The sequence below is a fragment of the Lysinibacillus sp. NPDC047702 genome (assembly GCF_050272555.1).
In the GTDB taxonomy this organism is placed as follows: domain Bacteria; phylum Bacillota; class Bacilli; order Bacillales_A; family Planococcaceae; genus Lysinibacillus.
The window spans coordinates 1-57671 of the sequence record NZ_JBNNMG010000008.1 but is presented as its reverse complement, the minus strand read 5'-3'; the positions used below and the strand labels follow the sequence as shown (position 1 = coordinate 57671).

Annotated in this window: 51 protein-coding genes; 47 read left to right on the top strand and 4 right to left on the bottom strand. The window is 38.1% G+C overall.

Features of this window, described 5'->3' with window-relative positions:
* Positions 1 to 548: 548 nt before the first annotated feature.
* Positions 549 to 2234: a methyl-accepting chemotaxis protein gene (locus tag ACQKIM_RS06260; protein WP_427540668.1), complete on the bottom strand. Its 1686-nt coding sequence runs from the start codon at positions 2232 to 2234 to the stop codon at positions 549 to 551.
* Positions 2235 to 2669: 435 nt separating this feature from the next.
* Complete coding sequence (locus tag ACQKIM_RS06255) at positions 2670 to 4364, bottom strand: Rqc2 family fibronectin-binding protein (protein ID WP_427540665.1); 1695 nt, start codon at positions 4362 to 4364, stop codon at positions 2670 to 2672.
* Positions 4365 to 4631: 267 nt separating this feature from the next.
* Between ACQKIM_RS06255 and ACQKIM_RS06250 the strand changes: the two genes are divergently transcribed.
* From ACQKIM_RS06250 to spoVM, 15 genes are all read left to right on the top strand, one after another.
* A complete protein-coding gene (locus tag ACQKIM_RS06250; RefSeq protein WP_427540662.1) occupies positions 4632 to 5507 on the top strand; it encodes a YicC/YloC family endoribonuclease in 876 nt (291 codons plus the stop codon).
* Positions 5508 to 5549: 42 nt separating this feature from the next.
* Positions 5550 to 6167, top strand: a complete 618-nt coding sequence (gene gmk / locus ACQKIM_RS06245) for a guanylate kinase (protein ID WP_427540659.1) — start codon at positions 5550 to 5552, stop codon at positions 6165 to 6167.
* 4 nt (positions 6168 to 6171) lie between these two features.
* The gene (gene rpoZ / locus ACQKIM_RS06240; protein WP_004227380.1) at positions 6172 to 6399 is read left to right on the top strand and encodes a DNA-directed RNA polymerase subunit omega; all 228 of its coding nucleotides are present in this window, start codon (positions 6172 to 6174) and stop codon (positions 6397 to 6399) included.
* 129 nt (positions 6400 to 6528) lie between these two features.
* Positions 6529 to 7539 (top strand): bifunctional phosphopantothenoylcysteine decarboxylase/phosphopantothenate--cysteine ligase CoaBC, encoded by a 1011-nt coding sequence (gene coaBC, locus ACQKIM_RS06235; protein ID WP_427540656.1) that lies wholly within the window; start codon positions 6529 to 6531, stop codon positions 7537 to 7539.
* A complete protein-coding gene (gene priA, locus ACQKIM_RS06230; RefSeq protein WP_427540653.1) occupies positions 7536 to 9953 on the top strand; it encodes a primosomal protein N' in 2418 nt (805 codons plus the stop codon). The genes coaBC and priA overlap by 4 nt, the downstream gene beginning before the upstream one ends.
* A 300-nt stretch (positions 9954 to 10253) precedes the next feature.
* Complete coding sequence (gene def / locus ACQKIM_RS06225; protein WP_427540650.1) at positions 10254 to 10748, top strand: peptide deformylase; 495 nt, start codon at positions 10254 to 10256, stop codon at positions 10746 to 10748.
* Position 10749: 1 nt separating this feature from the next.
* The gene (gene fmt / locus ACQKIM_RS06220; protein WP_427540647.1) at positions 10750 to 11691 is read left to right on the top strand and encodes a methionyl-tRNA formyltransferase; all 942 of its coding nucleotides are present in this window, start codon (positions 10750 to 10752) and stop codon (positions 11689 to 11691) included.
* Positions 11688 to 13049: a 16S rRNA (cytosine(967)-C(5))-methyltransferase RsmB gene (rsmB, locus tag ACQKIM_RS06215; RefSeq protein WP_427540644.1), complete on the top strand. Its 1362-nt coding sequence runs from the start codon at positions 11688 to 11690 to the stop codon at positions 13047 to 13049. The genes fmt and rsmB overlap by 4 nt, the downstream gene beginning before the upstream one ends.
* Positions 13049 to 14191: a 23S rRNA (adenine(2503)-C(2))-methyltransferase RlmN gene (gene rlmN / locus ACQKIM_RS06210; protein WP_427540641.1), complete on the top strand. Its 1143-nt coding sequence runs from the start codon at positions 13049 to 13051 to the stop codon at positions 14189 to 14191. The genes rsmB and rlmN overlap by 1 nt, the downstream gene beginning before the upstream one ends.
* Positions 14192 to 14197: 6 nt before the next feature.
* Complete coding sequence (locus ACQKIM_RS06205) at positions 14198 to 14947, top strand: Stp1/IreP family PP2C-type Ser/Thr phosphatase (protein ID WP_427540924.1); 750 nt, start codon at positions 14198 to 14200, stop codon at positions 14945 to 14947.
* A gap of 2 nt (positions 14948 to 14949) precedes the next feature.
* Entirely contained in the window at positions 14950 to 16926 is a 1977-nt protein-coding gene (gene pknB, locus ACQKIM_RS06200; RefSeq protein WP_427540638.1) for a Stk1 family PASTA domain-containing Ser/Thr kinase, read from the top strand.
* 11 nt (positions 16927 to 16937) lie between these two features.
* Positions 16938 to 17822 (top strand): ribosome small subunit-dependent GTPase A, encoded by an 885-nt coding sequence (gene rsgA / locus ACQKIM_RS06195; protein ID WP_427540635.1) that lies wholly within the window; start codon positions 16938 to 16940, stop codon positions 17820 to 17822.
* A gap of 2 nt (positions 17823 to 17824) precedes the next feature.
* Positions 17825 to 18493 carry a ribulose-phosphate 3-epimerase gene (gene rpe / locus ACQKIM_RS06190; RefSeq protein ID WP_427540632.1) on the top strand — a complete coding sequence of 223 codons (669 nt, stop codon included), beginning with the start codon at positions 17825 to 17827 and terminating at the stop codon, positions 18491 to 18493.
* Positions 18490 to 19143, top strand: a complete 654-nt coding sequence (locus ACQKIM_RS06185) for a thiamine diphosphokinase (protein WP_427540629.1) — start codon at positions 18490 to 18492, stop codon at positions 19141 to 19143. The genes rpe and ACQKIM_RS06185 overlap by 4 nt, the downstream gene beginning before the upstream one ends.
* 12 nt (positions 19144 to 19155) lie before the next feature.
* Positions 19156 to 19263, top strand: a complete 108-nt coding sequence (spoVM, locus tag ACQKIM_RS06180; protein WP_376781229.1) for a stage V sporulation protein SpoVM — start codon at positions 19156 to 19158, stop codon at positions 19261 to 19263.
* Between the two features lie 253 nt (positions 19264 to 19516).
* Here spoVM and rpmB read toward each other — a convergent pair whose 3' ends face one another.
* Both rpmB and ACQKIM_RS06170 read right to left on the bottom strand, forming a co-directional pair.
* Positions 19517 to 19705 (bottom strand): 50S ribosomal protein L28, encoded by a 189-nt coding sequence (gene rpmB, locus ACQKIM_RS06175; RefSeq protein ID WP_004227417.1) that lies wholly within the window; start codon positions 19703 to 19705, stop codon positions 19517 to 19519.
* A 187-nt stretch (positions 19706 to 19892) separates the two neighbouring features.
* A complete protein-coding gene (locus ACQKIM_RS06170; RefSeq protein WP_427540626.1) occupies positions 19893 to 20633 on the bottom strand; it encodes an IclR family transcriptional regulator in 741 nt (246 codons plus the stop codon).
* Between the two features lie 243 nt (positions 20634 to 20876).
* On the opposite strand from ACQKIM_RS06170, the gene ACQKIM_RS06165 reads away from it, so the two are divergent.
* The 32 genes from ACQKIM_RS06165 to ylqF all read left to right on the top strand — a co-directional run bounded on the left by ACQKIM_RS06165 (position 20877) and on the right by ylqF (position 57089).
* Positions 20877 to 21749, top strand: coding sequence for a dimethylarginine dimethylaminohydrolase family protein (locus ACQKIM_RS06165; protein ID WP_427540623.1), 873 nt, complete (start codon positions 20877 to 20879; stop codon positions 21747 to 21749).
* A gap of 75 nt (positions 21750 to 21824) precedes the next feature.
* Entirely contained in the window at positions 21825 to 22586 is a 762-nt protein-coding gene (locus ACQKIM_RS06160) for a dimethylarginine dimethylaminohydrolase family protein (protein ID WP_427540620.1), read from the top strand.
* 147 nt (positions 22587 to 22733) lie between these two features.
* Positions 22734 to 24119, top strand: coding sequence for an amino acid permease (locus ACQKIM_RS06155; RefSeq protein WP_427540920.1), 1386 nt, complete (start codon positions 22734 to 22736; stop codon positions 24117 to 24119).
* 42 nt (positions 24120 to 24161) lie between these two features.
* The gene (locus ACQKIM_RS06150; RefSeq protein ID WP_427540617.1) at positions 24162 to 25766 is read left to right on the top strand and encodes a M20/M25/M40 family metallo-hydrolase; all 1605 of its coding nucleotides are present in this window, start codon (positions 24162 to 24164) and stop codon (positions 25764 to 25766) included.
* 153 nt (positions 25767 to 25919) lie between these two features.
* Positions 25920 to 27236: a hypothetical protein gene (locus ACQKIM_RS06145; RefSeq protein WP_427540614.1), complete on the top strand. Its 1317-nt coding sequence runs from the start codon at positions 25920 to 25922 to the stop codon at positions 27234 to 27236.
* Positions 27237 to 27742: 506 nt separating this feature from the next.
* Positions 27743 to 28948, top strand: coding sequence for a GGDEF domain-containing protein (locus tag ACQKIM_RS06140; protein ID WP_427540611.1), 1206 nt, complete (start codon positions 27743 to 27745; stop codon positions 28946 to 28948).
* Positions 28949 to 29057: 109 nt separating this feature from the next.
* Positions 29058 to 29420: an Asp23/Gls24 family envelope stress response protein gene (locus tag ACQKIM_RS06135; protein WP_054770620.1), complete on the top strand. Its 363-nt coding sequence runs from the start codon at positions 29058 to 29060 to the stop codon at positions 29418 to 29420.
* Between the two features lie 18 nt (positions 29421 to 29438).
* Positions 29439 to 31088 (top strand): DAK2 domain-containing protein, encoded by a 1650-nt coding sequence (locus tag ACQKIM_RS06130; protein WP_427540607.1) that lies wholly within the window; start codon positions 29439 to 29441, stop codon positions 31086 to 31088.
* A gap of 350 nt (positions 31089 to 31438) precedes the next feature.
* The gene (gene sdaAB, locus ACQKIM_RS06125; RefSeq protein ID WP_427540604.1) at positions 31439 to 32101 is read left to right on the top strand and encodes an L-serine ammonia-lyase, iron-sulfur-dependent subunit beta; all 663 of its coding nucleotides are present in this window, start codon (positions 31439 to 31441) and stop codon (positions 32099 to 32101) included.
* A 13-nt stretch (positions 32102 to 32114) separates the two neighbouring features.
* Positions 32115 to 33023, top strand: coding sequence for an L-serine ammonia-lyase, iron-sulfur-dependent, subunit alpha (gene sdaAA, locus ACQKIM_RS06120; protein WP_427540601.1), 909 nt, complete (start codon positions 32115 to 32117; stop codon positions 33021 to 33023).
* A 182-nt stretch (positions 33024 to 33205) separates the two neighbouring features.
* Positions 33206 to 34066 (top strand): LysR family transcriptional regulator, encoded by an 861-nt coding sequence (locus ACQKIM_RS06115; RefSeq protein ID WP_427540598.1) that lies wholly within the window; start codon positions 33206 to 33208, stop codon positions 34064 to 34066.
* A gap of 261 nt (positions 34067 to 34327) precedes the next feature.
* A complete protein-coding gene (locus tag ACQKIM_RS06110) occupies positions 34328 to 35743 on the top strand; it encodes a YfcC family protein (RefSeq protein ID WP_427540595.1) in 1416 nt (471 codons plus the stop codon).
* Between the two features lie 15 nt (positions 35744 to 35758).
* On the top strand, positions 35759 to 36904 hold the full coding sequence (locus ACQKIM_RS06105; RefSeq protein WP_427540592.1) for a M20 metallopeptidase family protein: 1146 nt from the start codon (positions 35759 to 35761) through the stop codon (positions 36902 to 36904).
* A 32-nt stretch (positions 36905 to 36936) separates the two neighbouring features.
* Entirely contained in the window at positions 36937 to 38052 is a 1116-nt protein-coding gene (locus tag ACQKIM_RS06100) for a mandelate racemase/muconate lactonizing enzyme family protein (protein WP_427540589.1), read from the top strand.
* A gap of 400 nt (positions 38053 to 38452) precedes the next feature.
* Positions 38453 to 40498: an ATP-dependent DNA helicase RecG gene (gene recG, locus ACQKIM_RS06095; protein WP_427540586.1), complete on the top strand. Its 2046-nt coding sequence runs from the start codon at positions 38453 to 38455 to the stop codon at positions 40496 to 40498.
* A 130-nt stretch (positions 40499 to 40628) separates the two neighbouring features.
* Positions 40629 to 41192, top strand: a complete 564-nt coding sequence (gene fapR, locus ACQKIM_RS06090; protein WP_427540917.1) for a transcription factor FapR — start codon at positions 40629 to 40631, stop codon at positions 41190 to 41192.
* Positions 41193 to 41203: 11 nt separating this feature from the next.
* Entirely contained in the window at positions 41204 to 42196 is a 993-nt protein-coding gene (plsX, locus tag ACQKIM_RS06085) for a phosphate acyltransferase PlsX (RefSeq protein WP_427540583.1), read from the top strand.
* A 198-nt stretch (positions 42197 to 42394) separates the two neighbouring features.
* Entirely contained in the window at positions 42395 to 43348 is a 954-nt protein-coding gene (gene fabD / locus ACQKIM_RS06080) for an ACP S-malonyltransferase (RefSeq protein WP_427540580.1), read from the top strand.
* Positions 43341 to 44087: a 3-oxoacyl-[acyl-carrier-protein] reductase gene (gene fabG, locus ACQKIM_RS06075; protein ID WP_427540577.1), complete on the top strand. Its 747-nt coding sequence runs from the start codon at positions 43341 to 43343 to the stop codon at positions 44085 to 44087. The genes fabD and fabG overlap by 8 nt, the downstream gene beginning before the upstream one ends.
* Positions 44088 to 44145: 58 nt before the next feature.
* Positions 44146 to 44382, top strand: a complete 237-nt coding sequence (gene acpP, locus ACQKIM_RS06070; RefSeq protein WP_427540574.1) for an acyl carrier protein — start codon at positions 44146 to 44148, stop codon at positions 44380 to 44382.
* 334 nt (positions 44383 to 44716) lie between these two features.
* Complete coding sequence (gene rnc / locus ACQKIM_RS06065) at positions 44717 to 45481, top strand: ribonuclease III (RefSeq protein ID WP_427540571.1); 765 nt, start codon at positions 44717 to 44719, stop codon at positions 45479 to 45481.
* A gap of 3 nt (positions 45482 to 45484) precedes the next feature.
* The gene (gene smc, locus ACQKIM_RS06060) at positions 45485 to 49066 is read left to right on the top strand and encodes a chromosome segregation protein SMC (protein ID WP_427540569.1); all 3582 of its coding nucleotides are present in this window, start codon (positions 45485 to 45487) and stop codon (positions 49064 to 49066) included.
* Complete coding sequence (gene ftsY, locus ACQKIM_RS06055) at positions 49063 to 50313, top strand: signal recognition particle-docking protein FtsY (protein WP_427540566.1); 1251 nt, start codon at positions 49063 to 49065, stop codon at positions 50311 to 50313. The genes smc and ftsY overlap by 4 nt, the downstream gene beginning before the upstream one ends.
* A 495-nt stretch (positions 50314 to 50808) precedes the next feature.
* Positions 50809 to 51144, top strand: a complete 336-nt coding sequence (locus ACQKIM_RS06050; RefSeq protein WP_427540563.1) for a putative DNA-binding protein — start codon at positions 50809 to 50811, stop codon at positions 51142 to 51144.
* 12 nt (positions 51145 to 51156) lie between these two features.
* Positions 51157 to 52515, top strand: coding sequence for a signal recognition particle protein (gene ffh, locus ACQKIM_RS06045; RefSeq protein ID WP_427540560.1), 1359 nt, complete (start codon positions 51157 to 51159; stop codon positions 52513 to 52515).
* Positions 52516 to 52609: 94 nt separating this feature from the next.
* Positions 52610 to 52882 (top strand): 30S ribosomal protein S16, encoded by a 273-nt coding sequence (gene rpsP / locus ACQKIM_RS06040; protein ID WP_004269411.1) that lies wholly within the window; start codon positions 52610 to 52612, stop codon positions 52880 to 52882.
* A 15-nt stretch (positions 52883 to 52897) separates the two neighbouring features.
* Positions 52898 to 53131, top strand: coding sequence for a KH domain-containing protein (locus ACQKIM_RS06035; RefSeq protein WP_427540557.1), 234 nt, complete (start codon positions 52898 to 52900; stop codon positions 53129 to 53131).
* Between the two features lie 629 nt (positions 53132 to 53760).
* Complete coding sequence (gene rimM / locus ACQKIM_RS06030) at positions 53761 to 54276, top strand: ribosome maturation factor RimM (RefSeq protein WP_427540554.1); 516 nt, start codon at positions 53761 to 53763, stop codon at positions 54274 to 54276.
* Complete coding sequence (trmD, locus tag ACQKIM_RS06025) at positions 54276 to 55004, top strand: tRNA (guanosine(37)-N1)-methyltransferase TrmD (RefSeq protein ID WP_427540914.1); 729 nt, start codon at positions 54276 to 54278, stop codon at positions 55002 to 55004. The genes rimM and trmD overlap by 1 nt, the downstream gene beginning before the upstream one ends.
* A gap of 125 nt (positions 55005 to 55129) precedes the next feature.
* Positions 55130 to 55474 carry a 50S ribosomal protein L19 gene (gene rplS / locus ACQKIM_RS06020; protein ID WP_024362054.1) on the top strand — a complete coding sequence of 115 codons (345 nt, stop codon included), beginning with the start codon at positions 55130 to 55132 and terminating at the stop codon, positions 55472 to 55474.
* A 106-nt stretch (positions 55475 to 55580) separates the two neighbouring features.
* Complete coding sequence (lepB, locus tag ACQKIM_RS06015) at positions 55581 to 56150, top strand: signal peptidase I (protein ID WP_427540550.1); 570 nt, start codon at positions 55581 to 55583, stop codon at positions 56148 to 56150.
* A 60-nt stretch (positions 56151 to 56210) separates the two neighbouring features.
* Positions 56211 to 57089 carry a ribosome biogenesis GTPase YlqF gene (gene ylqF, locus ACQKIM_RS06010; protein WP_427540547.1) on the top strand — a complete coding sequence of 293 codons (879 nt, stop codon included), beginning with the start codon at positions 56211 to 56213 and terminating at the stop codon, positions 57087 to 57089.
* Positions 57090 to 57671 lie beyond the last annotated feature (582 nt).

Below are 57671 nucleotides of genomic sequence, written 5' to 3'. Positions count from 1 at the left end.
TTTTGTAATTTCCTATGTCGAAACATGAATACTTTTATCTATTATTGATATATAAGAATCTTGTTTTGTATTTATCTAAGATTCATCGTTTTTATGCTGAAAAAAGAGAAAGTAAAGTAAATGTATGAAAAAATGTGCCTTTTTTAAGAAATAATTGTATTGGATGGGAAGTGTTTTTAATAAGAGAAATTCTCTTGAAATAATTTATGAGATGTTTGAATATGCAACGATGTATGTAAAAATGACATAAATCATCATTTATCTACATCTAGGATTTGGTATCTATTAAATGGTAAAAATAGTTATATTCAAGGTGTTGTTAAACGGTTGTTTTGTGGAGAAGTTCATTTGTCTCGCTTAGAAGGAAAGTGTCTGCATATAGTTATTATAACAATCTGGATTAAAGTCTATGAGCTATATGATCAACAGCAAACTCAGTTATCATTAATGTATTTTTGGCGAATTTTGTAAATGAGAAACGGGTAGGGAAAGGTTTATTGATAAATAAAGCAGTGCATTTTTTGATTCAAAATGCACTGCTACCATATTTAAAGTTTAAATTGGCTAATTTTTGTTTGTAGGTCAAATGATTTTTCACTTAAATCAGTAGCGACCTGATTTATTTGTTGCATCGTAGCAGCTTGTTCTTTACTAGATTCAGCAACAATTTGTGTATGTGCTGCACTAGCAGAGGCGCCATTTGCGATCTCAGCGACAGATGCAGCTACCTGCTCTGCACTAGCAGATATTTCTTCAGAGGTAGCAGAAATATCTTCAATTTGATCGGTCATAGTATTAATAGCTTCTACAATGGCTTCAAAAGCTGTCCCAGCATGACCAATCATTTTTACACCATCTGCTACAGATTGTAGACCACTCTCTACAGCTTTCTCTACATTTTGTGTATCTCCCTGAATCTCTTGTGTTAAATTGACAATTTTATTGGCAGATTGCTTAGATTCTTCGGCCAATTTACGAACCTCATCAGCTACAACAGCAAAGCCTTTGCCATGTTCGCCTGCACGTGCCGCTTCGATTGCGGCATTTAAAGCTAATAAATTCGTCTGTTCTGTAATAGCTGTAATAACTGTTGTGATATTACTAATTTCTGCAGATTGTTTGCTTAATTTCTGAACAAGATTATTAATCACTTGTGTAGAGTCATAGATGACATTCATTTGTTGTTGAGCTTCATTCGCAGTAGAATTGCCGTTATTAGCTAATTCCGTTGTTGTTACCGCGTTTTGATGTAGTTGTTGGGTTGCTTCTGCAATACGCTGAACGCCTACAGCTGTTTCATCCATAGCATGTGCACTCTCATTTGCAGCAATGGTAGCAGCAGAAGCCGCGTTTGCTGTTTCAGTTATACTTCTTGTGACTTCATCAGCTGAAGCAGAAATTTCTTCAGTAGAGGCAGAAAGCTCTTCAGCGGAAGCCGTTAAATGTTCTGTGTTGGCTTGTATATGAGTTAACAAGTTCCGTAAGCTGTTTTTCATTGTGTTAAAGGCGGTAGAAAGCTGACCTATCTCATCTTTAGACTGATGGCTAATATCTTCATGATATAATTCACCATTTGCTATGTTATTGGCTGCGATAACTGTTAATTTTAAAGGCTTGGAAATGGTACGCTGCACATAAAACATTAGCAGTATCCCTATAATTAATCCTAGAACGATGGCAATAATCGAGATTATTTGTGAATTGGCTACGGCTTGTTTGGATTCTTTCGTTACAAGATCAAGCTGGTTCTTTTGGTAGCTTACAATTTTTTCAGATACTTCTAATAGCCCCTTATTCGCTTCTTCAACCTCACTATTTACTTTTTGTAAAGCCTCTTCAAGTTTTCCAGCATTATGAAGTACAAGAGCTTCATCCGCTGCTTTATTAAACGCTTCATTATATGTATTTAAGTCCTTCGCATAAGTATCCATTTCTGATGTATCGGATTTTTGCTTGATTTCACTTACATGCTCATCTAGCATTCCAGCATATTTTGAGAAATTCTCCAGATTAGTTGCTTTATCTTCAATAAATATTGCGCGGATAAAAAGGCCTTGCATCGCTAGCTCAAATTGAATATTATCCGCTAATTCTACTAGGGCGACACGATTTTCAAGTGCATTTTCAACCTTTTTTTCAATGTTGGTAAACTGGAAAAACATGATTAACAAAGAAATAATTAGGGTGAGGATGATTGTGAAAAAACCAAAGCTTAGCTTTCTGCCTACAGTCATAGAGATACGCCCTTTCCAAAATACAAAAATAATTTTTTTATACTTAAATTTAGCCTTTTAGAAAGGTGGAAGTCAATAACGCATCATATAAACAGTACAGATTATTCATAAGTTTTTTTTCGCTATTATAATAAGGAACATTTGCTATAAAAAAAGAGTAGGAGAAAGAAAAATTTAATATAGCTATAGTAAGGATTGCGTGGTGGTTAAAATAAAAAGGGAATACGATACATCACATATCCTATTCCCTCTCTATATTGTGTGGAAAAGCAAACGGATTAAGGTAATTTTGTTTAGACAATTCGCTATACTATAGGCAAGCCTTGCACATATAACTTAGCTTCGTCATAGTAAACTGTTTTTCGAATAAGTTTCCTCTGACGTATTTCCATACAAACATCATCTTTTATTCCTGAAAGCATTTTCAACAACATGTTATGATTGTTTTTTTAACTGTAAAATGACAGTTTCATCTGGATCGATGTATAAAGTTTTTTGTTCAAAATAAATAACAAATCCAGGTTTAGCTCCATTTGGCTTTTTTACCTGACGTATTTCTGTGTAATCTACAGGAACAGAAGAGGAGTCCCTTGCTTTTGAAAAATAGGCAGCCAATGTTGCCGCTTCACGTAGAGTGGTTTCGTCTGGTTCACTCATATGGATAACAACATGTGAACCTGGAATATCTTTCGTATGGAGCCAAACATCTGTGCGTTTAGCTATTTTAAATGTCAGCATATCGTTTTGTTTGTTATTTTTGCCAACAGATATAGCTACACCTGTTGAAGATACATAACGCTCTGGTTCAGGCTTAGCTTGTTTTTTCTTTTTTCGAGCATGACGTAATTTTAAATAACCTTGTTCGGCTAACTCTTCACGAATTTCCTCAATATCACTCGGCGCCGCTTGTTGAACCTGCTGTGCGAGCATTTCAAAATACGAAATCTCGTCCTTCGTTTTTTCTAACTGCTCCTGAACCATAATAAGTGCATTTTTAGCCTTTGTGTATTTTGAATAGTAACTTTGAGCATTTTCAATTGGCGTTTTACGTTCACTGACTGGGATAGTGATTTCCTCTCCAGTTTCACTATAGTAGTTCGTGACAGTGACTGTCTTTACACCCTTTTCGAATGCATACATGTTTGCCATCAGCAGTTCACCATATAATTGAAACTGGTCAAGCCTTGAGGCATGCTCATAGTCTTTATTGAGCTTTTTAATTTTTAATGTCAGCTTATCAATTTCATTTTGCAGCCATCGCTCTAAGTCACCAGCCTGTTGTTTAACACGATCTCTCTCAGCACGTGCAAAAAATACACGATCAAGCAGCTCATGAACATTTGAATAGTTGGTAACAACTCCTTGTAAATGTGTTAAAGCGATTGGGGAGAAGTAAGTTTTATTATTTGCTATAACATACATTGGCTGTGTTCCACCATGTTGAAAGGAAGCAATAAAATTTTGAAAGCAATCAACCAAATCTTTTGTATCCATAAATCGGAACAGTAATTCCTCAGCGTGTAACGGTGAGAAGCCCGTAAATTGAGCAACAATATCCTTAGCAGATTTTTTTTCAGAGAAAAAACCTATTAGCTGTTCAGCCGTTACATTAAGCGGGTGCCATTTATTTTGTGCTGGAGGAGCAATATAAGGCTGACCAGGCAGCACTGTGCGGAAACTATTCACAGAAGGCGGCAAATGCTTTAAGCTATCGACTATTTTTTCCTGCTCCTTATCGATTAATAATAAATTACTGTGACGCCCCATAATTTCAGCGTGGAGCTCCCTTATGATAGGGTCACCGATTTCATTTTTACTTTCAATTTCTACTATTATAATGCGGTCAAAATCATGCTGTTTAATAGAAGAAATAAAACCACCATCCAGGTGCTTTCGTAACAGCATACAAAACATTGGTGGTTCAGCAGGATTTTCAATGGATTGCTCCGTAAGATGAACACGCGCATAAGAAGGATGAATTGAAAAAAGTAATTTATGGTTACTTCCATTTGCACGGATGTGAAGAACAACCTCCTGAGCGTTCGGTTGATGTATTTTAGTAATCCGACCTGTTACTAATTGTTGTAGGTCGGCTGTCATTGAGTAAGTAAATAAGCCATCAAATGCCATGTGATTTCCTCTTTCCAACGATATCAATCAGTTTGGTACTTTCGTATTTGTTGTAGTTTTATAATGCATCAGTGCCTCATGTTTCATTTAGGTAGCAAATGCACGATTCTAATGTTTATCATAGCATTTTTTAGGTGAATATTAAAATATAGCTTCAATTGTGGTAGAATTAGCTTTTGCTCTATCGATTTTTTTATGGTGAAGCGTCATAAATGGCAGAGCTTATGTTATAATAATCCCAGTATGCAAAGAAAGGTGTGACGAACCTTGGTGCGTAGTATGACTGGTTTTGGCAGAGGTGTCACAACAACAAGGGACTTTCAATTAACCGTAGAAATGCGCTCGGTCAACCATCGTTTTTTAGAAATTCATGCGAAATTTCCAAAAGAATGGCTTGAAGCAGAAATTTTTGCAAAAAAACTAATTTCACAAGCTTTGTCACGCGGCAAAATTGATGTGATGGTTTATGTGAAGGATTTAGAAAATGTCGAGCAATCTATTGAAATTAATTGGTCATTAATTGAAGCGTATCGTAAGGCAAAAGAGGAATTAGCAAAAAGAGTACCACTAGAAGAAAAATGGACAATGCAGGAGTTGCTCTCTCTTGAACAAGCACTTGTCCAGGAAAAACCACAGCTTACACCTGAGGATTTACTAAGTGCTGTGGAAATGGCGGTTACGCAAGCAATTGAGCAATTAATTCAAATGCGTGAGCGTGAGGGGCAAGAGCTGCAAGTTGTTGTCGTACAATATAAGGAGCAGTTAACGGAACAGGTGAACCAGATTCGTTCATTTTCCTCACTAGCTGTAGAAAAATATCGTACACGATTATTGGAACGGATTGCTGAAATAGCAGATGGTGAGTTGTTTGAGGATCGCTTACTTGCAGAAGTAGCGATATTTGCAGAACGAGTGGACATTACCGAAGAATTGGACCGTTTAGATAGTCACTTTATCCAACTGGAGGAAACGTTATTAGAAACGATTTCAGTTGGGCGTAAATTAGACTTTTTAATGCAGGAAATTCATCGTGAAATTAATACGATTGGCTCCAAAAATCAATCTACAGAGGCGGCCGTAGCAGTAGTTCAAGCGAAGACCATTTTAGAAAAGATGCGTGAGCAGGTTCAAAATATTGAATAGCCTATTGCATCTGTTATAAATTAAGGGAGATATAGAGAATAAATGATAAAAGAACGTGGATTATTAATTGTTCTATCTGGCCCATCTGGTGTAGGTAAAGGGACAGTGCGAAAAGAATTATTTTCTCAGCCGAATACGAATTATGAGTATTCCATCTCGATGACAACACGAAATCCTCGCGAAGGTGAAGTAGATGGTGTAGACTATTTTTTCAAGACACGTGAAGATTTTGAAATGCTAATTGAACAGGGTGGCTTATTGGAGCACGCCGAATTTGTAGGGAATTACTATGGTACGCCATTAACCTATGTGAATGAAACACTTGATGCAGGACGTGATGTGTTTTTAGAGATTGAAGTGCAGGGTGCAGCACAAATTCGGAAAAAAGCACCTGATGCATTATTTATTTTCTTAGCACCGCCTAGCTTAACGGAATTAAAGGATCGTTTAGTTGGGAGAGGGACGGAAACAGCAGAGGTTATTGCCAAGCGTATTGCAACTGCAAGTGAAGAGCTTGAAATGATGAGCCTATATGATTATGTAGTTGAAAACGATGAAGTGACGAATGCTTGTGATCGTATAAATGCGATTATAAAAGCCGAGCATTGTCGTAGAGAACGTGTAGAAAAAAGATATTTGTCAATGTTGAGAGGAGAATAAACCTATGTTATACCCATCAGTAGATGCATTAAAAAAAGAAATCGATTCAAAGTATTCTTTAGTAAGTCTAGCATCAAAACGTGCTCGCCAAATGCAGGAAGAACAAGATACTGAACGCTTACACAAGTATGTTTCTCATAAATATGTAGGAAAAGCACTTGAAGAAGTAGCGGCAGGTGTACTTACAAAGGTATCACAGGATGAGTCAACTGTGTACGAGGACGAAATCTAACATTGATGTAAAATAGCTATTGCCCAATTAATGTTGAAGTCTTGCAGTGGATTTTTGATTATACAGAATGCCGAAAGCTCCCGAGGAATGATCCTTTGGGAGCTTATCCTTTGAAAGGACGATATTAGCATGAATAAAAATATTTTACTTTGTGTTTCAGGTGGTATAGCGGTTTATAAGGCTGTCGCTCTTGTTAGCAAGCTTTCGCAGGCAGGAGCAAATGTAAAAGTCATTATGACTGCATCCGCTAGACAATTTGTAAATCCATTGAGCTTTCAAGTGATGTCCAAAAATGATGTCTTTTTCGATACATTTGATGAAAAGGATTCTAGCGTTATTGCCCATATCGATTTGGCGGATTGGGCAGATTTAGTGTTAGTTGCACCTGCTACAGCCAATATCATAGGAAAACTGGCAAATGGCATTGCTGATGATATGGTAACGACAACCTTGCTAGCCACAACTGCACCTGTTTGGATAGCACCTGCTATGAATGTACATATGTATGATCATCCAGCGGTTATACGGAATTTGGAGCAGCTTGCATCAGATGGCTATCAATTTATTGAGCCTTCAGAAGGATTTTTAGCATGTGGCTATATCGGTAAGGGACGTTTAGAGGAGCCAGAAAAAATTACAGCGATTGTCCAAGAGTATTTTTCAGAAACAGTAAAGAAGCTCGCTGGAAAAACTGTAGTTATTACAGCAGGAGCATTCTATATGCCAGTGGACGAACAGCATGTGATCAGTACGTATGCAAACGGTAGAATTGGTCAGGCGTTAGCACAAGAGGCAAAGATACTTGGAGCAACAACAATCCTTTTAGATGAAAACGATGCGAACGTGCATAAACTTTTGGCAAAACTTGAGGACTATAAAAAACAATATCCTCAGGCTATTTTCATCCATGCAGCTAATATGCCTTCAATCGAAGATGCACCAACATTATCGATTGAAGGAACAGCAGCAGTAACCTTTGGACAAAGGGTTATAGGTGAACCGATGTTAACCATTACATCTGATAAATGGATTGATTTTAGTGAAAAAGCAGAAATAAACGGACGGCCTTTTGATACATCGAATGCTGAGCTTTTTGCGAAGGCGCTATGGGCATTTATTATTAAAGGTGAGGAGCAATGAGCTGTTTAATTGCAGAGGTTATAGTGGATGTCTCAACATATCATGTGGATCGTCCATTTGATTATCAGGTGCCTGTAGAGTGGTCAAATGTTATTGAAATGGGTTGTCGTGTAAAAGTACCATTTGGACCAAGAAATGTACTAGGCTTTATAGTGGGATTAAAAAACGAAACAGAAGTACCCCTAAATAAAATTAAGGCAATTACACAAATATTAGATATAGAGCCTGTGTTAACAGAAGAAATGCTGTTAATGGCAAAGTGGTTAAAAAACGAAACAATATGCTATGAAATTGATGCCTTACAGGTTATGCTCCCGTCTGCACTGCGAGCGAAATATGAAAAAATTATCATCATACAGGAAGGACAGGATGTCGCTTTACCAAAAGAAGTACAGGATATTTTTGGTAAGAGACAAAAGGCTAATTTCAAGGAATTTGAGCGTGCTGGTCTACTGCCTTTATTAAAACAGCTTATCACTAATCATCTTGTTAGACTTGAAAATATTGTGAAACAGCAGGGACATGTAAAGGAAATCCGTATGGTCAAAATTTCTGACAATCTAGAAGATATAGAGAAAGCCATAGAAAGTGCAGCAAGAGCAGCCAAGCAGCGCTTTTTAATTGAATGGATGAGGAAACAAATAGGGGAGATCCTAACGCCGCAGCAAATCTATGAGGAAACAGGCGTATCCTCCTCGGTATTGCAGGCAGTTATTGACAAAGGAGCTGCTCAATTTATTCAAGAAGAAGTGTATCGTGATCCTTTTACGAAGGAGGTTTCCCGCACTTCATCCTTACACTTGACAGAGGAACAGGACATTGCATTAAAGGCAATTGCTACATCAATGGCGGAACGAGCTGGGAAAACTTTTTTATTGCATGGTATAACTGGAAGCGGTAAAACGGAAATTTACTTACAAGCTATTCAGAAGGTTTTAGATGATGGTAAAGAAGCGATTATGCTGGTGCCTGAAATTTCATTAACACCACAAATGACGGAACGTTTTCGTAGTCGCTTTGGTGAGCTTGTTGCTGTCATGCATAGCGGGCTATCTGTTGGAGAGAAGTATGATGAATGGCGTAAAATTCAACAGGGAAAGGTGAGCGTTGTTGTAGGAGCTCGTTCAGCTATCTTTGCGCCTTTTACAAATATTGGTTTAATTATTTTAGATGAGGAGCATGAATCTACGTATAAGCAAGAAGATTCACCGAGATATCATGCAAGAGACGTAGCCATTTGGCGAAGTGAATTTCATAAATGTCCTGTTATTTTAGGAAGCGCAACGCCTGCATTGGAATCATTCGCTAGGGCTAAAAAGGGTGTTTATGACTTACTTACATTAAAGCAGCGTGCTCTGCATCAAGCGTTACCGACTGTTTTTATTGCTGATATGCGAGAGGAGCTTCAAAAAGGAAATCGTTCTATGTTTTCTGAGCAGCTTGTTGAGGCAATGCGTATAAGGCTTGAGAAGCAAGAGCAGATGGTATTGTTTTTAAATCGCCGTGGCTATTCCTCATTTGTGCTTTGTCGTGATTGTGGTACGGTTGTGCAATGTCCGAACTGTGACATTTCGCTAACATATCATCGCACAACTGAGAAATTAAAATGTCATTATTGTGGGTATGAGGAGCGTGTTCCACAAATTTGCCCACAATGTCAAAGTGAGCATATTCGCTACTTTGGCACAGGTACACAAAAAGTGGAGGAAGAAATTTATAAGCTATTTCCTGAGGCAAGGGTGCTTCGGATGGATGTGGACACAACAAAGCAAAAAGGCGCACATGAACAAATTTTACAGGCATTTGGAGAAGAACAGGCAGATATTTTGCTTGGCACGCAAATGATTGCAAAAGGGCTTGATTTTCCGAATATTACGCTAGTAGGTGTTCTAAGCGCTGATACATCATTACACCTCCCAGATTACCGGGCAGCGGAGCGTACATTTCAGCTATTAACACAGGTTAGTGGCAGGGCTGGAAGACATAATAAGCATGGAGAGGTTATTATACAAACGTATACTCCAGAGCATTATGCCATTGAGTTGGCACAAATACAGGACTACGAGCCATTCTATGAACGAGAAATGTTTTTACGTCGTCGTTCAAGCTATCCACCTTATTTTTTTGTTGCGCTTGTTCAAATCTCTCATGAAGATGTTATGATTGCAGCGGAGTATGCTGGGCGTGCGGCAGATTGGCTGAGAGGAAATTTATCTAATCAAGTTGCTATTATAGGTCCAACAACAGCAAGTATTAGTCGTCTCCAAAATAGATATCGCTATCAATGTTTGATAAAATATAAAATTGAACCAAATCTGATTGCTGTCTTACAGCGCCTTCTTGCAATGTATAGAGCAGAATGGATAAAAAAGGGAATATTAATGACGGTAGATTTAGATCCATCAACAATCTAACTATTTATCTTCATTCAGCAGAAGACTTCCACCTCTACAGGTGGTGAGATGAATGCGGTTTTGTTTCCTTTCCAGTGGGTGTCCAAACACCTACTGAATGAAGATAAAGCCTCTGGCGGATGTCACGGAATCGGAAAGGAGTTCTTTATGCAAGCACAAAGCCGATTCCGGACGCAATTATGCCGAGGCATAATTGATTAGAAATGATGAAAGAATTATTGAACGGTTGTTTATCTAATATTGACCTACAGAGTAGACAAGGCCTTAAAGCCTGAAATAGTAGAAATGAGGAAACAGAAAATGGCTATAAAAAAAGTTGTAGAACATCCAGCACAGGTATTATCTACACCGTGTGCAGAAGTTACAGAAATAAATGAAGACATAATTACATTGCTAGATGATTTATATGACACAATGGTTGAATATGATGGGGTTGGTATTGCAGCTCCTCAAATAAATGTTGGCTTACGAGTTGCAATTGTGGAGCTTGGTGAGGAACGAGATATTCTAGAAATGATTAATCCAACTGTTATTGAGACAGACGGAGCGGAAATAGATATTGAGGGCTGCTTAAGTTTCCCAGGGTTATACGGTGAGGTTGAACGCCCTGACTATGTGAAAATCGAAGCTTGTGATCGTGAAGGACGCGTTTATGAGTTAGAAGCTGGAGGTTTTGATGCACGAGCTATTTTACATGAAATTGATCATTTAGATGGCGTGCTATTCGATTCAAAAATCAAACGCATTGTCACAGAGGAAGAACTTGAGGCAATGTACGCAGAAGAGGAGGAGTAATATGACGTCAATAATTTTTATGGGAACACCAGATTTCTCCGCGCCAATTTTGCGTATGCTACACCATGAAGGCTACGATATCAAAGCAGTCGTTACACAGCCAGATCGTCCAGTTGGCCGTAAGCGTGTACTTACGCCACCCCCTGTAAAGGCTGTTGCTATTGAATTAGGCTTACTCGTAATACAGCCTGAAAAGCTACGAGGTTCTGAGGAATTACAGCAAATCCTTGATTTACAGCCTGATCTAGTTATAACAGCAGCATTTGGACAAATCTTGCCGAAAGCATTACTAGAGGCACCACAGCTTGGATGTATTAACGTTCATGCATCACTTTTACCAAAATATCGTGGTGGTGCACCGATTCACCAAGCGGTTATTGATGGTGAAAAAGAGACAGGTGTAACGATCATGTATATGGCTGAAAAGCTTGATGCAGGTGATATTATATCTCAGAAGGCTATCCAAATCGAAGAGGATGACCATACAGGTGGTCTATTTGATAAGCTCAGTGTAGTAGGCGAAGAATTATTAAAAGATACACTTCCTTCTATTATAAATAAAACAAATAGTCGAACGGTACAGGATGAGGAGCAGGTAACCTTTGCAAGTAATATTTCACGTGAACAAGAACGTATCGATTGGACCAAAGATGCTGCAACTTTATACAATCAGGTACGGGGTCTCCATCCATGGCCAGTAGCCTATACGACCTTTGAAGATGGAAACTTCAAGATTTGGTGGGCAAAGGTTGGCAACACAAAGCATGATGCTAGTCCTGGTACAGTCGTTGCAATTTCAAAGGATTATTTTGAAGTTGCAGCTGGAAATGGCACAACACTTGCGCTATATGATGTACAACCAGCTGGTAAAAAACGTATGATAGCTGAAGAATACTTGCGTGGTACAGGTTCTAAATTACAGATTGGGGACCAGTTTAAATGAGTAAAAAAAGCGTAGTAATTTGGGATGGAAATGTGCGGGATGCTGCCCTTTCTATTCTTTTAGCAGTAGATAAAAATCAAGCCTATAGTAATTTACTTTTAAGTGAAACGATAAAGCGACATAAAATTGAAGCGAAGGATCGTGCTCTTTTAACAGAAATTACGTATGGCACCCTACAATATAAAATGGCACTTGATTATTATTTAGAGCCATTTATTCGTGGCTCTGTGGATCTTTGGGTGCGCTGGCTTTTACGATTATCCTTATATCAGATTCATTATTTAACGCGTATTCCTCCGCATGCAGCAGTGAATGAGGCTGTAGAAATTGCCAAACGACGAGGTCATCAAGGTATTGCTTCTATGGTCAACGGTATTTTACGATCTATTTTACGTCAGGGTGTAGCTTCTACTGATGAAATTAAAGATCCAATTGAGCGCCTTGCTATTGAAACGAGTCATCCAGAGTGGTTAGTGCAACGCTTTGTGGATAACTATGGTATGGAAGTAGCGACTGAGATGTTACAGGAAAATAATGTGCCACCTGTACAGACTGTCCGTGTTAATACGACAAAGGTAAATATCGAGGAAGCGATTGCTAGCTTAGAGGCGGAAGGCTTAACGGCTAAAAAAAGCGATATAATGCCAGAATGCTTACATGTTACAAATGGTCAGCCTGCTCGAACAAAAGCATTCCAAGAAGGACTGATTACGATTCAGGATGAAAGCTCGATGATTCCCGCTAATGTCCTACATCCATCTCCTGGTATGCGTGTGTTAGATATGTGTGCCGCACCAGGTGGAAAAACAACACATTTAGCAGAGATTATGAACAATGAGGGTTCGATTTTAGCGACTGATCTTCATCCCCATAAATTAGATTTAATAGACCATAATACAGATCGTCTGGGAATTGATATAGTAGAAACTGCGCCGATTGATGGACGCAAAGCACCAGATTTTCTACAGCCAGAATCATTTGATGCTATTTTAGTCGATGCACCTTGTAGTGGTCTAGGTGTCATGCGTCGTAAACCAGATATTAAATATACAAAGCGTGAGGAAGATTTAGAAAATCTCCAAAAAATACAATTGGCATTGCTTGATGCTGCAACAAAAGTATTGAAAATCAAAGGGAAGCTTGTGTACAGTACTTGTACAGTCGATAAAAAAGAAAATGAGGGCACTGTAACTGCCTTTTTAACAGCGCATCCTGAAATGGAAGCGATACAACTAGAATCTTTACCAACAAAATTAGCGGAAAAGCAAGCAAATGGCATGCTTCAAGTCTTTCCACAAGACTTTGGCAGTGACGGTTTCTTCGTTGCCGCCTTTCGTAAAAAAGGAGGATCCAACTAATGGTGGATCAAGAGAAATTTAATGAACGTATCAACGATTTAGTTGACGAAGCGGAAGAAAAGCCTGTCCGACGCACAAAAAAAGAAAAGCCTAATTTAAAGGAATCTGTTTATTCTTTACAACCGAAGCAGTTAGAAGAGTGGTTAAAGGAAAATGGTGAAAAACCATTTCGTGCAGCACAAATCTTTGATTGGCTATACAATAAACGTGTAAAGACATTTGCTGAAATGTCTAACCTTTCAAAGGGATTACGAGAAAAGCTTGAAGCAAGTTTTGCTTTAACGACATTGTCAACCATTGTTCAGCAAGAATCCAAAGATGGTACGATTAAATTTTTATTTCAATTACAGGACGGCTATTCTATTGAAACAGTATTAATGCGACATGATTATGGTAATTCTGTTTGTGTGACAACACAGGTAGGCTGCCGAATTGGCTGTACGTTCTGTGCCTCTACTTTAGGTGGTTTAAAGCGTCATTTATTAGCAGGAGAAATTGTGGAGCAAGTTGTCAAAGTTCAGCAGACATTAGATGAAGTGGGAGAACGTGTCTCGCATATTGTTATTATGGGAATTGGAGAGCCTTTCGATAATTATGATGCGATGATGAACTTCTTAAAAGTCATTAACCATGAAAAAGGATTAAATATCGGTGCGCGTCATATTACTGTTTCGACTTCAGGCATCGTACCAAAGATTTATCAATTTGCTGATGAACAGCTTCAAATTAACTTTGCTGTGTCCCTGCACGCACCAAACCAAGAGGCACGTCAAAAATTAATGCCAATCGCACGTGCCTATAAATTAGATGAATTAATGGAAGCTGTTCGTTACTATACACAAAAAACTGGCCGACGTGTGAGTTTTGAGTATGGTTTAATGTCAGGAGAAAATGATTCAGTGGAAATTGCAGAAGAATTATCTGCGTTAATAAAAGGAATTAAGTGCCATGTCAACTTAATTCCAGTAAACTACGTACCAGAACGTGATTATGTGCGTACATCTCGTAGTCAAATTTTTGCTTTTGAAAAAACATTAAAGAAAAATGGTATTAACGTAACAATCCGCCGTGAGCAAGGCTCTGATATTGCTGCTGCGTGTGGTCAATTACGTGCGCAAGAGAGATCTGAAGAGACGAGGTGACCAGTGTTGAAATACACAGTCGAAAGTGATATTGGGTTAAAACGAGCAATTAATGAAGACCGTGCTGCATTTTTTAAACGGCCAGATGGGCTTGCACTAGCACTCGTTGCGGATGGCATGGGTGGTCATAATGCTGGCGATGTTGCGAGTGATATGGCAATGAAACAAATGGAACATGTTTTTTTACAGGCAGAAGCACATCATTTTGCATCTACAACATCAAAAGAAGAGTGGTTATTACAAACAGTCAAGCAACTGAATAAAAATATCTATGACTATTCTTTATCACATGAAGACTGTAAAGGAATGGGCACGACATTTATTGCAGTGTTAATAGAAGATAATCATTGCTTCATTGCACATGTTGGTGATAGTCGGGTGTATTATTTCTTTGATGATGGTGCACAACAAATAACAAGAGATCATTCATATGTAAATGTTTTGGTTGAAAATGGAGAAATTAGTGAAGAGGAAGCATTGACACATCCGAAGAAAAATTTCATCCTAAGAGCTGTAGGCACAGAAGAAAGCATTAAACCAGACTTTTATGAAGTGGATTTAGCATCAGATTCGTATTTACTCATTTGCTCTGATGGTTTAAGCAATAAATTAACAGTGTATGAAATGGCATCTATTATTACGTTTCCAGATTCCATAGAAGAAAAGGGAAGAAAACTTGTAGAATTAGCAAATGCCAGCGGGGGGGAAGACAACATCTCCCTCGTGCTGCTCACAAGGCAAGATGAGGAGGTGTAAGTATGCTTGTAGGAAAACGAATTAGTGACCGCTATAAAATTATTGAACTCATTGGCGGCGGAGGTATGTCCAATGTCTATTTGGCACATGACATGATCTTAAACCGTGATGTAGCGATAAAAGTATTACGCTATGATTTTACAAATGAGGATGAATTACATCGACGTTTTCAACGTGAGGCACTTTCTGCTACAAGTCTTACACATCCAAATATTGTTAGTATATATGATGTAGGCGATGATGGAGATCTACATTATATTGTAATGGAGTATGTTCAAGGAAAAACGTTAAAGCAGTACATACAGGAATATGCACCAATTTCTCCTGCTAGAAGTGTGCATATTATGAAGCAGTTGACGTCTGCTATTGCTAATGCCCATGAAAATCACATTATTCATCGTGACATTAAGCCTCAAAATATTTTAATGGATGCTGAAGGAAATGTGAAAGTAACTGATTTTGGTATAGCAATGACGCTTAGTGCAACATCCTTTACACAAACAAACTCTGTGCTTGGTACTGTACACTATTTATCACCAGAGCAGGCTCGTGGTGGTACAGCAACAAATAGATCAGATATATATGCACTTGGTATTGTATTATATGAATTATTGACTGGAGAATTACCATTTTCAGGTGAATCGGCTGTTTCTATTGCCTTGAAACATTTACAAGCTGAGACGCCCTCTGTACGTGCATTTGATGCTACGATACCGCAGAGCTTGGAGAACGTTGTGTTAAAAGCTACAGCAAAGGATGCTGCTCATCGTTATTCGACAGTTGAAAAAATGCAGGAAGATTTAGAAACTATTTTATCGCCCAATCGAATAAACGAGCCTAAATTTGCAATTCCATTTGATAATGATGCCACTAAGGCAATTCCTATTATAAAAGACCAAGCTATACGAAATGATGAGGATTTAACGAAAACTAGAGCCATTGAACCGATTACACAATTTAAACCGAAACAAGGCCCTAAAAAGACAATTGACAAGGTAGAGCCTATTAAGAAAAAGAAAAAATGGCCGAAATATGTTGCTGGGTTATTTATTGCAGTAATTGCGATGTTCTTATACTTTTTATTTGCTACGGAACTCTTTAGCCCGAAAAAGTCTCCTGTACCTAGTGTGACAGGTTTAACTGTTGAGGAAGCAGAAAAGAGATTAGAAGCAGAGGGCTTTGTTGTAGGTGAGATAAAGTCACGTAATGATGAGGAAGTTGAGAAGGATAAGGTGATTGAAACAGACCCAGCAGAAAAGGCAGAGCGTGTCAAAGGAACGGAAGTGGATATAATCGTCAGTCTTGGAGAAGAAATGACGAAAATTGATAGTTATAAAGGGCGACCATTTAGCCAAGTGGAAGCATTACTAAAGGACACATTTGCGTATATAGACTCTGAAGAAGTTTATTCACAAGAGCCAGCTGGCACCATTATTGGTCAGGAGCCAGAGGGAGGTACTGAAGTAATCGCCAAAGATACGACTTTATTATTTAAAGTTAGTAAAGGAGTACAATTGGTTAAAGTGGGGAGTATTGTAAATTATACTAAGGCTCAAGCTGAAGCGTATGTAAAAGATAAAGGCTTAAAATTGCATATAGTTCGTGAAGAAAATCACAGTACAGTACCAGCGGGAAGTATTATTTCACAATTGACAAAAGCAGAGGCAGAAGTTGAGGTAGGTTCAACAGTAAGTGTTATCTTAAGTAAGGGACCTGCTAAAAAGCCTGATAAAACTTTTGTCAAAATAGTCAAAATTGAGTATAAACCGAATGAGGAAGGCTTAGAACAAACCGTTCGAATTGAAATTCAAGATAAAACTCATTCAATGGTAGATACTTATGATACATTCCCTATCACGGCTGATAGGGAATACAAAATAGAGCTTGTTATTGCAGAAGGTCAGGAAGCGGCCTATAAAATTATTCGTGATTCGGAAACCGTTGCTGCAGTTAAAATCAATTACGATGATTTCAAATAAGGGGGAATTGGATGGCGCAAGGCCAAATACGCAAAGCATTAAGTGGTTATTATTATGTTTATGATGGAGCTCAACTCATACAATGTCGAGGACGTGGGGTATTTCGCAATCGTGGGGAATCCCCACTCGTTGGCGACATGGTAGAATACACGCTAGAAACGAAGGGATCAGACGGTACTATTCAAAAAATAATGGATCGTCAAAATGAATTAGTACGCCCTCCAATTGCTAATATCGATCAAGGTATTCTTGTGTTTTCTGTAAAAGAACCTAATTTTAATACGATTTTATTGGATCGATTTTTAGTTGTCTTAGAATCATTTCATGTTCATCCGATCATTTGTTTAACCAAAATGGATTTGCTAGAGAATCATGAACGTGAAGAATTGCAAGGCTATATAAAAGATTATGAAAGCATGGGATATACTGTACTGCAAACCTATAAAGGGGAGGAAGAATTAATTGAACGGCTTCAGCCGATATTAAAAGGAAAAACCTCTGTGTTAGCAGGACAGTCTGGCGTTGGTAAATCCACACTGTTAAATACTTTAATTCCAGATTTGAATTTAAAAACAGGCATTATCTCACAAAGCTTAGGACGTGGAAAACATACGACACGCCATGTTGAATTAATAGAGGTATGTGATGGTTTATTAGCAGATACACCTGGATTTAGTTCATTTGATTTTGATGATATTGAAAAAGAAGAACTAGGAGCATGTTTCCCTGAAATGGTTCAAGTGGCAGAGGATTGTAAATTCAGAGGTTGTTTACATTTAAAGGAGCCAAAATGTGCCGTGAAGGTAGCTGTAGAGGCGGGAGAAATTCGTGAATACCGCTATAAGCATTACGAACAATTTATGCAAGAAATTATGGATCGAAAGCCGAGGTATTAATGATGATACAAATTGCACCATCAATTTTAGCAGCTAATTTTGCTAAATTAGGAGAAGAAGTAAAGGAAGTAGAAAAAGCGGGTGCCCAGCTTATTCATATTGATGTAATGGATGGTCATTTTGTGCCGAATATTTCCTTCGGCTCTATCGTATTAGACGCCATTCGTCCTTTAACGAATTTACCGCTAGACGTTCATTTAATGATCGAAAATCCTGATCAATATATTGAACAATTCGCCAAAGCAGGGGCAGACTATATTACGGTGCATGTTGAAGCTTGCCGCCATTTACACCGTACAATTCAATTAATTCGGTCATTAGGAGTCAAACCTGGTGTTGTTTTAAATCCACATACACCTATAGAATCTATTCAACATATTTTAGAGGATATTGATATGGTGCTGTTTATGACAGTGAATCCAGGCTTTGGTGGACAAAAATTCATTCATTCTGTGGTGCCGAAAATTGAAGCGTTAGCAGCTATTATTAAAGAGCACAATCTTAATATTGCTATAGAAATAGATGGTGGCATTAATGCAGAGACAATTGTTCCATGTGCAAAGGCTGGGGCGACAATTTTTGTAGCAGGCTCAGCTATTTACAGTAAAGAAGATCGTACAGCAGCTCTTCAGGAAATTCTTGCTGCTGGTGAGGCAGCGATTAAAGGATGACACTAGTTGTTGTTTGTGCTGGTGGTCCTAAAGAGGAGCTATGTTCATTTGTTCCATTTACAAAGAAAGAGGATGTACTATTTATTGGGGCTGATCGAGGAGCACTATATTTAATCGAGCAAGGCATTACACCACATGCGATTGTTGGAGATTTTGACTCTTTAACACATGAGGAATATGAGCTTGTGATGAAGCATACCAATGATAGACAACGATTTCAGCAAGAGAAAAATGAAACAGATACTGATTTAGCACTGTTAAAGGCTTATACCTACCAACCATCAGAAATTGTACTCACAGGTGTTACTGGTGGACGCTTGGATCATTATGAGGCAGCAATCCGCTCCATTTATCGTCTGCAAAGGGAGCATCCGAAGATTGTCTTGAAGATTATGAATCATGCAAATCTATTACAATTTATAATGCCAGGTACTCACATTATTCAAGCAGATGAACAATACCGTTATTTATCTTTTTTTGCACATGAAGAGCCGATCAAAAATGTTACATTAAGGCAAGTGAAATATGAAACAACCAATGAAGAAATTACTTTAGGTACATCTCGATTTACAAGTAATGAAATAATAGGTGATTCAGGGTCTATATCTTTCTCACAAGGCATATGTTTAATGATAAGAAGCATAGATTAGTGTAAGGAGGAGATAGTCCTGAAAGTCTATACTTTTCAGTTGCCAAAAGTTGTGAGTAGTATTACGCGTACATGTATCAATCTTTTTAAAAAAGACAAGAAAGTAAAAAAATCCGACTAACTCTGGTCGGATTTTTTTTCTGCACTAGCGTTTGAAAACTACTATTAGATTCTTCGTTTATAAGATTCTTTTTTTATAGTTCTGAGAAAATAAATCTAAAGCCTCTATTCATTACACTGAAATAATGAATAGAGGCTTTATAGCTGCTTGTTGCACTATATTAAAATGTACAAAGGCGGTTGGTAGTATGCCCGATTAGAAAGAAAAAAATCGATTTGCGCTATATGCCAAATCGATTTTTTAGAAGCGGCGATTAAACGCGCTCGATTTTACCTGATTTTAATGCACGAGCAGAAACCCATACACGTTTTGGTTTACCGTCAACTAAGATACGAACTTTTTGAAGGTTAGCACCCCAAGTACGTTTGTTAGCGTTCATAGCGTGGGAACGGTTGTTACCAGTACGAGCTTTACGTCCAGTGATTACACATTGTTTTGGCATGTTGTATTCCCTCCTTACTGTTAATGCTGAAAGATTATTATTTCAGTTCGGTATTTCACATACCATAATAATTTAACATACCATGACGTTCAGTGCAACAGTTTTCACATAACCTTTCAAGAAAAAAACCTTTACAGACAGAAAACCATTCTCTAATTTTGTTTAATAATAAAGAGAAGGCATCATCTTATTTTCCTCGATAGCCAAGTTTAGCTGAGACATGTTTACCAGTTTTCACTAGAGAATCTGTTAGGTTTTCAATATGTTCTGGAGAAACATTAAAGCTTACAAAGCCTATGCTTACGGCACCTACTACCTCACCAAAACCATTTAGAATGGAGACGGCAATCGAAGAGGTTCCTGCTGTTCTTTCTCCATGACTAATGGCAAATCCTTGTTGTCTTATTATAGCAACCTGTGCCTCGAATTCAGCGATTTCTTCATGTGGCATGAGTTGCTCCATGATTTCTTTTGCTTGAGCAACAGGCATAGCAGCTAATATAGCTTTATTTGCAGCACCTATATGCATTGGTATACGAATTCCGAGCTGATCGTAAATACGAATTGGATTAGCAGCGCTGTCAATTCTTTCAATAATAATCGTATCTAATCCAGCAGGTTTACTTAAATAAACGCTTTCCTCTACTTTTCTTGCTAAACGCTCTAATTCAGGTCTTATTTTACTAATGTAATCCATCGTATCATACACTTGTAAACCAAGCTCCATCCATATTGTACCGAGTCGGTATTGTTTCGTCTGCTCGTCTTGCTCAATCATTCCTTGCTTAATCATCGCTTTTAAAATTCTATGTAATGTACTAAGCGGCAAATCACATTTTGCCGAAAGCTCTGATATGGACAAGCTGTTTTCACTTGTTTCAGAAGCTAAAACTTTAGCAATCGTCATTGCACGTTCTAATAATTGCATATCATTCCCACCTCTCCTTCCTATTATTTTATTTTTATTCCTTGTCTGCGTCTAGTTCTATAATCACAGTATTATCTTTACATTAGAAAGCATTATAAGTATTCAATTTTATCGCAAAGAGCAGTATGAATATAAAAATTTTTCTAAATATATTGACAGTATAGCATAAAACACATATATTTTTCTTATAAACTTTCCTCTTAACGGAAACGTTTTCCACCAAACGGAAAAGGGGTGAAGGGAATGCATTATTGTTCATCAATGTATGCACCTTTAAAACACGTAATAGTAAAACATCCACAAGATGCTTTCCGAAGCCAGGAGCATCTTAGAGATGAATGGAAAACATTTAACTACTTATCAGAACCAAATTTTGATGAGGCACTAAGAGAATATGCAGGATTTATTGCGATTCTTGAAAAGTATGTTGACAAAATTGATTATTTACCAGAATCAGAGAATGTAGGCTTAGACTCCCTTTATGCACATGATCCAGTCAAATTTACGCCAAAAGGAGCTATTATTTTAAAATCTGGTAAAACTCTCAGACAACCTGAAGCAGCCGTTTATAAAGATTTTTTACAAGAAAAAGGTATTCCAATCATTGGCGAATTAACAGGGGATGCAGTTTCAGATGGCGGCGATATTGTTTGGCTTGATGATCAAACACTTGTTGTAGGGAGAGGGTATCGAACAAATGATGAAGCAATTCGTCAGCTAAAGGAAATGACAGCTGATATCGTTGATGAATTTATTGTTGTACAACTTCCACATGATTTAGGAGAGGCAGAATGTTTACACTTAATGTCCTTTATTAGCATGGTTGATAAAGATCTGGCGGTCGTACATTCCCGATTAATGCCAGTATTCTTCCGTCAGCTATTAATCGAACGAGGTATTCAATTGATTGAGGTACCGAAAGATGAATACGACGGATTAGGCTGCAATGTGCTAGCACTAGCACCAAGAGTATGTATAATTCCACAAGGAAATCCAATAACAAAACAGCAGCTACTTGATGCAGGGGCTACCGTTTATGAATACAAAGGTAATGAAATCACAGTAAAAGGAACAGGTGGACCAACTTGTCTAACTTGTCCAGTGGTAAGGGGATAAAGTGAGGGAATGCTCTTCATCCCTCTGAATAGTAAGTATTGCTAGTTATATAAGATATAAAAGGAGACGAAATACATGTTTAAAAATGTTATTGTAAAAAATCCAGGTAATAGTTTTGTAAACGGTTTAACGACAAGTGATTTAGGAAAACCAGTATTGGAGAAATTATTTGAACAACATGAAAAGTATGTGGAAGCGTTAAAAAAATGTGGCGTAGAAGTAACTCAGCTTCCTGTAAATGAGGCATTTCCAGATTCAACATTTGTAGAAGACACTGCTGTTTTAACATCTGAGTTTGCGATTATTTCAAATCCGGGTGCAGAGGCTCGCAATCGTGAAATAGAAGATATCGAACCAACAGTAAAGAAATTCTATGAGAAATTATATTATATTGAAGGTTCAGGAACACTAGATGGTGGAGACGTGCTACAGGCTGAAAAGAAATTTTATGTTGGTATTTCTGACAGAACAAATGAAGAGGGAGCAAGACAATTTAAAGAAATAGTTGAAAAAGAGGGCTATGAGGCAACGATTATCCCATTAAAGGAATTCTTTCATTTAAAAACAGGGATCGCCTATGTGGGTCAAAATCGCATGGTTCTTGCAGGTGAATTTATCGATCATCCTGCCTTTGCTTCCTATGAAAAAATTATCATTCCAAAAGAACATGAGTATTCAGCAAATTGTATTCAAGTTAATGATTATGTGATTATACCAGCTGGCTATCCAGAAACTAACCGTAAGCTAAATGATTTAGGCTACCAAACAATTGAGCTTGAGATGTCTGAATTCAGAAAACATGATGGTGGACTAAGCTGTTTATCGTTACGCTTTTAATCAAATGTACAACTACCCAATCAATTTATAAGGGATAAATTGATTGGGTACTTTAATACTATAAATATCAGAATATTTATTATATTGGGGATATATAGAAAGTGGGGATGGAATGTGAATAACGGAGAACAACTTTTAAACCGTTCAATGAAAAGCCGTCATTTATTGATGCTATCACTTGGCGGCGTTATTGGGACAGGTTTATTCTTAAATGTTGGCTATACAATCAATCAGGCAGGTCCCGGGGGAGCTTTAATTGGGTATTTGTTTGGTGGTTTAATATTATATATGGTTATGAATTGTCTTGGAGAACTTGCTGTTTATATGCCTGTAACAGGATCTTTCCAAACCTATGCAACACGTTTTATCAGCCCATCAGCTGGCTTCTCATTAGGATGGATGTACTTTGTTGGATCGGCAGCAACAGCAGGGGTCGAATTTACAGCTGCGGGAATTTTGATGCAGCATTGGTTTCCGGATGTGCCAATTTGGATCTGGTGTGCAGTGTTTATGGTTCTTCTATTTGTCTTAAATGCACTAACAACAAAGGGTTTTGCAGAAGCAGAGTTCTGGTTTGCGAGTATTAAAGTCATTGCGGTCATAGCATTTATTATTATTGGGGGTGCTGCGATTTTTGGTTTGATTCCATTAGCAGATCGCCCTACACCACATTTTTCGAATTTAGCACCTTCTGGGTTATTCCCGGCAGGAATAAGTATTATCTTTGTCACGATGATGAATGTTATCTTTTCTTATCAGGGATCTGAGCTTGTCGGTATTGCTGCAGGGGAAACGGAGAGTCCAGAAAAAAATATACCACGAGCAATACGGACGATTCTTTTTAGAATCATTGTTTTCTATATTGCTTCTATTATTGTATTGTCTGCAATATTCCCATCTTCTGAGCTGGGCTTATTAGAAAGTCCATTTGTAACGTTAATGAATTTAGCTGGCGTTCCATATGCTGCCGGTATTATGAATTTTGTTATTTTAACGGCTATTTTATCAGTAGGAAACTCATGCTTATATGCATCAACACGCTTGCTATGGTCGATGTCTAAAGAGGGAATGGCTCCAAAATTATTTGGACGTCTCACTAAAAATAAAGTGCCCTTGAATGCATTGATCTTTACCATGCTTTTCTCATTGCTTTCGCTATTAACAAGTGTAATGGAAGCAGATGCAGTATTTGTTTTACTCATGTCTATTGCAGGTATATCCGTTACGATTTCTTGGATGGGAATATGTGCTTCTCAATTGATGTTCCGCTATCGTTATGTAAAGGCTGGAGGAAATGTAGCGGATTTAAAATTTAAAACACCATTTTATCCATTAATTCCAGTGTTTTGTATTAGCTTCTGCGTGATAATCCTTGCCTTTTTAGCATTCGATCCAACGCAAAGAATTGGTTTACTCTATGGTATTGGATTCTTTATAGCATGCATGATTTTCTACAAGGTTAAATTGAGTAAAACAAATACGGTTTCTTCTGAGCTGGAAATAACAGAACAGGAATCACTGGATAGACAATGAAATGCATTCGATCTTAAAAAATCGAATAAAGGAGACTTTTTTATGAAAAATTATTATTGGGATTCACCTGAAAAATTAAGAGCATTGTTATGTGAAATTGTTAGCTGGGAAAGTAGAACACTAACGAAAGGTGAGAATGAGTTTGCTTATAAATTAAAAAATATATTGCAAACGCTTTCTTATTTTCAAGATAATCCGCAATTCATTGAGCTGCATGATGCAGGACTTGGGCGTAATGCTGTAACAGCCTTGTATAAGCATCCAGCTGCGACAGAGACAGTGGTATTAATTAGTCATTTTGATACTGTCCATACAGAGGAGTATGGAGAGCTTGAACCTTTTGCCTTTTATCCAGAAGAATTAACAAGAAAGTTGATGGAGCCTAAATACAAAAAAGATTTACCTGAAGCCGCAAGAATTGATTTAGAATCTGGTAATTATCTATTTGGCCGTGGAACGATGGATATGAAAATGGGACTTGCATTGCATATGCAATTAATCGAAAAAGCAAGCATTGAACAATGGCCCATTAATTTAATTTTAACGGCTGTACCTGATGAAGAAGTGAATTCGGCGGGGATGAGAGCTGCAGTTGTGGAGCTAGTCAGACTTCGTGAACAATATGGTTTAACTTATAAACTATTTTTAAATAGTGAGCCATCGTTTTCACAGGGACCTGCTGATATAAATGAATATATCTATTCAGGAACTATCGGGAAAATTATGCCTGCAGCCTTATTCTATGGGAAAGAAACACATGTTGGCGAGCCATTAAAGGGAATGACCGCGAACTTTATTGCTTCTTATATGACACAGCATATGGAGTGGAATCCAATATTCCGTGAAACAGATCTTGGTGAGAGTACACCATTACCGGTATCCTTACAATTAAAGGATTTGAAAATGGAGTATTCCACACAAACGCCATATCGTGCGGCTGCTCTTTACAATGTGTTCCTATTAAAGAGAACTGCATTCGAAGTAATGGATATATTTGAGCAAGTAGCTTTAGAGGCTATGTCAGCTTGTAATCAGTCCTATCAACAAATTTGTGAGCGTGAAAAAGTCAAAGGTGTTGGTGAGGTGAAAGTCCTACGCTATGAGGCGCTTTTGGAGCACGCAATTCATAAATTAGGTACCGAGGAAGTGGCATCCATAAAGCGTCAGGTTCTGGAAAATAGTGTATGGGATGATCGTGAGAAATCCATCCGAATTGTGGATCAGCTAATGATTCGTTGCCAAGAACTTACGCCAGCAACTGTATTACTGTATGCTCCACCTTATTATCCTGCTATCAATTCATCGAATCATCCATTAGTAATTCAATCGATTGAATTGATGAAGAAAACAGCCAAAACATTTGATATTGAAGTAGAGCAAATTCATTATTTTAATGGTATTTGTGATTTGAGCTACGTGAACTATTCAGATGATTCAAATGGATGGACTGCTTTTGAGCGCAACACACCAGTATATGGCGATACGTATAGTATTCCATTTGAAGCCATGTCTGCTTTACAAGGCCCTGTTCTGAATGTTGGTCCCTTCGGCAAGGACGCCCATCAAAAAACAGAAAGATTACATGTGGACAGTGCCTTTAAGGAAATGCCTGTGATGCTTGACACTCTTATTAAGAGTCTATTTTAATAGTAGTAGATTTATTGAGAGCGACTTATGCCTATATGGAAAAGTCGCTCTTCTTTCATTGGCTTTAGATAGAAGAATTAGTTAATTAGTAACAGGCTTGTTATGGTAAAATAAAAATTAGAAATTTAATTAAAAATAAACGGAGGAAAATAGATGAAGAAATATATTATCACTTTGCTAATCGTCTTAGCCTTTCTAACAAACCCATCATCATCTAAAGCGGAAGTACAGTGGGACGGGGCTCAAGTTGCTAAGGGGCAAACGGGAAAAATGACCTTTACAAAAGATGTAAAAGTATATAAGAAAAATGCAAATGGTACGTATAGCTCGATGACAGTTAAGCGCAACAACTATTTCCGAGTGTATGATATTGAAAAGTATGACAATAAAACGTTTTATTGGATGAGCTCGGGATACCGTGTACAAGCAACGGATTTAGTTGTTTTTAAGAAAGTACCTCTGAACATACGCGCTTCTTTTTATGATAATCCTGGCTATATCAACATCAATGGTCAAGCCTCAAACTTAAACTATGGAACACATTATTTAAAAGGATTTGAATATGGTTCCCCTAGCTATGATATTGTTATTGGTGAAAATCTATACTACGATTATACGTACCCATCTGAGGGAAATATTAGAGGGGGCTATATTGATGCCACAGATATTCGCGTTGCCGAAACAATAAAAAGAGATGAAGGACTCTATAAGCTAACAGCCGATACACGGCACTTAAGAGGTCCAATGGCTGGAGGAAATGCGGGAGGAAAATATTCAAAAGGAACTGTTTTTCAATCGTTAGGAATTGAAATAAATGGATATCTTAGAATGCAAGAGCTAGGAACATGGGGAGAAGATTTTATTTTTACATATATCCCTGTAACATTACTCCAACCTGTGCAAGCTCAAGAGAAACGCTATATTCGATATGGAGTTATTGGTAAAGGTAAAAAGTCCAAAGAGCTAAAGCGTTTTGATGAAGTAACTTTATTGACAGAAAAAAATATGACAGCTTGGATTGAGATAGATGGGGAAACGTATTATGTACCGAAAAAAGTCCTAGCTACCATAAAACCGAACGAATCACCAATTATTACAACATCTTTCTTGCCAAATGATACGCTTCAGCAACTAGTATATACGAATGGTGTATATAAGAAAACAGCTAATAACCGTTTTGAGACGCAGAACAACAATCAGTTCATTGACTATCATGAAACGGAACAAACCTTTAATTATGAAAAGGATGGTATCAAATATTTATTTGAAAAGCCAGTTACAGAAGGCTCAAAAGTGACTAGAGTAGAGAACGGAATGAAAGATGAAGGGTTTGTTCGTGCCATTCATTACACATTCACAAAGCCATCAGGTACGTTCAACAATGTTGTGGAAACGTCCTATGGTGAATTTTTTGCACCAGGCTATGGTTATATCAATGGGTATAGCAGCGAACTAAGATCCTATGAATAACCAATCCTTTGCTTTTTTTGCTTGAAGGGTGAAAATCTTAATAAACAGGTGAGGAAAAAGAATAGTTTTTCCTCACCTTTTTGATTTTTGGGCTTTGATCTTACTTCCTATTTAGCTGTAAAAAAATGTATGATTAACTGAACAAGGCATGGGTGGATTTAAAAAATATAGAGTTTTTCAATAAAAATGCCGAATTAGAGATTGCTATTGAAGATAGAAATTATTGGAAAAAGATTTAGAATGCCCGCCGTGAAAGAGCAATCTTTTCCTATAAAAGAATAGGATAAGGATGAAGGAATTTTAAGACGAGATTGTTTAAAAGCTTGCATATTTGTGGATTGTTTACGAATGAGTATCCTTTAAACAGAATTTCATGAAATGAATGTGAATAGTTAGCTATTTTCAATTGATTTTCAACAATTTTGAGGAGACTACTTGTATTTTTAATTATTTAGACGATAAATATAGGAAATATTATTTACTAAATTGCAATAGGAGCGGACAGTATGGAAAATCAAGAAAAACTTGCTCTCGCTATACGTCAAGAAATGATCTATTTTAATTTGAAGCGTATGCGGACAGTGGCATGGTCATTAATGTATGTATCAGTCGTCATTACAATCATACATTATGGTGAGGTTTTCTTTTCAAAAACAGAAAGAGTGATGGTGCCAGCTTATATTGCGATTCATGTTATTTTGTTTTATATTGATTTGGCTGTTTTATTACTTATTAAAGAAAAGAAAATACATGTTACATTCTTGAACTTGCGCAAATATGAAATGATCCTACTTATGTATATTTATATAGTTTTATTGTTAATTACAGCTATCACAGTAATGGATGTATATTATTTTAAACATGCTGCTTTATATGAGGTACTGTTTTTAATTATTTGTACGGTTTTCGCCATTTCTTTTCGTAAGATATATCCACTTGTTGTAGTAACAGCACTAGCAATTTTTATCAGTGCTTATTTGGGTAATGGAATATCAGGTGAAAGTATCAAAGTTTTCCTGCCGATGTCCCTTATTCTTCCAATAGGGTTCGTTATTCAGCATCATATTTACAAGGTTCAGAAACAATTTATAACGCAACATATTTTATTGGGTGAAGAAATGACGAAATCCAAGCAATTATCAAAATTATTAGCTGAAAAAAATAATGAACTGTCAGAGCAAGCACTTCGTGATTCGTTGACAAATATTCCAAATCGACGAGCTTTTAATAACAAACTTGCGCAAATAGGGCAGCAGCTTCATAAAGCCAAAAACATAACAGTGATGATGATTGATATTGATTTCTTTAAAAATTTCAATGATCATTATGGTCATTTACAAGGTGATGAGGCATTAATCAAGGTTGCTGCTGTACTAGACGAAATTGCTGGAAAGTATAATGCGTTTGCTGCACGATGGGGAGGCGAAGAATTTGTAATTATCAGCCAACATGCATCCAAATTTGCTGAGCATGTTTGTGAAGAAATTTTAGAGGAAGTCCGTAGTTTAAACATTCGTCACGAACATTCAAAAATAGCCGATACCGTAACAGTCAGTATCGGAATGTGCCATGCCAAAATTTCAACTATTGAACAATTAGAAACATGCTGTGAATTAGCTGATCAAGCATTATATAAAGCAAAGCAAAACGGACGTAACAACTTTTATGGCAAAAATGAATTATTCGATGAAGAAGTATTTTATCCTATATAATGCAAGTGAAACGTTGATACAGAGCGTTTTCATGCCCTCTTAGGTTGCTTATTGTATAACGAAAGTGTTACAATATAGTTTAGTCAAAAAGAGCCAAGGGGGCATTTCTATGTCAATTGAATTAAACAATGAATTCGGCCAAATTGATATTTCAACAGATGTACTTGCACAAATTGCTGGTGGCGCTGCTGTAGAATGCTACGGTATTGTTGGCATGGCATCTAAACATCAAATTCGTGATGGTCTTACTGATATTTTACGTAAAGAAAACTTTGCAAAAGGTGTTGTTATTCGACAGCAGAACGACGATCTACATATCGATATGTACATTATTGTTAGTTATGGTACGAAAATCTCGGAAGTGGCTTACCAAGTACAGTCGAAAGTGAAATATACAGTGGATAAAACGTTAGGTATGAGCGTAAAATCTGTCAATATTTTTGTGCAGGGCGTTCGTGTAGCGAATGATTAAGAGGAGGAACTAAATCGAATGCAGTCTTTAGACGGAATAAAGTTTGCGGAAATGGTGCAAATGGGTGCTCATCACCTATTCCAAAATGCAAATTATGTTGATTCATTAAATGTATTTCCAGTGCCAGATGGCGATACAGGAACGAATATGAACTTATCGATGACATCTGGCGCCAAGGAAACAGAGCATTCTGCCTCAGAACATATTGGCAAAACATCACAGGCTTTGTCAAAAGGATTACTCATGGGAGCTCGTGGTAATTCTGGCGTTATTCTATCTCAGCTATTTCGAGGCTTTGGTAAGTTTATCGAAAAAGAAGCTGCAATTGACGCTAAGGGATTTGCAGGTGCCTTCCAAGCAGGCGTAGATACGGCATATAAAGCAGTCATGAAACCTGTTGAAGGTACGATTTTAACGGTTGCTCGTGAAGCTGCAAAAAAAGGCGTTGAAGTGGCTGAAACTGAAAACGATATCATTAAGGTGATGGAGGCATTTACAGCGGAAGCAAAAGCATCATTAGAGCGTACACCTGAGTTACTTCCAGTTCTTAAAGAAGTAGGTGTTGTTGATAGTGGTGGTCAAGGTCTTTTATTTGTGTATGAAGGGTTTTTAGCTTCCTTGAAAGGTGAACCATTACCAGAGAAAAATGAAGCAACGTTAGATGATCTAATCAATGCAGAACATCATAGAGCACAGGATTTCATGAATACTGCGGACATTGAATTCGGTTATTGTACGGAAATTATGGTGCGATTTGAGGAAGGCAAAGAGCCTTTTAGTGAAGAACAATTTAGAAACGAACTAAACCCACTAGGTGATTCTTTGCTAGTGATTTCAGATGAAGAAATTGCGAAAGTGCATATCCATTCTGAGCAGCCAGGTGCTGTTTTAGCAATGGGACAAAAATATGGCAGTTTGATTAAAATTAAGGTTGACAATATGCGTGAACAACATTCTGCAATTGTTGGTGAGGATCATAGAGCAACGACTACAGTCAAAAAGGTTGAAAAACATCCATATGCTATAGTAACAATTGCAATGGGTGAGGGCGTAGCTGAATTACTTCGTTCAATCGGTGCATCTTACGTAATTGAAGGTGGTCAAACAATGAACCCTTCAACTGAGGATATCGTGAAAGCAGTGCAAGAAATTGGTGCTGATAAGGTGTTAATTTTACCGAATAACAAAAATATTGTCATGGCAGCTGAACAAGCGGTTGAGCTTCTAGATATTGAAGCAGCAGTAGTACCTACTAAAACTATTCCTCAAGGTATGGCAGCTATTTTATCGTTCAATCCAGAAGCAACAGTTGACATAAACCAAGCAGCAATGAGCGAAGCGTTTGCTAACGTAAAAACTGGGCAAGTAACTTATGCAGTGCGTGATACGTCTATAGATGGAATTCAAATTCATAAGGATGATTTCATGGCTCTTGCAGAAGGGAAAATTGTGTTATCTACACCTGCATTAAAAGATGCTGCTGAAAAGGTAATTACTGATTTAGTAGATGAAAATGCTGAAATTGTTACAGTTATTTATGGTGAGGATACAACTGAAGAAAATGCCTCAGAGTTAGTGAAATTTATCGAAAAGAACTATCCAGAGGTAGAAATTGAGCTATTTAATGGTAAACAAGGATTATATCCATATATTATTTCGGTAGAATAATTAGATGCTACTTAGCAAATGAATAGATAAAGCAGTGCACAGTTCGTGTACTGCTTTTGTTTATGCTATAAGGAGAATAGAAGATAATTACTAACTTACAGTAGCCATAAATAAACAACTCATTGTACGTACCTAGAGGACGATAAAATTGGAAATACTGGAATATAAGCCTTCCTAGGTTGCTGTATGTAGAGAATGGACAATAAATAGCAATATTCTCATTGTATAAATTATAGTCGTGTAAATTTTCTGAAAGTTGATAAATTATTGCTTTACTTTTATAGTTACTATCAAGCATGATATAAGTAAATGTAAATATTATTATATGGATAGAATAGAGGGGTGTTTGAATGAAGTTTACTTCAGTATTTGATATTATTGGACCCGTTATGATTGGGCCTTCCTCCTCTCATACGGCAGGGGCAGCTCGTATTGGGCGTGTTGCTAGGGATCTATTTGGTAGACAGCCTAAGTGGGCTAAAATTCACTTATATGGATCATTTGCTGAAACGTATAGAGGGCATGGAACAGATGTTGCATTAATCGGGGGCCTTTTAAATTTTGATACATTTGACGAGCGTATTAAAATAGCTTTTGCTGAAGCCGAAAAAGCTGGGCTAGATTATGAATTTATCCCAGAAACTGCGAATACTGAGCATCCAAATACTGCACGTCTTGTCATAGGTGATGATGAGGGAGAAATGTCTGTCGTTGGTATTTCTATTGGCGGCGGTAAAATTGAAGTAAGTGAAGTAAACGGTTTCAAGCTACGTTTAACTGGGGGAATGCCAGCCATTCTTGTAGTACATGATGATCGGGCAGGCTGTATTGCCAATGTTGCTAATTGCTTAGCGATGCATGATGTCAATATCGGTCATATGGAGGTTTCACGTATTGAGAGAGGATTAACAGCTCTGATGGTAATTGAAGTCGATCAAAATATAGAGGAAAAAGTATTGCAACAAATTTCATTAATACCACATATCACGAAGGTATCAAAAATTAACAACTAGGGGGTGTCTCACGATGGACGTATTGTTTTATAATGTTCGTGAACTTGTTGAACGAGCAGAGCAAGAGGGTAAACTAATTTCTGAAATTATGATTGAGCAGGAAATGTTAATAACGGGACGCTCGCGAGAAGAAATTATGGGGCAAATGGATCGTAATCTAACGGTCATGGAGGAGGCTGTTGAACGTGGCTTAAAAGGTGTGCAGTCTGTGACAGGCTTAACTGGTGGAGATGCCGTTTTGCTTCAAACTTATATAGCACAAGGAAAATCCTTATCTGGAGATTTATTATTAGATGCTGTCAGCAAGGCGGTTGCAACGAATGAGGTTAATGCGGCGATGGGAACAATATGTGCAACACCAACCGCAGGCTCAGCTGGGGTTGTTCCAGGTACATTATTTGCTGTTAAAAATAAGTTAAATCCAACACGTGAACAAATGATTCGCTATTTATTTACTTCGGGTGCCTTTGGTTTTGTAGTTGCCAATAATGCCTCCATTTCTGGTGCTGCTGGTGGCTGCCAGGCAGAGGTTGGCTCAGCAGCAGGTATGGCTGCGGCAGCTATCGTTGAAATGGCTGGTGGTACATCGCAACAATGTTCTGAAGCGTTTGCCATTACACTTAAAAATATGCTAGGTCTTGTTTGTGATCCTGTAGCTGGGTTAGTAGAGGTCCCATGTGTAAAACGAAATGCAATGGGAGCGGCTAATTCACTTGTGGCAGCTGATATGGCCCTCGCAGGTGTCACAAGCCGTATTCCTTGTGATGAAGTAATTGGGGCGATGTATCGAATCGGACAATCTATGAGTCCAAATTTAAAGGAAACTGCCCGAGGTGGTTTGGCTGCGACACCGACAGGTAAAGCGATTAGTAAAGCCATTTTAGAAAATGGTGGGTTACAGAGTATTAAAGCAATTCAATAAGTTGCTGACTAAACATGCTATCTATTTATGGGATAGCATGTTTATTTTATCACGATGGGTTAGTACTTTAGCACCCTCTACATACTTGGAAATAACATTCTCTTACGTTTCATTATTTTTGATAGTATGATATTTAATAAAAAAATTTAAATTGATTTTCTAACAAGGGTGTGAGTGAGGTAATGGATTTACGCAATTTAAAAACATTCCATGTTGTTTCGACTTATCTTAATTTTACCAAAGCAGCTCAACTATTAAATTACAGTCAGCCAACGATTAGCCAGCAAATTAAGGCGTTAGAGGATGAGATAGGCCATACTTTAATCAATAGGATGGGAAAGAAAATGTTTCTTTCTCAAGTCGGAAAGATTTTAAAGGAGCATACAGATAAATTATTTAACATCCTAGAAGAAATGGAGGAGGATTTGAAAAATTTTGAAAAGCCTTATGGTCATTTAACAATTGCCGCTCCAGAATTTTATTGTGGATATTATTTATCCCATATTATAGGTTCATTTTTAAAGCTATATCCACAGGTAAATTTAAAGCTTCTATGTGCGAACAGTAGGGAAACAGCTGCACTTGTAAGCTCTAATCAGGCAGATTTAGGATTTGTAGCAGGAAAGCCTAATTATTCAGGTATAGAAGGAGTTCTACTTGAGGAAGAGGATTTAGTACTAGTTGGTAACCCTAATATTATAAAGGACAGAACAACTGAGGAAATATTTGATGAATACCCATTTATAACCTACGGATTGGATGATAATATAAGAAGTTGCCTTCGTGACATTCAATGTGACCCAAAAACAATTGTCGAATTTGGAAGTGAAGAGGCTATAAAAAGAGCGGCTGTGGGACAAGTGGGTTTAGCATTACTGAGTGATATATTGATAAAAAAGGAGGTAAATAAGGGAAGTCTTCAGGTGTTAAATCGTTTTCCTAAAAGGTTACCAACATATTTGATTTATCCACATAATTCTAAGGAATTTAGTAATGTGAGTACGTTTATCGATTTAGTGAAAGATACTTGGCGAACGATTTAAATATAAAAATGAAATGACCATCGCTCTTTTCTGCAAATGTATTGTAGAATGGAGCGTTTTTATTATCAAATTTTTAATAACATAAATAGGAAAACAGAGGAAATGTTCTTTATCTATATGTAAATTTATCAATAGTTACTATTAGAAATAGCAATTTTTTATTTTCGATACTATCACTTACAATTTAGAAGACGGAAATTTCAAAAAAAGGGGATGACGTTGTGGGAGAAATAAAAGCGTTTATAAAATGGGGGACTGCTTATGGGTAAATTTGTAACTAAAAAAGATACAGAATTAAATGATCAACAGAAAGGAATAAATGTATATGTCTTAATATTTTGCCTTATCATTCTATCGGCTGTGTTGACGTATATCATTCCGGCAGGTGAGTTTCAACGAGAAGAATTGAATGGACGAGAAGTGATCCAGCCAGGGACCTTTACTTACACGGATATGAACCCAATAGGATTCTTGGATGTTTTTAGCAGTATTCATTCAGGTATGATGCAGGGTGCGAGTATTATTTTCTTTGTTTTAATTGTTGGAGGAACCTTTGGAATACTCTCAGCAACAGGGGCATTAGAATCGTTTATTGCAATGCTATCAGTGAAAATGGCAAAGCGTGAGATGTTGATTATTCCCGTGTTAATGTTATTTTTCGCATGTGCAGGTTCATTAATGGGAATGTCTGATGAAACAATCGTTTATGTGGGCATACTTGTCCCACTTGCCATTGCTTTGGGCTTTGATGCTATTACAGGATTCGCTATTGTCATTCTTGGAGCATCAGTTGGCTTTTCAGCAGCAGTAATGAATCCATTCACTGTCGGGATAGCGCAAGAAATAGCTGGACTGCCACTGTTCTCTGGAATTGCTTTACGTCTTATCATTTTTGTCATTTTATATGTCATAGCTACAGTTTATGTCTATCGCTATGCTAGGAAGGTAAAAAATAACCCTTCACTCGGTTTCTATGGAAATTTTAAATTTGGCAATAAGGAAGGGCTTGCGAATCAGTCAATCAAGATGGAATTAAGTCATAAGCTCGTTATGTTAACATTTCTCTTGAATTTCGTTGTCCTGATGTATGGTGTCATTAAATTAGGATGGTATATTACTGAAATAGCTGGCTTGTTTTTATTATTTGGTATTTTAATGGGGCTTATTGGAAAGCAATCGCCATCCCGAATTGCTAATTCCTTTATGAAAGGTGCGGGAGATTTAATTGGTGGTGCATTAATTATTGGTTTAGCTCAAACGATTCTTGTTATTTTTAATAATTCCGGGCTTATCGATACTATTTTATATCATACAGCCTCAATACTTGATACTATTCCTCCAGCATTAAATGCGGTAGGTATGTTTGTTTTCCAGCTATTTTTGAATTTTTTGGTGCCATCAGGGAGCGGACAAGCTGCCTTAACTATGCCAATCATGGCTCCTTTATCTGATATGATCGGTGTTACAAGGCAAACGGCAGTTCTTGCTTATCAATTTGGTGATGGTATGTCTAATATCATTTTTCCGACAGTCGGATTCCTTATGGCTGGACTCTCAATTGCAGGGATACCATGGGGAAAATGGATAAGGTGGATTCTACCTTTCATGTTATTGCAGGTTACGGTTGCTGTTGTATCACTAATTATTGCGCAGATTATTCAGTATGGGCCGTTTTAAAAAGGAGTTTTACTAATGGAAATCATAAATTTAGAGTCTTTGACAAAAAGAGCAATTGAAGACAGAAGATATCTTCATCAATACCCTGAGCTTTCTGGTCAGGAATTTGAAACAAGTAAATTCATTCGAAATAGATTGATGGAGTTGAATATTGACATATTGTCTTTTGGACCACCTAGTGTTGTTGGATTAGTAAAGGGGTCAAAAGGTTCGAAAACTATAGCACTAAGAGCAGACATAGATGCGCTGCCGATTGTTGAAGAGGGAGAAAAAACATATATCTCTAAAAAACCAGGGATTGCTCATATGTGTGGTCATGATGGTCATACTGCAATATTACTAGCTGTTGCTGAATGGCTATCGAGAAATGAGGTTGAACCAAATGTTGTACTCATATTCCAATCTGCAGAAGAAATCACACCGAGTGGAGCTGACTTACTAATTAAACAAGGTATTTTAGAAGGAATAGATGCTATTTTTGGTATTCATTTATGGCAGGGTCTTGAAAAAGGAAGAATTGGGTTAACTCATGGGCCAATGATGGCTTCCATTGATGATTTTGAAATTGATATCAAAGGATACGGTGGCCATGGATCGATGCCTCATGAAACAATTGATCCCATCTATATTGCAAGCAGTTTAATCCAAGCCTTTCAAAGTATAATAAGCAGAAGCATAAATCCAATTGAAGCAGGAGTTATTACAGTAGGAAATGTTCAAGCTGGTACAACGTATAATATTATCCCTGATTCAGCGAGATTAATAGGAACAATAAGAGCATTGACGCCAGAAACAGTCAATATCATTCAAACAAAAATGGTCAATTTAACAGAGGGAATATGTCAAGCTTTTGGTGCAGAAGGAAAGGTTCGTTTTATAATAGGCACCCCACCGCTTATAAATGATCCAAATGAGTCAAAATTTGTGGAAAACATTGTTTGCAGAGAATTTGGGCATGAAGTATTTGAATTGGTTAATCCAGTTATGGGAGGGGAGGATTTCTCCTATTATTTACAGAAAAAACCTGGTGCCTTCATCTTTGTCGGTATGGGTGGAGAAAAGAGTCAATATCCACATCATCATCCAAAGTTTGATCTTGATGAAGATGTGTTTCCTGATGCGATAAAGTTATTTATTGAACTAGTAAATCATTATCAATAAAGGATTTGCATGAAGTAGAAAGGATGTTAAACATGAGAATAAAGAAAGTTGAAGTGTTTGCTGCGCGATTATTATTAAAAGAACCTTTTATCATTTCATATGTTCATTTAGATGATATGCCAACCATATTTGTAAGAATTGAAACGGATAAGGGGATAGTAGGCTGGGGTGAGGCTGTTCCTGATCAAAATGTAACAGGAGAAACTTGGGAAAGTACTTATCAAATTATTAAACATGAATTAGCTCCATTAATAATAAATGAAGACCCATTTGCTATTGATCGCATTCATCAAAAATTTAATCATAAGATAAATGGCGTTCCTTCTGCAAAAGCTGCACTAGATATAGCTATCTATGATCTAATGGGAAAAATTACAGGGCAGCCAGTATATCAATTAATTGGTGGGAAAGCACATGAGGAGCTACAGGTTCCACGAGTAATTAGTATTAAAGATCCTCAGGAAATGGCGGAAGATGCACGGAGTTTTGTGGCAGCAGGTTTTAGGAATATAAAAATGAAGGTAGGTACCAACGCAGACACCGATATTGAAAGAATTAAAGCAGTCAGAAATGCTATAGGAAACACTATTCAACTTCGTGTTGATGCTAACCAAGGCTGGAATAGAATTGAGGCATTAAAGGTAATACACGAAACGTCTGATTGTCATGTGGATTGGTATGAGCAGCCAGTGAAGGCACATGATATAAGAGCTTTAAAAGAAATTAGATCTGTTGTAAATAATAAAGTAATGATTGATGAAGGTGTACATAATATTTACGATTTAGTGAATGTTATTGAGATGCGAGCAGCTGATATGCTTAATATTAAACTAATGAAATCTGGTGGCATTTATCCTGCTTTAGCTTTAGCGAGTTTAGCAGAGGCAGCCGACATGCCATGTCAAGTTGGTTCGATGGTTGAATCAGCTATCGGTACAATGGCTGGAGCACATCTAGCGATGAGTAAAAACATTATTCAAACAAATGAGATGGTCGGTCCCCTCATGTTTATAAAGGATGTGGCTAAGGTCCACTATAATGGAGATGTCATTCAATTTAGTAATAAGCCAGGACTAGGCATAGAAGTAGATGAAGCATTTGTAAATGAAATTACTCGTTTTTCCTGTGAAATTAACAAACCAGTATGATAGGAACATTTACATTTTTAAACAATATGTAGAATAGAAATATTGAAAGGCCCTACCTTCAATTTGAGGTAGGGATTTTTTAGTGCATTTGAAAATGTTTATTGTAAGGAAAGACTGTAGATTTATGATACAGTGTAAATGAAAAAGCTATTAGCTACATAGAACATTTAACTTATCTTCATTCAGCAGAAGACTCCCACCTCTACATGTGGTGAGATGAAAGCGGTTTTGGTTCCTTTTCAGTGGGTGTCCAAACACCTACTGAATGAAGATAAAGCCTCCGGCGGATGTCACGGATTTTCAAAGGAATGAATTGTACGGGCACAATTCAAAATCCGGACGCAATTACGCCAAGGCGAAATTGATATAGCCAGCATCATGAAAGGAGTTGTCGTACAAGATGACTGATTTAACGAGTCCAGTCACCGGATTAAAGGGAATCGGGAAGGAAACTGCAGGACATTTAGAGGCATTAGGCATTGAGACGATAGCAGATTTATTATGGACGTTTCCACATAGACATGAGGATTTTCGGTTAAAGGATTTGACACAAACACCCCATAATGAGCGTGTTACCGTTGAGTGTAAAGTTGAGCGTGAACCGACAATTTTGTTTTTAGGTCGCAATAAATCAAGATTACAGGTGACAGTGCTGGCAGGTCGCCATTTAGTAAAGGTTGTTTTTTTTAATCAAGGCTATTTAAAGCAAAAGCTTATTCCTGGAGCTATTATTACGGTCACAGGTAAGTGGGACAGAGGCAGACAGGTAATCAATGGAACATCTGTCACATTTGGTCCAAAGACAGATCAAGTTGATTTTGAGCCTGTTTATAGCTTGAAAGGCTTGATTCCGCAAAAACGATTTCGTAAATACATGCGACAAGCGTTAGATGACATTGGCGCAGAGATACCAGATGCTATTCCATTACATTTACAAGAGGCCTATAAGCTTGCTCCAATAGCTGATGGTCTTGAAGGAATTCATTTCCCTCTTGATGCCGAGCATGCAAAACAGGCTAGACGACGCTTTGCCTATGAAGAGTTACTATTCTTTCAGCTACGAATCCAAGCTTTACGAAAAATTAGAAAGGATAGTGAGCATGGCACTATTATACAATATGATTTACAAAAACTGCGTGCCTTCATTGCATCGTTACCTTATGAATTAACGGCTGCTCAAAAACGTGTGGTCAATGAGATTTGCAAAGATCTGAAAGAACCGCATCGTATGAATCGTTTACTTCAGGGAGATGTTGGGTCAGGGAAAACTGTTGTTGCGGCAATCTGCCTATATGGGGCTGTTACTGCAGGCTTTCAGGGAGCGTTGATGGCGCCGACAGAAATATTAGCAGAACAACATGCTGAAAACTTGACAGAATGGTTTGAGCCATTTGGTGTACGTGTCGCTTTACTATCTGGATCAACAAAAACAAAAGAGCGTCGCTTGCTTTTGGAGGAGCTTGCTAATGGAAATATTGATATTTTGATTGGAACACATGCCTTGATTCAGCCGGATGTTATTTTTTGTAATCTTGGTTTTGTTATTACAGATGAACAACATCGTTTTGGGGTTGAGCAGCGTAGAATCCTGCGCGATAAAGGGAATAATCCAGATGTACTTTTTATGACAGCAACCCCTATTCCACGTACGCTTGCCATCACAGCGTTTGGAGAAATGGATGTTTCCATTATTGATGAAATGCCAGCAGGACGTAAGCAGATTGAAACGCACTGGATGAAAAAGGAGCAATTCGGCTCTGTTTTGTCAAAGCTTGAAATGGAACTTGCTGCTGGTAGACAGGCTTATGCGATTTGTCCACTCATCGAGGAATCAGATAAGCTTGATGTCCAAAATGCAGTTGAGATTTATGAGCAGCTTGCTACGTATTTTAGCGGACGATACCATGTTGGATTAATGCATGGTCGTCTGACAGCTGATGAAAAAGATGCTGTTATGCGTGCCTTTAGTGAGGGGGCAATAGATGTGCTTGTATCAACAACAGTTGTTGAGGTTGGGGTGAATGTACCGAATGCAACTTTTATGCTTGTTTATGATGCAGAACGCTTTGGGCTAGCACAATTGCATCAGCTGCGAGGGCGTGTTGGACGTGGGGAGCACCAGTCGTATTGTGTATTACTAGCTGACCCAAAATCAGACGAAGGGAAAGAGCGAATGCAGTCAATGACAGAAACGAACGATGGGTTCCGGCTGGCTGAAAAAGATTTGGAGCTGCGTGGACCAGGTGATTTTTTTGGTCGGAAGCAAAGTGGTCTGCCAGACTTTAAAGTAGCAGATTTAGTGCATGATTATCGTATTCTTGAGACTGCGAGAAAAGATGCTATCGAGATACTTGAGACAGATGCTTTTTGGCATCATGATGACTATCAAGCGTTACGGGCAATGCTTGAACAGTCAGGAGTATTGCAAGGAGAACGCTTCGATTAATAATCATTCAGATGCTATCAATAGGATGTAAGGGCTTGTTTTGAAAACAGGTCTTGCATTCTTTTTTTATAGTCTATATACTGATATTAGTACCAAGTGCTAATAACAACTAAAAAGGTGGCGAATGATGTTGAGACGAACGAAAAAAGAGCGACAGCGACTATTATCTGAAACGATAGCTGAAAATCCATTCGTCACAGATGAACAGCTTGCAACACAGTTTCAGGTGAGTGTCCAAACGATTCGTTTAGATCGCATGGAATTAGCAATTCCAGAATTGCGAGAGCGAATTAAAGATGTTGCTTCGAAAACCTATGAAAATGAAGTAAAATCACTACCGATTGATGAAATAATCGGAGAAATTATTGATATTGAATTGGATAATCGTGCATTATCTATTTTTGACGTAAAAGAAGAGCATGTTTTTCAACGCAATGGCATCGCCCGTGGACATCATTTGTTCGCACAAGCAAACTCATTAGCGGTAGCGGTTATTGATGACGAACTGGCATTGACAGTGCATTCGAATATAACATTTGTGAAACCTGTTAGAGCTGGAGATCGTGTTATTACAAAGGCAGTTGTTATCGCACGTAATGATGAAAATCATCGGACAAAAGTAGAGGTAACATCTACAGTAAATGGTGAAACTGTTTTTGTTGGTGAATTTGATATGTACCGCACGAAAGGTTAAGGTGAACAACAATGAAATTAGCACTTGATGGAATGGGTGGCGACAACGCACCAAAATCAGTTGTTGAGGGTGCGCTTTTGGCGTTAGAGCAAATTCCAAATTTAGAAATACAATTATATGGTCAACAAGAAAAGCTTGAGCCATTTTTAAAAATACATGATCGTTTGACTGTTATACATTGTGAAGAAGTTGTGGAAGGAACTGACGATCCTGCACGCGCTGTTCGTCGTAAAAAGGATTCATCTATGGCGAAAATAATGGATGCAGTGGAAGTAGGGAAAGCAGATGCATGTCTTTCCGCAGGCAATACAGGAGCTTTAATGGCAGGAGGTCTATTTAAAGTCGGTCGAATTGAAGGGATTGCTAGACCTGCGCTTGCGACTACATTACCAACATTAGATGGTAAAGGCTTTTTAATGCTAGATCTTGGTGCAAATGCAGATGCACGACCTGAGCATTTATTGCAATATGCAATTATGGGTGATATTTATGCCAAAAAGGTTGGTGGCTTACAAAAGCCGCGTATTGGTTTGCTGAATATCGGTACTGAGGATAAAAAAGGGAACGAATTAACTAAAGCTGCCTTTGAACTGTTAAAAGAAGCAGATTTAAACTTTATTGGCAATGTGGAAGCACGTGATTTACTAGAAGGGGTAGCAGATGTTGTTGTAACAGATGGTTTTACAGGAAATATGGTGCTGAAATCAATCGAAGGAACAGCGGGTGCTTTATTTTCAATGCTGAAGGAGGCATTTATGTCTTCTACAAAAACAAAAATTTCAGCAGCTCTGATGAAAAGTAATTTACGTGATTTGAAAAATAAAATGGACTATACAGAGTATGGTGGTGCAGCTTTATTTGGCTTACAGGCACCTGTTATTAAGGCACATGGTTCATCCAATGCAAAAGCCATTTACAGTGCAATCCGCCAAGCAAGTACAATGGTAGAGCATACAGTGATCTCAACGATTACCGAGACAGTGCGTCACTTAGAAATTGATTAACTTCTTTCAGTTGAAAGAAGTTAAAGCCTCTGGCAGATGTCACGGAATCGGAAAGGAGTTCATAAAGGATGTTAGCCTAAAACCATCGCATCCATGCGATAACGGCTAACTGACCTGCATCACGCAGGCCTAAGCACAAAGCCGATTCTGGACGCAATTTTGCCGAGGCATAATTGATTAAAAAGGGGTTAACGAAGAATGACGAAAATAGCATTTATTTTTCCTGGTCAAGGCTCACAGACAGTAGGTATGGGGCAGGAGTTTGTTGAAAATTCAGCAGACAGCAAGGCTTTTTATAATCGTGCAGATCAATCACTTGGCTTTGAATTATCGAAGCTTATGTTAGAGGGGCCTGCTGAGGAATTAACATTAACATACCATGCACAGCCAGCTCTATTAACAACTGGTGTAATGGTTGCAGAAAAATTGCAGGCAGCAGGAATTACGCCAAATTATGCTGCTGGACATTCACTTGGAGAATACGGAGCACTTGTTATAGCAGGCGTGTTATCTTTTGAAGATGCAGTTTCTGTTGTGCATAAGCGTGGTCTTTATATGAATGAAGCTGTACCTGCTGGACAGGGGGCAATGGCAGCCATTCTTGGGATGGAGCTTGAGGCACTGCATGAAGTAACTGAAAAAGTATCTGAAGCAGGTGATCCGGTTCAGGTAGCAAATGTTAACTGTCCAGGGCAAATCGTTATTTCTGGTACAAAGGAAGGCGTTGAAAAAGCTTCTGTAGCTGCAAAGGAAGCAGGTGCCAAACGAGCAATTCCTTTAGTTGTTAGTGGTCCGTTCCATTCAGAGTTAATGCGTCCATCCTCTGATAAATTAGGAGCAACATTAGCGACTATATCATTATTAGAGCCCCGAATTCCAGTAATCGGTAATGTTATGGCAAAAGAATTAGAGAATGTCTCTGCTATTCAACAAGAATTAGTAGAACAAGTTTATAGTGCCGTACAGTGGGAAGCTTCTGTGCGTGAAATGATTGCGCAAGGTGTTGATGTCTTTATTGAATGTGGTCCAGGTAAAGTATTAAGCGGCTTAGTGAAAAAAATCGATCGCTCTGTTGCAACTTATTGTGTTTATGATGAAGCATCGTTAGAGGCAGTGATAGAAGCGGCAAAGGAGTGGACAATTAATGCGTAAATTAGAGGGTAAGGTAGCCGTTGTAACAGGCGCTTCGCGTGGAATAGGACGTGCTATAGCATTAAAGCTTGCTGATGAAGGAGCTAAAGTTGTCGTTAACTATAGTGGCTCTCAAGCAAAGGCAGAAGAGGTTGTCGCAATGATTCAAGAAAATGGCGGAGAGGCTATTGCCGTACAAGCGAGTGTGTCACAAACAGAGGAAGTTACAGCATTAATGGATACAGCAGTGAAGACATTTGGCTCACTTGATATTTTAGTGAATAATGCAGGAATCACACGTGATAACTTGTTAATGCGTATGAAGGAAGACGAATGGGATGATGTGTTAGATACAAATCTTAAAGGTGTTTTCCTTTGCACCAAAGCTGTAACACGTCAAATGATGAAGCAGCGAGCAGGGCGCATTATTAATATTTCTTCTATCGTTGGAGTTGCTGGTAATGCTGGGCAGGCAAATTATGTAGCTGCTAAAGCTGGTGTAATTGGATTAACAAAAACAACAGCAAAGGAATTAGCATCGCGAAATATTTTAGTAAATGCGATTGCACCAGGATTTATCGAAACAGAAATGACAGATCAATTACCAGAAGAATTAAAGCAGGGAATGCTAACTCAAATTCCACTGGCGAAACTTGGGCAGCCGGAGGATATTGCAAAGGCAGTAGCTTTTCTAGCTTCAGATGATGCAAATTATATGACGGGTCAGACATTGCATATTGATGGCGGCATGGTGATGTAATTTCAATTAGTCATCAATAAGTTTTTTTTGTATAATCATTTGAGGGGAGGTGAATGATTTGTCTACAGTATTAGATCGCGTAACAAAAGTAATCGTGGACCGCTTAGGCGTTGAAGAAAGCGAAGTAACACTAGAAGCTTCTTTCCGTGATGATTTAGGTGCTGACTCATTAGATGTAGTTGAACTTGTAATGGAACTTGAAGACGAGTTTGATATGGAAATTTCTGATGAAGATGCTGAAAAAATCTCAACAGTAGGTTCTGCAATTTCATACATTGAAAGTAAATTAAACTAATTTCATTTTAACTTTATTCAAAATTGATCACCATTATAGGTGCTGACATGAATGCGGTAAGTGTTTATGAGATAGTTGAATAAAGTTAAAGCCTCTTGCAGAAATTATTACTGTTCTGATTCGAATATTAAGAGCAGATTTATATTGCTAAGGTGTATTTAAAAGGGTGCGAAATGGTTCATTTTTTGAACTATAGTCGTCCCTTTTTTTGTCTTGGAAATTAATTTGCAAAAAAACTTCCAAAACATTGTATTTAAGCCGAAATAATTTTGCATAAACGCCTTGAAAAAGGTACACTAAGACGGTAGAAACTATTAGGAAGGCAGATTGTTCAATGGCTATGAAAAGAAAAGGAACTATGCAGAAATCTGGCGTACTTCCTGAAAAAGTACGCAATCAATTCGAGCTGTTACAGCATGAATTAAGTATCACATTTATTAATAAAAATTTATTGTATCAAGCATTCACGCATTCATCTTATGTGAATGAGCATCGCCGTAAATTGTTTACGGATAATGAGCGTCTTGAATTTTTAGGAGACGCAGTACTTGAACTGTCTGTTTCTAAATACCTCTTTGAGAAATACCCTAGTATGAGTGAGGGCGAGTTAACGAAGCTACGAGCATCTATTGTATGTGAGCCATCTCTTGTTATTTTTGCAAATGAATTAGGTTTTGGTCGCTTCGTATTACTCGGAAAAGGTGAGGAATTGACAGGTGGACGGGAACGCCCAGCGCTACTTGCTGATGTTTTTGAGTCATTTGTAGGTGCTCTTTATTTAGATCAAGATTTGCAAACGGTCGTGTCATTTTTAGAACGTATCGTGTTCCCAAAAGTAGAAATCGGTGCTTTTTCGCATGTGATGGATTTTAAAAGCCAATTGCAAGAAATGGTACAACAAACAAATAACGGATTACTTCATTACGAAATTATTGATGAAAAGGGTCCTGCACATAACCGTACCTTTGTATCAAGTGTTCTATTGAATGGACAGGAGCTTGGTATTGGTCGAGGGAAATCGAAAAAAGAAGCCGAGCAGCAAGCTGCACAATGTGCAATGCGAACAATGCGTGAGCAAGCTGCGAAAGAGGAGGCTTAATAAATGTTCCTAAAACGACTCGAAGTGATTGGCTTTAAATCTTTTGCGGAGCGCATTGGAATTGATTTTGTACCTGGTGTTACAGCAGTTGTCGGACCAAATGGCAGTGGGAAAAGTAATGTCACTGATGCTATTCGTTGGGTACTTGGGGAGCAATCGGCAAAGTCGTTACGTGGATCTAAGATGGAGGATGTTATTTTTGCTGGCAGCGATTCTCGAAAGCCGCTAAATTTTGCGGAGGTAACATTAGTTTTAGATAATACAGATGAACAACTTGCTTTTTCATATACAGAGGTCAGCGTAACAAGACGCGTATACCGTTCAGGTGATAGTGAATATTTATTAAATAACCAACAGTGTCGCCTGAAGGATATTACGGACTTGTTTATGGATTCAGGTCTTGGAAAAGAGGCATTTTCAATTATTTCGCAAGGCCGTGTTGATGAGATTTTAAATAGCAGACCCGATGACCGACGTTCGATTTTCGAAGAGGCAGCTGGTGTATTAAAGTACAAACTAAGAAAGAAAAAGGCAGAGCATAAACTTGTTGAAACAGATGAAAATTTATATCGTGTGTTAGATATATTACATGAATTAGATAGTCGGCTTGAACCGCTTGAAATTCAGGCATCGAGTGCAAGAGATTATGTGCAAATGTCTACAGAGTTAAAAGATTTTGATATCGCTATTCTTGTGCACGATTTAAAAAATTGTGCACAATCTTTGCATGCTCTGGAAGCTGAGTTCACAGAGTTATCTGAGACAGAGCAAAAACAAGCCCATTCCATTGCTGCTGTCGAAAAACAAGCAACAAGTATTCGCAAACTGTTAAAGGAGCTAGATGACTACTTAGATACTACTCAATCGGACTTTGTGAATGCGACAATGGAAGTCGAACGCTGGGATGGTCGTAAGGCATTGATGGCAGAGAAGCGACAAAATGCATCGAATCAATTGCTGCAATTGAATGCCTCATTAGAGGAGGCAAAGGCTGAGGTAGAGGCTCTGATTTTACAGGAAGCAGAAAAAAAAGAGCTATTTACGGTGAAGCAGCAAGACGTACTGGTGTTAAAACAGAGCATCAAGCAACTGGAACAATCAGTAAATCGCTCTGTTACAGAAATTGAGCAAGAGATTGAAGAGCAAAAAAACCGCTATATTGACTCTTTAAATGAAGAGGCAACGATTAAAAACGAATTAAAGAATATTGATCAACAATTGGAGCAGCAAAAAGCGATGGCAGCACGAATGACAGATCAAACAGATGAAATCGGACAAGAGCTTGCCCAAATTATTACAGAAAAAGAAAAGCTAGCTATGGCTCACAATACTACAACAAAGGATTTGCAAGGAAAGCTTGAGCAGTATGAATCATTGCAAATAGAGCTTAAAAGGGTCAATGCATCTTTTAATGAAAAGCAGGACATGCTTTATAAAGCTTATCAACACCAACAGCAGCTTAAGGCTAGAAAAGATACATTAGCAGAGCTTGAAGCTGACTTTTCAGGTTTCTTCCAGGGTGTTAAAGAAGTATTACTGGCCCGTGATAAAGGTGAGCTCGTAGGTATTGAAGGGGCTGTCGCTGAATTAATTCAAGTAGACGGAAAATACTCCCAAGCGATTGAAACAGCCTTAGGTGCAGCTTCTCAACATATCGTGACAATAGATGAGCGTCATGCTCAACAGGCTATACATTGGTTGAAGCAAAAAAGAGCTGGTCGTGCGACATTTTTGCCAAAGACAGTTATGAAGTCACGTAAAATCAGTCCATCTACTATTCAATTAGCAATAGAGCATCCTGCTTTTGTACAAATGGCGGAGGGGCTTGTGACGTTCCATGAGGATAATCGTACAATTGTTGAGAATCTTCTAGGCAATGTAATTGTTGCATCAAGTTTAGAGGGTGCAAGTCAAATTGCTCGATTATGTGGTTTCCGCTATCGTGTGGTGACACTTGATGGTGATATTGTTAATGCAGGTGGTTCATTGACTGGTGGTGCAACGAAGCAACAATCTTCGCTTTTTACAAGAAAGGCTGAATTAGATGGTCTAATTGTCAAATTAGAAGCGTTGGAAGCATCTATTTTTAGTGCTGAACAGGCTGTTTCAGTGGAAAAGGAGAAGCTAGCAGCATTGCGAGATCAAGTAGAACATTTGAAACTTGTAGGCGAGCAGCTTCGAAAGGACGAATTACAACAGGCAAGTCGTATTCGGGAGCTTGATGTTGTCGAGAAAAGCTTATCCGCACGCGTATCCTATGCCTCAAATGAGACACAAGATGTTAAGACACGCGAGCAAACATTATTAGCTCAAAGGGAAGTGGCTACAAATCGTTTAACAACCCTTGCGACAGAGCTATTAGAGATTAATGGTACTGTAGAGCACCTTAGCAAAATAAAGCTACAGAGCGAAACGGAGAAAGATGTGCTGCGTGAACAATTGGCAGAAAAACGCTCCAAATTAGCAGTTATTCAAGAGCAAATGTCCCAAGTACAAATTGCTACAGCAGAAATAGCTTTACAATTAAACAAGGCTCAGCAAAAGATGGATAGTATTTCTCAGGAAATAATCTGGCTACAATCTGATGAATCAACAAAACTTTTAAGTGATGAAGAAGTAGAGGAACAGGTTGCTACATGGAAAGAGAGAAGAGATTCATTACAAAACACGATTACTCAGAAAAAGGATGAAAAAGTAGCACAACAGCAGCAACTCGCTACTTTTGAGGATCAGCTTAAAGAATTGCAACGTATACATAAAGGTTACCTTGAAGCAATACGTGCAAATGAGCTAAAACGGAGTCGCTTAGAATTTGAAATTAAAAGTTTTAATGAGCAGCTAGAGGAAAACTATCAGCTAATCCTTGAGGAGGCTGAGGAGATTGCAATAGATATTAAAGATGAAGAACATATGAGACGCAGAGTGAAACTGTTGAAAAAATCAATTGAAGAGCTTGGTCCTGTTAATTTGAGCGCGATTGAAGAATATGATAGAGTGCTAGAACGTCATTCATTCTTGACAGAGCAACGTGAGGATCTTCTTGCTGCTCAGGAAACATTGCATGAAGCCATTAAAGAAATGGATGAGGAGATGACATTGCGATTTAGCGAAACGTTCTATGCTATTCGTGAACAATTTAAACGTGTATTCCGTGAATTATTTGGCGGTGGGCAAGCAGATTTAGTATTACTGGAGCCGCAAAACTTACTTGAAACAGGTATAGAAATTGTGGCCCAACCTCCAGGGAAAAAATTGCAAAATCTAAGTTTGCTTTCTGGTGGTGAGCGTGCACTTACTGCCATCGCATTACTATTCTCTATCTTAAATATACGACCTGTGCCATTCTGTATTTTAGATGAAGTTGAGGCAGCACTAGATGAGGCAAATGTAGTTCGATATAGTCAATACTTGAAAAAATTTAGCCAAAACACACAATTTATTGTCATCACCCATCGTAAAGGAACGATGGAGGGAGCCGATGTATTGTATGGGATTACAATGCAGGAGTCTGGTGTCTCGAAACTTGTATCAGTAAAATTAGAAGATGAACCCGTACTTGCGGAGCAAAGGAGCGAACAAGCATGAGTTTTTTTAAACGTTTAAAAGATAAGCTGATGGGTAATCCAGCAGAAGAAGAAGAAAAAGTTGTAGAAGTTAATGAAAATGAGTCTGGAACTGCTGACGAGCAAAAGCATGAAGATGCCGCAGAGCCTACTCTTATCGAAGCAACTGTAGAGGAGATTGACAAAGTAGAGGAAACTTCAAAAACGGAGAGTCCTATTGAAACAGAACTTCCTGAATTAATGGAGGAACCAGAGCAGCAAGAAGTGCAAGAGGTTGCGATTGTGGAAGAGAAAAAACCTTCTGCATGGTCCATTACGCAAAAATTCAAAGCTGGTCTGGAAAAAACGCGAAATTCCTTTACCTCAAAAGTAAACGATTTAGTGGCACGTTATCGAAAAGTGGATGAGGATTTCTTTGAAGAACTAGAAGATTTATTACTGCAGGCTGACGTTGGCTTTGAAACAGTTATGGAGCTAATGGATAAATTACGTTTTGAGGTTCAACGAAAGAATATTAAAGATACAAATGGCATTCAAACAGTAATCTCTGAGAAGCTTGTTGAAATTTATGAGCAAGGTGAAGAAGATTTAATTGATTTAAACATGCAGCCCGATGGTGACCTAACAGTGATTCTATTTGTTGGAGTAAACGGCGTTGGGAAAACAACAACAATTGGTAAACTTGCGCATCGTTTAACATCTCAGGGTAAAACAGTTGTTTTGGCTGCGGGTGATACGTTCCGTGCTGGAGCCATCGATCAATTACAAGTATGGGGCGACCGTGTTGGCTGTGAGGTCATTAAACAATCAGAGGGTTCTGACCCAGCAGCAGTGATGTACGATGCTATTCGTGCAGCGAAAAATCGCAAAGCAGATGTGTTAATTTGTGATACAGCTGGACGTTTGCAGAACAAAGTCAATTTAATGAATGAGCTCGAAAAAGTACATCGTGTCATTTCACGTGAAATACCTAATGCACCACATGAAGTATTATTGGCTTTAGATGCAACTACTGGTCAAAATGCACTTGTGCAGGCACAAACGTTTAAGGAAGCGACAAATGTTACAGGAATTGTCTTAACGAAGCTCGATGGTACAGCAAAAGGCGGTATTGTCCTCGCAATCCGTAATAAATTACACATTCCTGTTAAGTTTGTAGGCCTTGGTGAGAAGATGGATGATCTTCAGCCATTTGATGCAGAACGCTATGTCTATGGTTTATTTGCTGAGGGGTTAGATAAAGAATTACAAAATAATGAGGAATCTTGATTCAACAGATCTTACTGTATCAAAAGTGAAACGTCAGTACAAAATACGCCCATCTCTATAGGGGTGAGCTAGATGCTATTTTTCCCTATTCAGCGGGCGTACAAACCACTAAATAAGATCTTCATATCCTGAGAAAACGCCTGAGTGACCAACATTGTGCTACTGACGCTATTTTAGCACTACGCTTTCGCGCAAAAAACATCTGTTGGCCTAAAGCCTCTGGCAGATGTCACAGATTTTGAAGAGGAGCTTTTCTGGGGGCTCGAAAAAATCCAGACGCAATTATGCTTGGGCGTAATTGATAGTTGTGTAATTTAGTTAGTGAAACGTTCGTATGTGAAATGGACAATTCATTGTTTAAAAGGGAATGCTGGCAATTGGTGTAAGACACCTGAAAGCAGTGAATGGAGGCTTTTAGACAAGGGAATTGCCTTGACACAGACGGGCGTATTTCGTTATGATACAAATGACTAAGGACAGGAGGAGAAACATTCGATGCTACTTGAAAAAACAACACGCATGAACTTTCTCTTCGATTTTTATCAAGCATTATTAACAGATAAGCAACGAAGTTATATGGAACTGTATTATTTAGATGATAACTCACTTGGAGAAATCGCTGAATTATACGGAATTTCACGTCAAGCTGTTTATGATAATATTCGTCGAACAGAAGCGATGCTTGAAGAATATGAAGAAAAACTTTGTTTATTAGACAAATTTCAAAAACGTACACAAATGCTTGCGCAGCTAACAGCTGGAATAACAGGACAAAGCATGACGGCTGAAGAACAGCTTGCGCTTATTGAGCAGTTGAAAGAATGGGATTAGGAGGCGAAAGCAATGGCTTTTGAAGGATTAGCGGAACGACTCCAAGGAACGATCCAAAAGATTAAAGGTAAAGGTAAGGTATCGGAACAAGACGTTAAAGAAATGATGCGTGAAGTCCGATTTGCTTTAATCGAGGCGGATGTTAACTTAAAAGTAGTCAAAGAATTCGTGAAAAAGGTCAGCGAACGTGCAGTTGGTGTAGATGTTATGCAAAGCCTAACACCAGGCCAGCAAGTAATTAAAATCGTACAGGACGAATTAACACAACTGATGGGCGGTGAGCAAAGTCCCATTAAATTTAATACAAAGCCACCAACAGTTATTATGATGGTCGGCTTACAGGGTGCAGGGAAAACGACGACTACAGGTAAACTGGCAAATGTGCTACGTAAAAAATATAACCGTAAGCCCTTGCTTGTAGCAGCTGACGTTTATCGTCCAGCGGCAGTTCAACAATTACAAACGTTAGGAAAACAGCTATCATTACCTGTTTTCTCCTTAGGAACAGACGTATCACCAGTAGAAATTGCGCGTCAGGCAATTGAAAAAGCAAAAGAAGAGCATCATGACGTTGTCATTATCGATACAGCTGGTCGCTTGCATATTGATGAGGATTTAATGCAAGAATTAAAAGATATTCGTGGGTTAAAGGAGCCAGATGAGGTATTCCTAGTTGTCGATGCAATGACTGGACAGGATGCTGTAAACGTAGCAGAAAGCTTTAATGAAGCAATTGGTATTACAGGGGTTGTTTTAACAAAGCTAGATGGTGATACGCGTGGTGGTGCGGCATTATCTATCCGTTCTGTAACACAAAAACCAATTAAATTTGTCGGAATGGGCGAAAAAATGGATGCCCTTGAACCATTCCATCCAGAGCGTATGGCATCTCGTATATTAGGTATGGGTGATGTTCTGTCACTAATCGAAAAAGCGCAAGCGAATGTAGATGAAGCCAAAGCTAAAGAATTAGAAGAAAAGTTCAAATCCCAAACCTTTACATTCGATGATTTTGTTGAACAATTACAGCAAGTCAAGAAAATGGGACCTCTTGATGAAATTCTAAAAATGCTTCCAGGTGCTAACAAAATCAAAGGCTTAGATAATGTAAAAGTAGATGATAAACAAATGGGCCGTGTAGAAGCAATTATTTATTCGATGACAAAGGCAGAGAAGACAAATCCGGAAATCATTAATGGTAGCCGCAAAAAACGTATTGCAAAAGGCTCTGGGACATCTATTCAAGAGGTAAATCGTCTCATAAAGCAATTCGATGAAATGAAAAAAATGATGAAGCAAATGACTGGTATGGCAAGTGGTAAAGGGAAGAAAAAAATGAAATTACCAGGCTTTGATTCATTGTTTAAATAATAATTTTTAGGTGTTAAGAAAAAACACTTTACAAACAACCTAAACATTGATAATATACTATCTTGTGTGAAACTTATTCGGAGGTGCTATTAATATGGCAGTTAAAATTCGCTTAAAACGTATGGGAGCTAAAAAATCTCCTTTCTATCGTATCGTAGTTGCAGATGCTCGTTCACCACGTGACGGTCGTCAAATCGAAACAGTTGGTACTTACAACCCACTAACTCAACCAGCTACTGTAAACATCGATGAAGAGAAAGCTCTTAAATGGTTAGCTGACGGTGCAAAACCATCAGATACAGTGCGTAACTTGTTCTCAGAACAAGGAATCATGGAAAAATTCCATAACCAAAAATTCAGTAAATAATCGGGGGCGACGTTTTTGAAGCAGCTGATTGAAGCAATCGTTTTACCGTTAGTCGATTATCCAGAAGAAGTTCGTATTGAGACGGATGAAAATGCAAATCGAATTGTTTATAAACTTTTTGTTCATTCAGAGGATCGAGGGAAAGTCATAGGCAAACAAGGGCGAGTAGCGAAAGCGATTCGTACAATTGTTTATTCAGCGGCAGGTAGTCACCATCAAAAAAAAACCTACGTCGATATATTGGATTGATAGAATAGATGTTCACGCTTTTTTACACGCGGCAAGCACAGGAGAGTCCTGATTGGTATGTTTACATGCATTTAGGAATTCGGAGTGGTCTTGAGCATGGAGCGTAAAATCTGGACTATGGAGGAGGGAGCTTGCCGGTTCCTTCCTTTTTTATCTCCTTTATGTATGGGAGGTTGAAAAGAATGTCATCTGTTACTTTGTGCCTCATAGGTATATACTTAAAGCAATTATATTGAGAGAAAATTGAGCATAATAACATTGAGATACTTTAGCTAAAACATCTTCTCCAAAATGTTTAGCTGCTTTTTAGAAAAAAGTGAGAGAATGGTTACTTTTAAACTCTGATTAGCAAGTAGCTTAAAGGAGACAGTATGTTTTATCATTTTTTATCTTCATTCATCAGAAGACTCCCACCTCTACAGGTAGTGAGATGAATGCAGTTTTGGTTCCTTTTCAGTGGGTATCCAAACACCTACTGAATGAAGATAAAACCTCTGGCGGATGTCACGGATTTTCAAAGGAATGAATTGTGCGTGCACAATTCAAAATCCGGACGCATTGTTTATCTGTGCGAAAGCGAAGCGACAGCAACAATTACGCCAAGGCGAAATTGATATGAGGTGAAATTTGTGGAATGGTTTAATGTAGGTCGTATAGTCAATACGCACGGAATTCGTGGTGAGGTGCGTGTTTTATCAACAACAGATTTTGAAGAAGAACGATTTGCAGTAGGGAATAGGCTTGCAGCATTTAAAAAAAATGATAAAAAACCGACATGGGTAACAATTGTATCGGTACGTCGTCATAAAAACTTTATTTTATTAACTTTTGAAGGCATGGACAATATTAATTTTGTAGAGCCTTTTAAAGAAGGTATGCTAAAAGTTACAAAGGACCAATTGTCAGATGATTTATTACAGGAAAACGAATTTTTCTTTCATGAGATTATGGGATGTACAGTTGTTTCTGAAGAGGGCGAAACGATTGGCGTAGTGTCAGATATTCTTCAAACAGGTGCCAATGATGTATGGGTGGTAAAGGGTGCTAAAAAAGAGCATTACATCCCATATATCGAAGACATTGTCAAGGAAATTAATGTTGATGACAAGAAAATTGTGATTCATGTAATGGATGGTCTACTATGATGAATATTCATGTGTTAAGTCTGTTTCCTGATATGTTTACAGGCATTTTTGGTGCCTCAATATTGAAGAAGGCACAGGAAAAAGGCGCTGTTCAGCTAGAAGTTACTGATATTCGAACATTTTCAGGTAACAAGCATAATCAAGTGGACGATTATCCGTATGGCGGTGGTGCGGGGATGGTGTTGAAGCCTGAGCCGATGTTTAGCGCGGTAGAGGCGATTACAGCTGGGAAAAATCCTCGAATCATCTTGATGTGTCCACAAGGGGAACGCTTTACTCAAAGAAAGGCTGAAGAGCTAGCACAAGAAAAGGAGCTTGTTTTTTTATGCGGTCATTACGAAGGTTATGATGAACGCATTCGGCAGCATCTTGTCACAGACGAAATTTCCATTGGAGATTTCGTTTTAACTGGTGGAGAGCTAGGAGCTATGACGGTTATAGATAGTGTTGTACGATTACTACCTGGCGTTTTAGGGCAGGAAGAGTCCCATATACAAGACTCATTTTCTACAGGTCTTTTAGAGCACCCTCATTATACGCGACCAGCTGATTTTCGCGGAATGAAAGTACCTGATATTTTACTATCAGGAAATCACGCAAAAATTGAGCAGTGGCGTGAAGAGCAGTCACTCAAAAGAACATTGGAGCGTCGCCCAGATTTACTAGAAAACTATCCATTAACAGATAAACAAAAAGTGTATGTAGAAAATCTTAAAAACAACCATTAAGATGCTTGATTGCTGTTTATATTTGTGGTAACATCTAATCTGTACTTCTATGTGAAGTACTGAATTACGGTGTTCCGCTGTGGCATAGATTGCGTGCAAGAGCATCTGTCTAAGGAGAGAAAACAATGTCAAACATTATTACAGAAATTACAAAAGCTCAGCTTCGCACTGATCTACCAGCTTTCCGTCCTGGTGATACTGTTAAGGTACACGTGAAAGTAGTAGAGGGTACTCGTGAACGTATCCAAGTATACGAAGGTGTAGTTATTAAACGTCGTGGTGGCGGTATTAGCGAAACTTTCACAGTTCGTAAAATTTCTTACGGTGTAGGTGTTGAACGTACTTTCCCTGTACACACACCAAAAATCGCTAACTTAGAAGTTGTACGTCGTGGTAAAGTACGTCGTGCTAAACTTTACTACCTACGTAACCTACGTGGTAAAGCTGCTCGTATTAAAGAAATTCGATAATTATGGCTTAAAAGTGAGGGGCTTGTATTGCAAGCCCCTTTTCTTTTTGCTTGTCATCTTAAATAGCTATCATCTAAAATGGGGATAGACAAGGGGGCAAATCTCGATGGAAAAACAAGTGAAGGAAAAGAATGAATTATGGGAATGGACGAAGGCACTTCTAATTGCATTTGCGATTGCAGCAGTTATTCGTTATTTTTTATTTACACCGATTGCAGTAGATGGTGAGTCTATGATGCCAACCCTTGAAAATGGCGACCGTATGATTGTGAACAAAATTGGTTATAAAATAGGAGAGCCAAAACGCTTTGATATAGTAGTATTCCATGCTCCAGAGAAGAAAAACTATATTAAGCGTGTTATTGGGTTGCCAGGAGAGACATTAGAATATAAAAATGATCAATTATATATAAATGGTGAACCGATCGATGAGCCCTATTTAGATACCTACAAATCACAAATTACTGAAGGTACATTAACAGAAGATTTTTCATTAAACGATATTGATGCGTCCTTAAAAGAGAATGTCATTCCAAAGGGCTTTGTGTTCGTAATGGGAGATAATCGTCGATATAGTAAGGATAGCCGTCATATTGGGCTTGTTGATCAAAAAGAGATTATCGGGAATACAAGTTTAATTTTCTGGCCGTTTAGTGATATAAAAATTGTAAAGTAATGCAATGCAAGAAAGGGAGAACTTACACTCCCTTTTTCTTTTAGTTTAGGAGGTATAGATATGACTATACAATGGTTTCCAGGGCATATGGCAAAGGCCCGAAGAGAAGTAACAGAAAAATTAAAGCTAGTTGATATTATATTTGAATTAATTGATGCACGTTTACCATTATCCTCGCGTAATCCAATGATAGACGAAGTGATCAATCAAAAGCCACGTCTTCTTATTTTAAATAAATCAGATATGGCTGATGAGCAGGAAACAAGGAAATGGGTAGATTATTTTGCACAGCATGGTCATAAGGCAGTGGCTATCAATTCTCTTGAAGGCAAAGGCTTACAATTGGTAACGAAAGCAGCACAAGAAATTTTAAAAGAAAAATTCGAGCGTATGAAAGCGCGTGGGATGAAACCTAGAGCAATCCGTGCGATGATAGTCGGCATTCCAAACGTAGGAAAATCAACCCTAATCAATCGCCTAGCTAAAAAAAATATTGCAAAAACAGGGAATACTCCGGGGGTAACAAAGGCTCAGCAATGGATAAAGGTTGGTAAGGAGCTTGAATTACTTGATACTCCAGGTATTTTATGGCCAAAATTCGAAGATCAGGAAGTAGGCTATAAATTAGCATTAACAGGTGCTATTAAAGATACCATTACAAATATGGAGGATTTAGCTGTCTATGGTCTACGTTTTTTATCTACTCACTATCCAAAGCGCATGGAGGAGCGCTATGGCTTTGAGTTTCTCCATGAAGATTTAGTGGAAACCTTCGACCATATCGGTAAGCTTCGCCGCGTCTTTGGACAAGGTGGCGAAATTGATTATGACCAAGTAGCTCAATTAATCGTACGTGATATTCGAGGCTTACAATTAGGTAAATTAACATTTGATTTTGTAGATGAGCAACTGGAAAAAGAGGCATTAACAGAAGAATAGAAGCATATAAAACGGCTGTCGAGAAAATGAATAATCTCGACAGCCGTTTTTTAACTTTTTATCTCGATTTAGCAGATCTTTACTGTGCGTAAGTGACTTAATAATATTTTTGGATTTTCACAAAAAATGTTATTTTTTTAACCTTATTTTAACCTTTCGACTTTATAATCTATCTGCAAGGAAATAAATTCAATCAAAATCAGATGAAAGGAGGAAAGTGACGCACAACCAAAACTAAAGTAAACTTTAGTCATAGTGTTGAAAAATTAAATAGGCAAGGGACTCTTTGTGAATATTTAGTCAAAATGAAGGTGATTTCCGTTCCAGGCTACTCGCTTTCCAGTGGGCGAGCGACGAGCCGCTTCCTGCACTGACGCTCCGTGCAGGGTCTCGTCTGTCTCGCTATCCCACGGGAGTCGAGTAGCCTTGCACTCCAATCAGCAATAGTATAGAACTTTAAATATTTTCTTCCCTCAAAAGTAAAGTGAAGTAAAAGCATGTTACTCACCATCATTAAATGGATAGAATATTGGTACAAATTCTACAGCTGTTAACCTACATTTTATGCGTAAAACTACTTTG

Bases quoted from the DNA above. Each gene is read 5' to 3' on its own strand.
- ACQKIM_RS06140 (WP_427540611.1), top strand. From the start codon at position 27,743: ATGGAAAATCAAGAAAAACTTGCTCTCGCTATACGTCAAGAAATGATC.
- ACQKIM_RS06110 (WP_427540595.1), top strand. From the start codon at position 34,328: ATGGGTAAATTTGTAACTAAAAAAGATACAGAATTAAATGATCAACAG.
- rsgA (WP_427540635.1), top strand. From the start codon at position 16,938: ATGGCGCAAGGCCAAATACGCAAAGCATTAAGTGGTTATTATTATGTT.
- rpe (WP_427540632.1), top strand. From the start codon at position 17,825: ATGATACAAATTGCACCATCAATTTTAGCAGCTAATTTTGCTAAATTA.
- ACQKIM_RS06105 (WP_427540592.1), top strand. From the start codon at position 35,759: ATGGAAATCATAAATTTAGAGTCTTTGACAAAAAGAGCAATTGAAGAC.
- ACQKIM_RS06155 (WP_427540920.1), top strand. From the start codon at position 22,734: ATGAAAAGCCGTCATTTATTGATGCTATCACTTGGCGGCGTTATTGGG.
- rpmB (WP_004227417.1), bottom strand. From the start codon at position 19,705: ATGCCAAAACAATGTGTAATCACTGGACGTAAAGCTCGTACTGGTAAC.
- sdaAB (WP_427540604.1), top strand. From the start codon at position 31,439: ATGAAGTTTACTTCAGTATTTGATATTATTGGACCCGTTATGATTGGG.
- pknB (WP_427540638.1), top strand. From the start codon at position 14,950: ATGCTTGTAGGAAAACGAATTAGTGACCGCTATAAAATTATTGAACTC.
- coaBC (WP_427540656.1), top strand. From the start codon at position 6,529: ATGAATAAAAATATTTTACTTTGTGTTTCAGGTGGTATAGCGGTTTAT.
- ACQKIM_RS06145 (WP_427540614.1), top strand. From the start codon at position 25,920: ATGAAGAAATATATTATCACTTTGCTAATCGTCTTAGCCTTTCTAACA.
- ACQKIM_RS06135 (WP_054770620.1), top strand. From the start codon at position 29,058: ATGTCAATTGAATTAAACAATGAATTCGGCCAAATTGATATTTCAACA.
- priA (WP_427540653.1), top strand. From the start codon at position 7,536: ATGAGCTGTTTAATTGCAGAGGTTATAGTGGATGTCTCAACATATCAT.
- ACQKIM_RS06260 (WP_427540668.1), bottom strand. From the start codon at position 2,234: ATGACTGTAGGCAGAAAGCTAAGCTTTGGTTTTTTCACAATCATCCTC.
- recG (WP_427540586.1), top strand. From the start codon at position 38,453: ATGACTGATTTAACGAGTCCAGTCACCGGATTAAAGGGAATCGGGAAG.
- ACQKIM_RS06100 (WP_427540589.1), top strand. From the start codon at position 36,937: ATGAGAATAAAGAAAGTTGAAGTGTTTGCTGCGCGATTATTATTAAAA.
- ACQKIM_RS06160 (WP_427540620.1), top strand. From the start codon at position 21,825: ATGTTTAAAAATGTTATTGTAAAAAATCCAGGTAATAGTTTTGTAAAC.
- ACQKIM_RS06255 (WP_427540665.1), bottom strand. From the start codon at position 4,364: ATGGCATTTGATGGCTTATTTACTTACTCAATGACAGCCGACCTACAA.
- fabG (WP_427540577.1), top strand. From the start codon at position 43,341: ATGCGTAAATTAGAGGGTAAGGTAGCCGTTGTAACAGGCGCTTCGCGT.
- ffh (WP_427540560.1), top strand. From the start codon at position 51,157: ATGGCTTTTGAAGGATTAGCGGAACGACTCCAAGGAACGATCCAAAAG.
- rpsP (WP_004269411.1), top strand. From the start codon at position 52,610: ATGGCAGTTAAAATTCGCTTAAAACGTATGGGAGCTAAAAAATCTCCT.
- fmt (WP_427540647.1), top strand. From the start codon at position 10,750: ATGACGTCAATAATTTTTATGGGAACACCAGATTTCTCCGCGCCAATT.
- plsX (WP_427540583.1), top strand. From the start codon at position 41,204: ATGAAATTAGCACTTGATGGAATGGGTGGCGACAACGCACCAAAATCA.
- ACQKIM_RS06185 (WP_427540629.1), top strand. From the start codon at position 18,490: ATGACACTAGTTGTTGTTTGTGCTGGTGGTCCTAAAGAGGAGCTATGT.
- ACQKIM_RS06150 (WP_427540617.1), top strand. From the start codon at position 24,162: ATGAAAAATTATTATTGGGATTCACCTGAAAAATTAAGAGCATTGTTA.
- ACQKIM_RS06115 (WP_427540598.1), top strand. From the start codon at position 33,206: ATGGATTTACGCAATTTAAAAACATTCCATGTTGTTTCGACTTATCTT.
- trmD (WP_427540914.1), top strand. From the start codon at position 54,276: ATGAATATTCATGTGTTAAGTCTGTTTCCTGATATGTTTACAGGCATT.
- ftsY (WP_427540566.1), top strand. From the start codon at position 49,063: ATGAGTTTTTTTAAACGTTTAAAAGATAAGCTGATGGGTAATCCAGCA.
- lepB (WP_427540550.1), top strand. From the start codon at position 55,581: ATGGAAAAACAAGTGAAGGAAAAGAATGAATTATGGGAATGGACGAAG.
- ylqF (WP_427540547.1), top strand. From the start codon at position 56,211: ATGACTATACAATGGTTTCCAGGGCATATGGCAAAGGCCCGAAGAGAA.
- rplS (WP_024362054.1), top strand. From the start codon at position 55,130: ATGTCAAACATTATTACAGAAATTACAAAAGCTCAGCTTCGCACTGAT.
- sdaAA (WP_427540601.1), top strand. From the start codon at position 32,115: ATGGACGTATTGTTTTATAATGTTCGTGAACTTGTTGAACGAGCAGAG.
- rpoZ (WP_004227380.1), top strand. From the start codon at position 6,172: ATGTTATACCCATCAGTAGATGCATTAAAAAAAGAAATCGATTCAAAG.
- ACQKIM_RS06050 (WP_427540563.1), top strand. From the start codon at position 50,809: ATGCTACTTGAAAAAACAACACGCATGAACTTTCTCTTCGATTTTTAT.
- ACQKIM_RS06165 (WP_427540623.1), top strand. From the start codon at position 20,877: ATGCATTATTGTTCATCAATGTATGCACCTTTAAAACACGTAATAGTA.
- smc (WP_427540569.1), top strand. From the start codon at position 45,485: ATGTTCCTAAAACGACTCGAAGTGATTGGCTTTAAATCTTTTGCGGAG.
- gmk (WP_427540659.1), top strand. From the start codon at position 5,550: ATGATAAAAGAACGTGGATTATTAATTGTTCTATCTGGCCCATCTGGT.
- rlmN (WP_427540641.1), top strand. From the start codon at position 13,049: ATGGTGGATCAAGAGAAATTTAATGAACGTATCAACGATTTAGTTGAC.
- rsmB (WP_427540644.1), top strand. From the start codon at position 11,688: ATGAGTAAAAAAAGCGTAGTAATTTGGGATGGAAATGTGCGGGATGCT.
- def (WP_427540650.1), top strand. From the start codon at position 10,254: ATGGCTATAAAAAAAGTTGTAGAACATCCAGCACAGGTATTATCTACA.
- fabD (WP_427540580.1), top strand. From the start codon at position 42,395: ATGACGAAAATAGCATTTATTTTTCCTGGTCAAGGCTCACAGACAGTA.
- ACQKIM_RS06170 (WP_427540626.1), bottom strand. From the start codon at position 20,633: ATGCAATTATTAGAACGTGCAATGACGATTGCTAAAGTTTTAGCTTCT.
- ACQKIM_RS06130 (WP_427540607.1), top strand. From the start codon at position 29,439: ATGCAGTCTTTAGACGGAATAAAGTTTGCGGAAATGGTGCAAATGGGT.
- rnc (WP_427540571.1), top strand. From the start codon at position 44,717: ATGGCTATGAAAAGAAAAGGAACTATGCAGAAATCTGGCGTACTTCCT.